Source organism: Saccharothrix sp. ST-888 (assembly GCF_000955975.1).
Taxonomy (GTDB): Bacteria; Actinomycetota; Actinomycetes; order Streptomycetales; family Streptomycetaceae; genus Kitasatospora.
On the sequence record NZ_JYJF01000043.1, the window covers coordinates 1 to 53,275 of the forward strand.

The 53,275-nt window shown below is 73.3% G+C and carries 49 protein-coding genes; 21 read left to right on the forward strand and 28 right to left on the reverse strand.

Translation table 11 applies throughout. From position 1 onward, the window contains the following. The coding region (locus UK12_RS15785; protein WP_045303608.1) for a response regulator at positions 1 to 601 on the forward strand (601 nt) is incomplete at its 5' end. Between the two features lie 37 nt (positions 602 to 638). On the opposite strand, the gene UK12_RS15790 is transcribed toward UK12_RS15785, so the two are convergent. Next, positions 639 to 1,019, reverse strand: a complete 381-nt coding sequence (locus UK12_RS15790) for a VOC family protein (protein WP_045303609.1) — start codon at positions 1,017 to 1,019, stop codon at positions 639 to 641. Between the two features lie 206 nt (positions 1,020 to 1,225). Between UK12_RS15790 and UK12_RS15795 the strand changes: the two genes are divergently transcribed. Together UK12_RS15795 and UK12_RS15800 are read left to right on the forward strand one after the other, a co-directional pair. Beyond that, positions 1,226 to 1,546 (forward strand): SHOCT domain-containing protein, encoded by a 321-nt coding sequence (locus UK12_RS15795; RefSeq protein ID WP_197084892.1) that lies wholly within the window; start codon positions 1,226 to 1,228, stop codon positions 1,544 to 1,546. A gap of 220 nt (positions 1,547 to 1,766) precedes the next feature. Then, positions 1,767 to 2,870: a PLP-dependent cysteine synthase family protein gene (locus UK12_RS15800; RefSeq protein WP_045303610.1), complete on the forward strand. Its 1,104-nt coding sequence runs from the start codon at positions 1,767 to 1,769 to the stop codon at positions 2,868 to 2,870. A 38-nt stretch (positions 2,871 to 2,908) separates the two neighbouring features. Here UK12_RS15800 and UK12_RS15805 read toward each other — a convergent pair whose 3' ends face one another. From UK12_RS15805 to UK12_RS15830, 6 genes are all read right to left on the reverse strand, one after another. Beyond that, positions 2,909 to 3,691, reverse strand: coding sequence for a DeoR/GlpR family DNA-binding transcription regulator (locus UK12_RS15805; RefSeq protein WP_197084895.1), 783 nt, complete (start codon positions 3,689 to 3,691; stop codon positions 2,909 to 2,911). 78 nt (positions 3,692 to 3,769) lie between these two features. Next, entirely contained in the window at positions 3,770 to 6,214 is a 2,445-nt protein-coding gene (locus UK12_RS15810) for a right-handed parallel beta-helix repeat-containing protein (RefSeq protein WP_045303612.1), read from the reverse strand. 203 nt (positions 6,215 to 6,417) lie between these two features. Next, entirely contained in the window at positions 6,418 to 7,308 is an 891-nt protein-coding gene (locus tag UK12_RS15815) for an MOSC domain-containing protein (RefSeq protein WP_045303613.1), read from the reverse strand. Positions 7,309 to 7,465: 157 nt separating this feature from the next. Continuing rightward, complete coding sequence (locus tag UK12_RS36615; protein WP_052681910.1) at positions 7,466 to 8,356, reverse strand: DUF6643 family protein; 891 nt, start codon at positions 8,354 to 8,356, stop codon at positions 7,466 to 7,468. A gap of 272 nt (positions 8,357 to 8,628) precedes the next feature. Further along, positions 8,629 to 9,072: a large conductance mechanosensitive channel protein MscL gene (gene mscL, locus UK12_RS15825; RefSeq protein ID WP_045303614.1), complete on the reverse strand. Its 444-nt coding sequence runs from the start codon at positions 9,070 to 9,072 to the stop codon at positions 8,629 to 8,631. A gap of 269 nt (positions 9,073 to 9,341) precedes the next feature. Continuing rightward, positions 9,342 to 10,814: a purine-cytosine permease family protein gene (locus tag UK12_RS15830; RefSeq protein ID WP_045303615.1), complete on the reverse strand. Its 1,473-nt coding sequence runs from the start codon at positions 10,812 to 10,814 to the stop codon at positions 9,342 to 9,344. Between the two features lie 272 nt (positions 10,815 to 11,086). On the opposite strand from UK12_RS15830, the gene UK12_RS15835 reads away from it, so the two are divergent. Further along, on the forward strand, positions 11,087 to 11,737 hold the full coding sequence (locus UK12_RS15835; protein ID WP_045303616.1) for a thiol:disulfide interchange protein DsbA/DsbL: 651 nt from the start codon (positions 11,087 to 11,089) through the stop codon (positions 11,735 to 11,737). A gap of 13 nt (positions 11,738 to 11,750) precedes the next feature. Here UK12_RS15835 and UK12_RS15840 read toward each other — a convergent pair whose 3' ends face one another. Together UK12_RS15840 and UK12_RS15845 are read right to left on the reverse strand one after the other, a co-directional pair. Then, the gene (locus UK12_RS15840) at positions 11,751 to 12,518 is read right to left on the reverse strand and encodes an SAM-dependent methyltransferase (protein ID WP_045303617.1); all 768 of its coding nucleotides are present in this window, start codon (positions 12,516 to 12,518) and stop codon (positions 11,751 to 11,753) included. Positions 12,519 to 12,615: 97 nt separating this feature from the next. Next, a complete protein-coding gene (locus UK12_RS15845) occupies positions 12,616 to 13,755 on the reverse strand; it encodes a glycosyltransferase (protein ID WP_045303618.1) in 1,140 nt (379 codons plus the stop codon). A gap of 105 nt (positions 13,756 to 13,860) precedes the next feature. On the opposite strand from UK12_RS15845, the gene UK12_RS15850 reads away from it, so the two are divergent. Continuing rightward, complete coding sequence (locus UK12_RS15850) at positions 13,861 to 14,646, forward strand: glutamate racemase (RefSeq protein WP_045303619.1); 786 nt, start codon at positions 13,861 to 13,863, stop codon at positions 14,644 to 14,646. A gap of 157 nt (positions 14,647 to 14,803) precedes the next feature. Here UK12_RS15850 and UK12_RS15855 read toward each other — a convergent pair whose 3' ends face one another. Continuing rightward, a complete protein-coding gene (locus UK12_RS15855) occupies positions 14,804 to 15,814 on the reverse strand; it encodes a polysaccharide deacetylase family protein (protein WP_082119652.1) in 1,011 nt (336 codons plus the stop codon). A gap of 351 nt (positions 15,815 to 16,165) precedes the next feature. Here UK12_RS15855 and UK12_RS15860 point away from each other — a divergent pair, with 351 nt between their 5' ends. Together UK12_RS15860 and UK12_RS15865 are read left to right on the forward strand one after the other, a co-directional pair. After that, positions 16,166 to 16,417 carry a hypothetical protein gene (locus tag UK12_RS15860; protein ID WP_045303620.1) on the forward strand — a complete coding sequence of 84 codons (252 nt, stop codon included), beginning with the start codon at positions 16,166 to 16,168 and terminating at the stop codon, positions 16,415 to 16,417. A 113-nt stretch (positions 16,418 to 16,530) separates the two neighbouring features. Further along, complete coding sequence (locus UK12_RS15865; RefSeq protein WP_045303621.1) at positions 16,531 to 17,007, forward strand: NUDIX hydrolase; 477 nt, start codon at positions 16,531 to 16,533, stop codon at positions 17,005 to 17,007. Positions 17,008 to 17,051: 44 nt separating this feature from the next. Here UK12_RS15865 and UK12_RS15870 read toward each other — a convergent pair whose 3' ends face one another. After that, positions 17,052 to 17,564, reverse strand: a complete 513-nt coding sequence (locus tag UK12_RS15870) for a PTS-dependent dihydroxyacetone kinase phosphotransferase subunit DhaM (RefSeq protein ID WP_082119653.1) — start codon at positions 17,562 to 17,564, stop codon at positions 17,052 to 17,054. Between the two features lie 255 nt (positions 17,565 to 17,819). On the opposite strand from UK12_RS15870, the gene UK12_RS15875 reads away from it, so the two are divergent. The 3 genes from UK12_RS15875 to UK12_RS15885 all read left to right on the forward strand — a co-directional run bounded on the left by UK12_RS15875 (position 17,820) and on the right by UK12_RS15885 (position 21,035). Next, positions 17,820 to 18,077, forward strand: a complete 258-nt coding sequence (locus tag UK12_RS15875; protein WP_442973797.1) for a DUF397 domain-containing protein — start codon at positions 17,820 to 17,822, stop codon at positions 18,075 to 18,077. An 882-nt stretch (positions 18,078 to 18,959) separates the two neighbouring features. After that, positions 18,960 to 19,454: a hypothetical protein gene (locus UK12_RS15880; RefSeq protein WP_045303622.1), complete on the forward strand. Its 495-nt coding sequence runs from the start codon at positions 18,960 to 18,962 to the stop codon at positions 19,452 to 19,454. Between the two features lie 360 nt (positions 19,455 to 19,814). After that, entirely contained in the window at positions 19,815 to 21,035 is a 1,221-nt protein-coding gene (locus UK12_RS15885) for an acyl-CoA dehydrogenase family protein (RefSeq protein ID WP_045303623.1), read from the forward strand. A 253-nt stretch (positions 21,036 to 21,288) separates the two neighbouring features. Here the strand turns inward: UK12_RS15885 and UK12_RS15890 are convergent, their stop codons facing one another. Next, positions 21,289 to 22,449, reverse strand: a complete 1,161-nt coding sequence (locus tag UK12_RS15890; protein WP_082119654.1) for an aminoglycoside phosphotransferase family protein — start codon at positions 22,447 to 22,449, stop codon at positions 21,289 to 21,291. A 486-nt stretch (positions 22,450 to 22,935) separates the two neighbouring features. Between UK12_RS15890 and UK12_RS15895 the strand changes: the two genes are divergently transcribed. From UK12_RS15895 to UK12_RS15905, 3 genes are all read left to right on the forward strand, one after another. After that, entirely contained in the window at positions 22,936 to 24,402 is a 1,467-nt protein-coding gene (locus tag UK12_RS15895; protein ID WP_045303624.1) for a DNA-binding protein NsdB, read from the forward strand. Between the two features lie 372 nt (positions 24,403 to 24,774). Beyond that, positions 24,775 to 26,223: a hypothetical protein gene (locus UK12_RS15900; protein ID WP_045303625.1), complete on the forward strand. Its 1,449-nt coding sequence runs from the start codon at positions 24,775 to 24,777 to the stop codon at positions 26,221 to 26,223. Between the two features lie 199 nt (positions 26,224 to 26,422). Further along, positions 26,423 to 27,193, forward strand: a complete 771-nt coding sequence (locus UK12_RS15905; RefSeq protein WP_045303626.1) for a DUF1775 domain-containing protein — start codon at positions 26,423 to 26,425, stop codon at positions 27,191 to 27,193. 82 nt (positions 27,194 to 27,275) lie between these two features. Here UK12_RS15905 and UK12_RS15910 read toward each other — a convergent pair whose 3' ends face one another. Further along, positions 27,276 to 28,118, reverse strand: a complete 843-nt coding sequence (locus tag UK12_RS15910; protein ID WP_045303650.1) for an undecaprenyl-diphosphate phosphatase — start codon at positions 28,116 to 28,118, stop codon at positions 27,276 to 27,278. A gap of 191 nt (positions 28,119 to 28,309) precedes the next feature. Here UK12_RS15910 and UK12_RS15915 point away from each other — a divergent pair, with 191 nt between their 5' ends. Further along, positions 28,310 to 28,687, forward strand: coding sequence for a hypothetical protein (locus UK12_RS15915; protein ID WP_197084893.1), 378 nt, complete (start codon positions 28,310 to 28,312; stop codon positions 28,685 to 28,687). 97 nt (positions 28,688 to 28,784) lie between these two features. Here UK12_RS15915 and UK12_RS15920 read toward each other — a convergent pair whose 3' ends face one another. The 4 genes from UK12_RS15920 to UK12_RS15935 form a co-directional block, all read right to left on the reverse strand. After that, on the reverse strand, positions 28,785 to 29,657 hold the full coding sequence (locus UK12_RS15920; RefSeq protein WP_045303627.1) for a biotin-dependent carboxyltransferase family protein: 873 nt from the start codon (positions 29,655 to 29,657) through the stop codon (positions 28,785 to 28,787). Positions 29,658 to 29,689: 32 nt separating this feature from the next. Then, the gene (gene pxpB / locus UK12_RS15925; RefSeq protein WP_156178755.1) at positions 29,690 to 30,334 is read right to left on the reverse strand and encodes a 5-oxoprolinase subunit PxpB; all 645 of its coding nucleotides are present in this window, start codon (positions 30,332 to 30,334) and stop codon (positions 29,690 to 29,692) included. A gap of 98 nt (positions 30,335 to 30,432) precedes the next feature. Further along, on the reverse strand, positions 30,433 to 31,209 hold the full coding sequence (locus UK12_RS15930; protein ID WP_045303628.1) for a LamB/YcsF family protein: 777 nt from the start codon (positions 31,207 to 31,209) through the stop codon (positions 30,433 to 30,435). Between the two features lie 203 nt (positions 31,210 to 31,412). After that, positions 31,413 to 31,991, reverse strand: a complete 579-nt coding sequence (locus UK12_RS15935) for a hypothetical protein (RefSeq protein WP_197084894.1) — start codon at positions 31,989 to 31,991, stop codon at positions 31,413 to 31,415. A 283-nt stretch (positions 31,992 to 32,274) separates the two neighbouring features. Between UK12_RS15935 and UK12_RS15940 the strand changes: the two genes are divergently transcribed. The 4 genes from UK12_RS15940 (at position 32,275) to UK12_RS15955 (ending at position 40,479) form a co-directional block, all read left to right on the forward strand. Beyond that, positions 32,275 to 33,693, forward strand: coding sequence for a hypothetical protein (locus tag UK12_RS15940; protein WP_197084899.1), 1,419 nt, complete (start codon positions 32,275 to 32,277; stop codon positions 33,691 to 33,693). A 271-nt stretch (positions 33,694 to 33,964) separates the two neighbouring features. Next, positions 33,965 to 34,837: a hypothetical protein gene (locus tag UK12_RS15945; RefSeq protein WP_045303630.1), complete on the forward strand. Its 873-nt coding sequence runs from the start codon at positions 33,965 to 33,967 to the stop codon at positions 34,835 to 34,837. Between the two features lie 136 nt (positions 34,838 to 34,973). Next, a complete protein-coding gene (locus UK12_RS44420) occupies positions 34,974 to 39,533 on the forward strand; it encodes a hypothetical protein (protein WP_045303631.1) in 4,560 nt (1,519 codons plus the stop codon). A 190-nt stretch (positions 39,534 to 39,723) separates the two neighbouring features. Further along, positions 39,724 to 40,479, forward strand: a complete 756-nt coding sequence (locus tag UK12_RS15955) for a phosphodiesterase (protein ID WP_045303654.1) — start codon at positions 39,724 to 39,726, stop codon at positions 40,477 to 40,479. A gap of 740 nt (positions 40,480 to 41,219) precedes the next feature. Here the strand turns inward: UK12_RS15955 and UK12_RS41300 are convergent. Continuing rightward, on the reverse strand, positions 41,220 to 41,603 hold the full coding sequence (locus tag UK12_RS41300) for a glycosyltransferase (protein WP_052681912.1): 384 nt from the start codon (positions 41,601 to 41,603) through the stop codon (positions 41,220 to 41,222). Between the two features lie 215 nt (positions 41,604 to 41,818). Here UK12_RS41300 and UK12_RS15965 point away from each other — a divergent pair, with 215 nt between their 5' ends. After that, positions 41,819 to 42,016 carry a hypothetical protein gene (locus UK12_RS15965; RefSeq protein WP_045303632.1) on the forward strand — a complete coding sequence of 66 codons (198 nt, stop codon included), beginning with the start codon at positions 41,819 to 41,821 and terminating at the stop codon, positions 42,014 to 42,016. Positions 42,017 to 42,127: 111 nt separating this feature from the next. On the opposite strand, the gene UK12_RS15970 is transcribed toward UK12_RS15965, so the two are convergent. From UK12_RS15970 to UK12_RS15980, 3 genes are all read right to left on the reverse strand, one after another. After that, the gene (locus tag UK12_RS15970; protein WP_045303633.1) at positions 42,128 to 42,520 is read right to left on the reverse strand and encodes an ArsR/SmtB family transcription factor; all 393 of its coding nucleotides are present in this window, start codon (positions 42,518 to 42,520) and stop codon (positions 42,128 to 42,130) included. Between the two features lie 153 nt (positions 42,521 to 42,673). After that, positions 42,674 to 42,988 carry a hypothetical protein gene (locus UK12_RS15975; protein WP_045303634.1) on the reverse strand — a complete coding sequence of 105 codons (315 nt, stop codon included), beginning with the start codon at positions 42,986 to 42,988 and terminating at the stop codon, positions 42,674 to 42,676. Positions 42,989 to 43,157: 169 nt separating this feature from the next. Next, positions 43,158 to 43,853, reverse strand: a complete 696-nt coding sequence (locus UK12_RS15980) for a FadR/GntR family transcriptional regulator (protein ID WP_045303635.1) — start codon at positions 43,851 to 43,853, stop codon at positions 43,158 to 43,160. Between the two features lie 138 nt (positions 43,854 to 43,991). Between UK12_RS15980 and UK12_RS15985 the strand changes: the two genes are divergently transcribed. Both UK12_RS15985 and UK12_RS15990 read left to right on the forward strand, forming a co-directional pair. Beyond that, positions 43,992 to 44,546: a gluconokinase gene (locus tag UK12_RS15985; RefSeq protein WP_045303636.1), complete on the forward strand. Its 555-nt coding sequence runs from the start codon at positions 43,992 to 43,994 to the stop codon at positions 44,544 to 44,546. A gap of 144 nt (positions 44,547 to 44,690) precedes the next feature. Then, the gene (locus tag UK12_RS15990) at positions 44,691 to 46,097 is read left to right on the forward strand and encodes a GntT/GntP/DsdX family permease (protein ID WP_045303637.1); all 1,407 of its coding nucleotides are present in this window, start codon (positions 44,691 to 44,693) and stop codon (positions 46,095 to 46,097) included. Here the strand turns inward: UK12_RS15990 and UK12_RS15995 are convergent. The 7 genes from UK12_RS15995 to mmuM all read right to left on the reverse strand — a co-directional run bounded on the left by UK12_RS15995 (position 46,069) and on the right by mmuM (position 53,130). Next, positions 46,069 to 46,290, reverse strand: coding sequence for a hypothetical protein (locus UK12_RS15995; RefSeq protein ID WP_045303638.1), 222 nt, complete (start codon positions 46,288 to 46,290; stop codon positions 46,069 to 46,071). The genes UK12_RS15990 and UK12_RS15995 overlap by 29 nt on opposite strands. Continuing rightward, the gene (locus tag UK12_RS16000; RefSeq protein WP_045303639.1) at positions 46,281 to 46,589 is read right to left on the reverse strand and encodes a hypothetical protein; all 309 of its coding nucleotides are present in this window, start codon (positions 46,587 to 46,589) and stop codon (positions 46,281 to 46,283) included. Before UK12_RS16000 ends, UK12_RS15995 begins: the two co-directional genes overlap by 10 nt. A 227-nt stretch (positions 46,590 to 46,816) precedes the next feature. Next, a complete protein-coding gene (locus UK12_RS16005) occupies positions 46,817 to 48,412 on the reverse strand; it encodes a glycerol-3-phosphate dehydrogenase/oxidase (protein ID WP_045303655.1) in 1,596 nt (531 codons plus the stop codon). A 172-nt stretch (positions 48,413 to 48,584) separates the two neighbouring features. Then, on the reverse strand, positions 48,585 to 50,099 hold the full coding sequence (gene glpK / locus UK12_RS16010) for a glycerol kinase GlpK (protein WP_045303640.1): 1,515 nt from the start codon (positions 50,097 to 50,099) through the stop codon (positions 48,585 to 48,587). Between the two features lie 117 nt (positions 50,100 to 50,216). Continuing rightward, the gene (locus UK12_RS16015; RefSeq protein WP_045303641.1) at positions 50,217 to 50,936 is read right to left on the reverse strand and encodes an MIP/aquaporin family protein; all 720 of its coding nucleotides are present in this window, start codon (positions 50,934 to 50,936) and stop codon (positions 50,217 to 50,219) included. 353 nt (positions 50,937 to 51,289) lie between these two features. Then, the gene (locus UK12_RS16020; protein WP_045303642.1) at positions 51,290 to 52,054 is read right to left on the reverse strand and encodes an IclR family transcriptional regulator; all 765 of its coding nucleotides are present in this window, start codon (positions 52,052 to 52,054) and stop codon (positions 51,290 to 51,292) included. A gap of 122 nt (positions 52,055 to 52,176) precedes the next feature. Next, complete coding sequence (gene mmuM, locus UK12_RS16025) at positions 52,177 to 53,130, reverse strand: homocysteine S-methyltransferase (RefSeq protein ID WP_045303643.1); 954 nt, start codon at positions 53,128 to 53,130, stop codon at positions 52,177 to 52,179. Between the last annotated feature and the right edge of the window lie 145 nt (positions 53,131 to 53,275).

A 53,275-nucleotide genomic window follows, 5' to 3' on the forward strand; every position in this document is an offset into this window, starting at 1 on the left:
CCAGCCCGACATCGAGGTGGTCGGCGAGGCGGACGACGGCGAGCAGGCCGTCGAACTCACCTGCCGGCTGGTGCCCGACGTCGTCCTGATGGACATCCGGATGCCCCGTCTGGACGGCCTGGAGGCCACCCGCAGGATCGGCGCCCAGGCTTCGCTCGCCGCCGTCAAGGTGGTGGTCCTGACCACCTTCGAGCTCGACGAGTACGTCTTCGAGGCGCTGCGCGCGGGCGCCGCCGGATTCCTGGTGAAGGACACCGAACCGGCCGACCTGCTGCGCGCGGTCCGGGTCGCCGCAGCCGGTGACGCGCTGCTCTCGCCCGGCGTCACCCGGCGCCTGATCGGCGAGTTCGCCGCCCGCTCCAAGGCACCCGCTCCGGCGGCGACCGACCTGGCCCGGCTCACCGACCGGGAACGGGAGGTGCTCGCGCTGGTCGGCATGGGCCTGTCCAACGAGGACATCGCCCGCCGCCTGGTGGTCAGCCCGCTCACCGCCAAGACCCACGTCAGCCGGGCCATGGTGAAACTCGGCGCCCGCGACCGGGCGCAGCTGGTGGTCCTGGCGTACGAGACCGGCCTGGTCAGGCCGGGCTGGCTCGGCTGACCGGAGCGCGCCGGGCGTGCCTCACGCGGGTGCCGGACTACGGCGTACCCTCCTCGGCCAGGCAGAGGATGTTGCCCTCGCTGTCCTTGAACCAGGCGCACCGCATGCCCTCCGCCTCCGCGACGCCGTCGACGGTCTTCAGCCCCGGCATGTCGTACTCCTCGAAGACGACCCCGCGCGACCGCAGATCGGCCATCTCGGCGTCGAGGCCGGTGACCTTCCAACTCGCCAGGGTGTGGGCGGCCTTGCCGCCGTTGGGCGTCCGGTAGACCGAGAACCGGGTGCCGCCGCTCTCGAAGCGGACCTCCTCCGCCGACTCCACCGCCGGCTTCAGCCCCAGGGCGTCCCGGTAGAACGCCGTGGCGCGGGCGAGGTCGACGGCCGGGATCACGGCGTAGACGGGGGCGTCAGTCAACATCTCCACCACCTCCTGCCACCAGGCTAGGCAGCTCCGTGCCGGCCGGCACGCGGCGGCCGGCCCACTGCCTCGACCGGTCCGCCCGGTCCGCCGCTACTTCCCGGGGAGTAGCGCAACTGCCGCTGCCGGTAGGACGCGTGGCGGCGCCTGCGGCGGGATGCTCGACGTATCCCGGACCGAGGACCGTGCACGAGGAGATGCCTTCGATGACCATGCTGAACGCAATGCCGCCGGCCGTACTGCCGCTCGCGGATCACGGCCACTGGAACGGCCCGGGCCCCGGCCCGTGGCTGCTGCTGATCCCGCTCTTCTGGCTGGCGCTGATCTTCCTCGTCGTGCTCGTGCTGCGGCGTACGGTCTGGCGTCGGCGCTGCGCTGCCTTCGGCGACAGCCCGCTCGCCGTCCTCGGGCGGCGCTATGCCCAGGGCGAGATCGACGCGGACGAGTACCGGGCCCGGCGAGCGGTGCTCTCCGAGCAGGTGGACAGGCGTGGGGGAGGGACGTCGGCCCGCGGCAAGCAGCCGTAACGGGCGGGCCGTTGCCCGTCACAGCGACCGCCGGCCGGGGTTCGGACGCCCCGGCCGGCGGTCGCCGCTGTGGGGGCCGTCTCCGAAACTCCCATCGGAAAGTCCGATAAGCGGAAGCTGGAGCACCTACAACGATTACTTTTCGTAGTCAATTGTTACACTCGGTTGGTCGTACCTGTAGGGATTTCGCCGAGTTTTCGCAGAGTTGAGAGGGCTTGCCATGAGCGTCGAGACGCTGGACGTGGACCGTTCCGACACGGAGTACCGGGCCTGGCTGAAGGAGGCCGTCCGCAAGGTGCAGGCCGATGCCAACCGCTCGGCCGACACGCACCTGCTGCGCTTCCCGCTGCCCGAGCAGTGGGGCATCGACCTCTACCTGAAGGACGAGTCGACCCACCCGACCGGCAGCCTCAAGCACCGGCTGGCCAGATCGCTCTTCCTCTACGGCCTGTGCAACGGCTGGATCAGACCCGGCAAGCCCGTGATCGAGGCGTCCAGCGGCTCGACCGCCGTCTCGGAGGCGTACTTCGCCAAGCTGATCGGCGTGCCGTTCATCGCGGTGATGGCGAAGACGACCAGCCAGGCCAAGATCGACCTGATCGAGTTCCACGGCGGCAGCTGTCACCTGGTCGGCAACCCCGGTGAGGTGTACGAGGTCTCGGCGCGCCTCGCCGAGGAGACCGGCGGCCACTACATGGACCAGTTCACCTACGCCGAGCGGGCCACCGACTGGCGCGGGAACAACAACATCGCCGAGTCGATCTTCGCCCAGCTCCGCCTGGAGCCGCACCCCGAGCCCACCTGGATCGTCGCCACCGCCGGCACCGGCGGCACCTCCGCCACCATCGCCCGCTACGTCCACTACCTCCAGCACGACACCCGGATCTGCGTCGCCGACCCGGAGAACTCCTGCTTCTTCGAGGGCTGGGTCAACCACGACCCGTCCGCGACCTGCGACAGCGGCTCGCGGATCGAGGGCATCGGCCGCCCCCGGATGGAGCCCAGCTTCGTGGCCGGCGCCGTGGACCGGATGATGAAGGTCCCCGACGCCGCCTCGATCGCCGCCATCCGGGTCCTGGAGCACCAGCTCGGCAAGAAGGCCGGAGCCTCCACCGGCACCGGGTTCTGGAGCGCCCTGCGGATCGTCGCCGAGATGCGGGCGTCAGGTCAGCAGGGCAGCGTCGTCACGCTGATCTGCGACCCCGGTGACCGCTACCTCGACAAGTACTACTCCGACGACTGGCTGGCCGGGCAGGGCATCGACATCGCCCCTCACCAGGAGGAGCTGGAGGCCTTCCTCAACGGCACCGGCCTGCTGGGCTGACCGCCGGACCCGGCGGCGGCCCGGCCGGACGGGAGCGGTCAGTCGGCCAGGATGAGTTCGCGGACGTGCTCGCGGGCCGCCGCCGCAGCCTCGGCGGGGAGGGCGGAGTCGGTGACCCAGGTGTCGACCTCGGCGAGGGCGGCGAAGGTGGAGAGGCCGACTATGCCCCACTTGGTGTGGTCGGCGACGGCGACGACGCGCCGGGCCGAGGCGACGAAGTTCCGGTTGGTCTCGGCCTCGGCGAGGTTGGGGGTCGAGAGGCCCGCCTCGGGGGAGAGGCCGTGGGTGCCGAGGAAGAGCAGGTCGAAGTGGAGGGAGCGGATGGCCCGGTCGGCGATCGGGCCGACCAGGGCGTCCGAGGGGGTGCGGACACCGCCGGTGAGCACGACCGTCGCGCCGGGGGCGCCGTTCTGACGCTGCGCCCGTTCGAACACGTCGGCGACCCGGACCGAGTTGGTGACCACCGTCAACTGGCTTGTCTCGGTGAGGTGTTGGGCCAGCGCGTAGGTGGTGGTGCCGCCGGAGAGGGCGATCGCGCTGCCGGGGGTGACCAACTGTGCGGCAGCCACGGCGATCTGCTCCTTGGCGGAGGGCTCGAGCACCGACTTGGCCTCGAAGCCCGGCTCGTGGGTGCGGGCCTCCTCGACCACCACCGCGCCGCCGTGCACCTTCTCGATCACGCCGCTCCTGGCCAGCGCGTCCAGGTCCCGACGGATCGTCATGTCGGAGACGTTCAGCTGCCGGGTCAGCTCGTTGACCCGGACACCGCCGCGCCGCCGGACCTCGTCGAGGATCAGTGCGCGCCGCTGCTCGGCCAGCAGATTGCCGTTGTCGGCCACGTGTCACGCCTCCGGGGTTGGCTCGTCCGTGCCATCCTCGCAGATGGCCGGAGCGGAAGGTCAGCCGGGCAGATCGGCGGGGACGAGCAGCTGGAGGTCCTCGGTGGACGGGTCGGGGAGCTGGGCGACCCGCATCGCATGGCGCTCGACCATGGTCTCGAAGACCAGCCGGGCGGTGCGGCCGTTGCCGAAGGCGGGCCCGCGCTCCAGTGAGCCGAAGTGGTCGAACAGGGCGGCCTCGGCGGCCTCGCTCAGGGCGTACTCGTGCTCGGCGCACTGGGCGCGGGCGATCTGCAGCAGTTCGGCCGCCGAGTAGTCGGGGAAGGTGACGGTACGGGAGAACCGGGAGGAGACACCGGGGTTGGTGGAGAGGAAGCGTTCCATCTCGGCGGTGTAGCCGGCCACGATCACCACCACCTCGTCGCGGTGGTCCTCCATCAGCTTGACCAGGGTGTCGATCGCCTCCCGGCCGAAGTCCCTGGCCCCGTCCTCGGGCGCCAGCGCGTACGCCTCGTCGATGAAGAGCACCCCGCCCCTGGCCCGGTCGAAGGCGGCCTGGGTCCGGATCGCGGTGGACCCGATGTGCTCGCCGACCAGGTCGACCCGGGCGACCTCGACCAGGTGGCCGCGCTGGAGCACGCCCAGCGAGGCGAGGATCTCGCCGTAGAGCCGGGCGACCGTGGTCTTCCCGGTGCCGGGGGAGCCGGTGAAGACCAGGTGCCGACGGAGCGAGGGCGCCTTCAGCCCGGCCTGCCGACGCCGCCGGCCCACCGAGATCAGGTCGATCAGGGCGCGGACCTCCTGCTTGACGGTGGCCAGGCCGACCAGCGCGTCGAGTTCGGCCAGCGCCTCGTCGGCCGGGCGGCAGTCGGGGATCGGGGCGATCTGCGCGACGGAGGCGGCGGTGGCCAGCGGCGCGGCCGAGACCTGCCCGACCCGGACGGCGGCTGTGGTCTGTGCCGCCTGCACCGCCGGTGCGGGCGGCACAGGGTGGGCGGGCTGGGCGCTGCGCGGTGCCGGGACGCCCTGCGAAGCCGGTACGTCGTCGGACACGCAGCCCTCGGTGACCGGTCCGGGCTCGGAGAACTCGAAGCCCGCCCGGCCGTTCTGCTCGGCCCGGCACCGGGTCAGCACGGTGCGGCAGCCGTCGATGATGTGGAAGCCGAAGCCCTTGCCGTGCGAGACCCGGCAGTCCTCGAAGCTGCCGCGCCCCTGCGCCGAGATGTACACGGCGGCGTCGGCGCTGCCCCGTACCGTGCACTCGCGCAGCTCGGGGTCGGCGCCCTTGGTGACGATGACGCCGGTGGCGACCTCGGAGATCTCGCAGCCGGTCAGCCGTCCGCCGCTGCCGTGGTCGCGGAACCACAGGCCGGTACCGGCCTCCTGGATACGGCAGTCGGCGAGGGCGACGGTGGCACCGCTGCTGACCGAGACGGCCGAGCTGCGGATCCGGCTGAACGAGCAGTCCTTGGCGGTGGCGCGGGAGTCCCGGTCGAGGACGAACAGGGCGTCGGGGAGGTCGTGCAGCGAGCAGTCCGTGAGGGTCAGTTGGGCGCCGTCGCTGACCCAGACCGCCGGATAGTCGCCGTCGCTGCTGTGGATCTCGCTGGCCAGCGCCTCGACCCGGGTGCCCTGGTCCCAGATCGAGAGCGCGCCCCGGCCGAAGTCCCGGACGGTGCTGTGCTCCAGGACCAGCCGGGAGCGGCCGCGCAGGTCGGCGGCGTTCTCGGGGAGGTCGTGCACCCGGCAGCCGGTGAGGGTGAGTTCGGCGTCGGTGTCCAGGGTGAGGCCGTTGCCGGAGACCCGGTGGATGGTGCAGTCGGTGAGCCGGCCCACCGCCTTCGCCTCCGCCTGTACTCCGCTGCCCCGGATCTCGTAGATCTCGCAGCCGGTCAGCTCGGCACCGCTGCCCTGGTCGGCGAGGAGCAGCCCGGCGCCGCTCGCGTGGTGCAGGCGGCAGCGGTCCAGCCGGGCGGTGGCCCCGCCGAGGACGGCGAGTCCGGCCTGCCCGGCGTCGGCCAGCTCGCTGTCCTCGATCACGGCGGTGGCCTGGGCGCGCAGCCGGACGCCGAGACCGGAGGGGTTGTGCACGGTGCAGCCGCGCAGGGTGGCGCGGGCCCGGTCGGCGATCTCGACTCCGACCGAGGAGCGGGCCGCGACCCGGCAGTTGACCAGCTCGGCGGCGGCCTCGGGGCCGGTCACCAGCACGGAGGGGACGGATAGTTCGGCTCCCCCGATCACCAGGTCGCGTACCGTCACGGCGGCGCTGACCAGCAGTGCGACCCTGCTGGGCGGATCGATCCTGACCGTGCCGGGGCCTTCGGCGGCGAGCAGGGTGACCGGCTTGTCGATCACCAGGCTCTCCCGGAACGTGCCGGGGCGGATCGTCAGGGTGTCGCCGGGCTCGGCCACCGCGAGGGCCTCGTTGAGCGTTTCGTACTCCCCGGCGCGCCGCCGCCACCGAGAGGCGCTGTCCTGCGTGACCCGGACCCTGTGCTCACCCATGACGATCCGTCATCCCACCTTCGTCGAACCTGCCCGCCCCGTGCCCACGGTAGCGTGCCCGGCCCGGCTCCTCGGACGCTCAACCTTGGACAACGAGCGAGCAGACTTTCGGTTCCGGTTCCGAGGTACGGTTCCGGCTCCGGGTACGGCTCCGCTCCTGCTTCCGCGTACGGCTGCCGCGGCCGCCCCCGGGCGGCCGCGGGTCAGCCGCGGCGGTCCGGCTGCGGGATCGGGCCCGCTTCCAGCACGGTGACCTCGTCGCCGAGCCGGACGGTGCCGAGCAGATCGCCGGTGACACCCTCCGGCCGCTCCGGGATCAGGTTCTGGCCGAAGACCAGCCGCTTCCCGAAGCGGTGGTGCCTGGCCAGTGCCCGCAGCGGTTCCTGCGACCGGCGCTCACCGGTCTCCTGGTCGGTGGTGGTGATCACGCACCGGCCGCACGGCTTGACCACCCGGAACGTCAACTCGCCGACCCGGATCCGGTGCCAGCCGTCCTCGGCCCAGGGCTCGGTGCCGGAAACCACCAGGTTGGGACGGAATCGCTCCATCGGGAGCGCCTCGCCCTTGACCGGGTCACCCGGGTGGTCGGCGGCGAGCAGCTCGTTCAGCGCGTCGAGCGAGGCCGTCGTGGTGACCAGCAGCGGAAAGCCGTCGGCCATCGAGACGGTGTCGCCCGGGGCGGAGTACTTGGCGCTCACCGCCCGGCTGAGCGGGTTGTCCAGGTGCAGCAGCCGGACGCCGGGGAACCGCTCACCGAACCACCGCTGCGCCTCCTCGGCCGCCAGCGCCGCCTCGAAGACCGAACCGAAGATGTCCGCCTTGACCACCTCGGCGCCGCTGGCACTCGACGGGGCGGCCACCTCCAGCCGGGCCCCGTCCGGGCCGGTCACGCTCAGCGAACCGTCCGGCCCCGGCAGCACCCGGTACCGGCCGACGGCCGGGTTCTCGCGCTGCGTGTACGCCTTGCCGAGTTCGTCCACCAGCATCCAGCGGCGGTCCCCCAGCAGGCCCCAGGGCTCGACCTGGGCACTCTCGGGGCTCAGGCGGTAGGCGGACTTCAGCGGGTGGATGTGAAGTGCGGTGAGCTGTGGCATGTCGCCATCCTGCCAGCATCGGTAGCGCGTATGTGCGAGGGCCGTCCCTGCCGCAGACCTGCTGCGGTGGGGACGGCCCTCGCTGTCGACCCTTGCCCTGCCGGGCCCGGCGCCCTCGTTCGCCGGGCCCTGTGGTTCTGGGGGTGTGCGCGGTCGGTCAGTAGGCGTTCGCCTGGAGACCGGCCTGCGGGTTGGCGAACTGCTGGCCCGGAGCCTGCTGGTACTGCTGCTCGCCGTACTGCGCCGGACGCTGCGGCTGGACCGGCCGCACGGGCGCGACCGGCGCGGCGCGGAACTGGTTGCCGCCGAAGCTGTGGTCGGCGAACCCCTGCTGCGCCTGGCCGCCGAAACCCTGGGCACCGAACTGCTGACCGCCGAAGCTCTGCCCGTTCTGCCCGTTCTGCCCGGGCATACCAGGACCGCCGGACGGCTGGCCGGCGAAGCCCTGCGGCGCCGAGGCGAAGCTGTTCTGCCCGCCGAAGCTCTGGCCCGCCTGCGGCTGGAACGACTGGGCCGGGGTGGGGACCGGGGCCATCGGGCGCTGCGACGGTACGACCGGCTGCATACCGCCGTAGGCGGGTGCGGACGGCTGCGGCGCGGCGGTGTAGCCGGTCGGAACCGGGGCCGACTGCGCGGGCAGGTACGCGGTGGCGGGCCCGCTGCTGCTGGGACCGGGGCCGAGCGCGAGGCGGGCCGGGGGCAGCGCGGGCAGGTTGCCCGCCGGGCTGTCGAAGCCCGGAGTCCCGAAGCCCGGGGCGGCGAGCCCGGGCGAGGGGATGGCCGGGGCGGGCAGGGCCGGGGCACCGAAGCTCTGGGTGCCGAACTGCTGGCCGCCGAAGCTCTGGGCACCGGGGCCGTAGCCGGGTGCACCGTAGCCGGGTGCCGAGCCGTAGCCGGAGGGGAGGGCCGGGGGCAGGGCGGCAGGCACGTTGATCGGGGCGATCTGCGGCACCCCGCGCTCTGCGACGAGGCTGTCGTAGATGGGCGTGCCGGAGGAGAAGGACGGAGAGGGGTAGCCGACTCCGTCGTAGGAGCGGGGCGAGGTCATGGGGCATACCGTAAGCCCAACTCTGCCTGCTGAGGAGACTGGGAGGGTGAGGAGTTCGAGTGTTTACAGAGTCTTCGCTCGCACAAAACGCTCGAACATGTTTAGATCCGACATTTCGTCGCCCTGATCCGGCCAGTCCGATGCCTGACGGACAGTCGAACAGTGGACGAACGTTATCTTCCGGACGTATTCCGGTGCCCTCGTCGCGAACCGAGGGCGTGCGGACGGCCCCGGCGAGCCCCCCGGCGCCCGCCGGAGGGCGTCGGCCGAGGTCAGCGGGTCTGCACCGCCTGGGCCGGGAACCCGGGCCGGCCGGCCAGCTCGGAGGTGCAGTGGGCGCAGCGGGTGGCCGCGACCGGCACCTGGCTCAGGCACTCGGGGCAGTCGGTCATGGCGACCGGGGTGTCCTTCACCGGGTGGAACCGGTCCTGCAGCCGGCCGACCGGCACCACCACGAAGAAGTAGATCACCGCGGCCACCAGCACAAAGCTGATCAGGGCGTTCAGGAACGCGCCGTACGGGAAGGTGGTGCCCGCGACCGAGAAGTGGTTCTGGCTGACATCGCCCACCGCGCCGGTCGCGACGCCGATCAGCGGGGTGAGGAAGGCCGTGACGAACCCGGTGACGACGGCGGTGAAGGCCGCGCCGATGACGATACCGACGGCCAGGTCGACGACGTTTCCGCGCAGCAGGAAGCTGCGGAATCCCTTGAACACCGGGAACTCCAAACTCGGGGGGCGGGCATGAGAGCGGGGCCGACGGGCCCGGCTGACGATCCTGCCGACCCAACGACCGTGTGGTCCAGCCGAGTTCACCTGAACTGGCTAACCTTCGCAGCCGTGTCCCAGCATCGAATGCGCGTCCCGGGGTTCGGCCCTGTGACGGAGAACTCGATTCGAATGCGGAAGATGTGACGCTGGCTCAGAAAGAACGGGAGCCGCCGGGCCCGGTGGACCGGCCCCGGCGGCTCCCGTCGAGCGCCCGCTCAGACCGACTGTTCCTGGCTGCGGGAGTGCGTCTGCGCCGAGGCGGCGGCGACCGGTGCCACCGGGCCGCCGGCCCGGCCGCGCTGCGAGCGCGAGAGGACCAGGTACAGCGCCGCCGCGACCAGCCCGGAGAGCAGGAAGCTGATGTCGATCCCACCGCTCAGCGGCAGCAGCGGCCCCTGGTAGACGGGAGTGTCCACCGCGCACAGGCCCACCGCGCTGCCGCCCACCCAGGCCGTCGTGGCGGGGATGTTCCAGCCAGCGCGGTACCAGTAGATCCCGCCCCGGGTGCGCTGGTTGAGGACCTGCAGTGACTGCTGGTCGTAGTCGCCCCGGCAGCGCCGGAAGCCGATCAGGGTGATCACCGCCCAGGGCGTGCCGATCGCGGTGAGCACCAGCACGAAGGAGGTCACCGCGTCCTGCGCGTTCCACACGAAGTGGCCGAGGAAGACCAGCACGGTGGCGAGCGCGGCGACCACGTAGGTGGCCTGGAGGCGGGTGGCGCGCGGCAGGATGGCGTCCAGGTCCAGGCCCATGCTGTAGAGCATCAGACCGGTGTTGCCCGCGCTGCCCAGCAGGCCGTTGACGACCAGCGGCAGCAGGAACCAGGCGGGTGCCCCGGCGACCAGCCCGGCGACGTAGTTGTCCCCGGCGTGGGTGGCGACGGCCGTGAAGGTGCCGAACAGCTGCGGGATCAGCAGGCCCAGGAACAGGCCGCCGATGGTGGACCAGAGCACCTTGCGCGAACTGTGGCGGGTCGGCGAGACGTACCGGGTGTAGTCGCCGAGCAGGGTGATGAAGGCGATCGGGCCGCTCAGCCCGGCGGAGACCACGGCCAGCAGCCAGGTCTGCCAGAAGCCGCCCAGCAGGTAGTGCCCGTGCACGGCGGCGTCGAAGTGCGGGGCGAACGCGAACAGGCCCGCCACCAGCAGCACCGACATCGCCCACATCAGCACCCGCTCCAGCTTCAGCAGCAGCCGGTAGCCGAACACCGCCGCCGTCGCGCTGAGCACCGCGAGCACGCTGTACGTCGCCACGTAGGCCGCGCCGTCGGTGGGCAGGCCCAGCATCCGGTTCAGCGAACCGACCACCACGTCCCCGCCCACCCAGAGGGCGAGCGCGGTGTAGCCGAGCGAGAGCAGCAGACCGACCACCGAGCCGATCAGCCGGCCGCGTACCCCGAAGTGGGCACCGCTGCTGGTGGACAGGTTGGTCGCGGTGCGCAGTGACACCAGCGCCAGCGGGGCGGTCAGCACGATGCCCACGGCGGTGCCCAGGACGAGGGCGGTGGTGCTGGCCCAGAAGGAGAGCCCGAAGGAGACCGGGAGCCAGCCGAAGACGACGACGCCGAAGGCGAGGTTGGAGCCGACCAGGATGCTCAGCACGTCACGCGGTGTGCTCGTCCGCTCGGCCTCGGGGATCGTCTCGACACCATGCTGTTCGATCAGCGAGCCGGCAGGGGATTGCGACATATGGTGGTCTTTCCATGCGCTCTGCACAACGGCCGGAGGGGACGGTCGTCGGTCGCACGGCACGAGGAAGTGCACCGAGCCTGTTCATGATTGGCTTTCGGGCGGTTCACGCACAACGGATGATCGTCCACACACCGCCGGGGAACTCCTGTACGTCTCTGTACGGACATACGGGCGCAAGCACATTCAAACTGCTCTGATCGGGTGAACGGCCCCCGCTGCCCCGGGCGGTGGCTGGCCGGTGGCTCTGCGTGACTGGCAGGCTGGCGCGCGTGACCTCCCTGCTGCGCACCGTCGCCCTCCTCGCCCTCGCCGGTGGACTGCTCACCGGCCCCACCGCCACCGCCGCCCCGGACGTCCCGCACGACGGCGGCCAGGTCGTCCACCTCGACCACCCACGGCCGGTCCGGACCATGGAACGCCAGGAGGCCGTCGAGTTCTTCTGGTACGGCTGCCCGCACTCCTACGAGCTGGAGGCCCCGCTGGAGCAGTGGGCCGCCCGGCACCGCGGCGACGTGGCGCTGCGCCGGATCCCGGCGGTCTGGGCCGGCGGCCCCGACGAGCAGGCCCAGCTGGCGCACGCCCGGCTCTACTACACGCTGGAGAAGCTCGGCCAGGTGGACCGGATGCAGCTCGCCGCCTTCCGCGCCGTCCGGGAGCAGGGCGAGGACCTGACCGGTGCGGAGCAGGCCACCGACTGGGCGCGGCGGCAGGGCATCGACGCCGCGGCGTTCCGCGCCGCCTACCGCTCCCCGGAGGTCGACAAGGCGACCAACGGGGCGTCCGCCCTGCTGGTCCGGTACGAGGTGAGCGAGGTCCCGACGGTCCTGGTCAAGGGCGGCCGGTTCCGCACCTCGCCCAGCCGGGCGGGCAGCGTGCAGCAGATGCCGGAGATCCTGGACGACCTGGTCGCCCGCGCCTGAGCGCCCGGGCCGGCTAGCCGCCGGTACCGGTGTCGGCCGTCCGCCGCAGGACCAGGGTGACGAACCCGAAGGTGTCCCGGTAGCCGACGAGCCACCCCGCCCGGTGCTCGGCGGCGACGGCCGCGGCCTGCGCGCTGTCCGGGTCGTCGGGGTGGTCCAGCGCCCAGGCGGCGAGCGAGCCGGTCCAGCAGAACTCGTAGTCGTCCAGTTCGGGCCGACTGCTGACGTACCCGTACACGGGCGTCCACCCGGCGGCCACGACCTTGTCGACCGTGGTCGCCAGATCGTCGTAGTCCGTGGCGGCCATGCCGCCCAGTCCCGCCAGCGCCGCCTCGGTCGGCTCCTGCTGCCAGAACGCCTCGCCGACCAGGGCCAGGCCGCCGGGCGCCAGGTGCCGGTCGATCGCGGTGAGCGTCGGCAGCAGGCCGTCGAACGCATGGGTCGCGCCCACGCACAGCACCGCGTCGAACGGCTGGGGACCGCTGAACTCGCGGGCGTCCTGGTGGTGAAGACCGAGCCGCTGCGCGACCCCGAGTGCCGTGGCCGCCTGGTGGGCCTGCGCCAGCCCCCGGGTGTCCAGGTCCACGCCGACCGCGTGCAGCTTCGGCCGTGCCGTCAGTGCCCGCAGCAGCCAGGCGCCCTCACCGCAGCCGAGATCCAGGACGCGCCGGGTGTCGGCACCCAGGAGACGGTCCAGCAGCCGCTGCACCGATTCGTCGAAGAGTGGCGCCGCGATGGGGTGGTCGGTGTGGGCGATCCGCGAGATCAGGTGACGGTCCATCAGGCCAGTGTGCGGCCGAGGAAGGCGGGCTGTCTCCTGACTTATCGCGGTGACCCGTCCCGGCCGGGGCCCGAGGGCGCCCTGCTCCCGCGCACCCTCACCCGTACGTCCGGCCCTTCCAGGCCGCACCCCGGCCGCGCCAGTGCTGCACGGCCGAGTCCACCGTCATCAGCAGGTAGAGGAAGGCGGTGAACGGCAGCAGCAGGGCGGACCAGCCGGGCTGCCGGTAGTAGCGCAGCATCGGCAGGAAGGTCGCCGCCATCAGCGTCCAGGCCGCCCCACCGGCCGCCGCGACGCCGGGCCGCCCGGCGGCCAGCCCGGTCAGCGCGGCCACCGGCGGTACCAGGTAGACCAGGGCCAGCCCGGCCACCGTCCCGGCGAGCAGCAGCGGCGAGTGCCGCAACTGCGCGTACGCGCTGCGCGAGACCATCCGCCACAGCAGCGCGAGCCGGGGGTAGGGGCGGACGCTGTCCACCTGCTCGGCCAGGCCGAGCCAGGTCCGGCCGCCCGTCGACTTCACCACGCGGGCCAGCGACACGTCGTCGATCACCGCTCCCCGGATCGCCGCGATCCCGCCCGCCCGCTCCAGCGCCTCCCGGCGGACCAGTGAGCAGCCGCCCGCCGCCGCGGCCGTCCGGGCCCCGGGGCGGTTGCTCCACCGGAACGGGTACAGCTGGGCGAAGAAGTACACGAACGCCGGGACGATCAGCCGCTCCCAGCCGGTGGCGACCCGCAGCCGGGCCATCTGCGAGACCAGGTCGAGGCCGTTGCTCTCGGCGGCGGCGACCAGTTCGGCGAGCGAGTCCGGGCCGTGGGCGATGTCGGCATCGGTGAGCAGCAGGTAGTCGACCGGGCCGGCCAGCTCGACGCCGTGCCGCAGCGCCCAGAGCTTGCCGGTCCAGCCGGGCGGCAGCGGGGGCGGCGTGGCGACGGTCAGCGGCAGCCCGCCGGTCCGCGCGAGCCGCCGGGCGAGTGCGCCGGTGCCGTCGCCGCTGTGGTCGTCCACCAGGACCACCCGGGCCCGGCCCGGGTACTTCTGCGCCAGCAGGCTCGGCAGGCTCACCGGCAGCACCTCGGTCTCGTCCCGCGCCGGGACCACGATCGCGACCTCCGGACGGCGCCCGGGCGGCCGGCGGGGCGGCAGCCGCTGGTCGGTCCGCCAGAACAGGCCGTGGCCGCAGGCCAGCCAGAGCCAGCCGAGCAGGGACACCACCGACAGCCAGAGCAGTAGGGTCACCCCGGCAGTCTGCCCCAATCCGGCCGCGCGCTCCCGGCTCCCGCGCCCGGCCGCCGACCCGGCTGCCCCTGGGGCGAGTCACGGCGTCCAGTAGAGTCGTCCCCTGTGAAGATCGCACTGATGGACTCCGGGATCGGCCTGCTTCCCACCGCCGCAGCCCTGCGTCAGCTCCGGCCGGACGTGGACCTGGTGCTCTCCTCCGACCCCGACGGCATGCCCTGGGGCCCGCGCACCGCGGCGGACATCACCGAGCACGCCCTCGCGTGCGCGAGAGCCGCCGCCGCGCACCGCCCGGACGCCCTGGTGGTCGCCTGCAACACCGCCTCCGTGCACGCCCTGGAGGCGCTGCGAGCAGAACTGGAGCCCGGTCTTCCGGTCATCGGCACGGTCCCGGCGATCAAGCCCGCCGCGGCCGGCGGCGGCCGGGTCGCGATCTGGGCCACACCCGCCACCACCGGCAGCCCCTACCAGCTCCGGCTGATCGAGGAGTTCGGCGGTGCCGCCGCCGAGATCACCGGGATCGCGTGCCCGGGGCTGGCCGAGGCCATCGAGCGTGGGGACGACGCCGCCATCGACGCCGCCGTCGCGGACGCCGCCTCCCGTACCCCCGCCGGTACGGACACCATCGTGCTCGGCTGCACCCACTACGAGCTGGTCGAGGAGCGGATCCGGGCGGCCGTCGGTGCCACGGGCGGCGCCGGGCCGGTCTACTTCGGCTCCGCCGGGGCGGTCGCGGCCCAGGCCCTGCGGCGGATCGGCGATGCCGCGGCCGCCCGGGGCACCGCCGGCCTCACCGTCCTGCACAGCGGCCGCCCCTCCCGGCTGCCGGCCGCGGCGGCGCACTACGCCCAGGGCCTGGCGCTGGTCACGCCCGTTCCCGCCGCGGGCTGACCGCGCCCGGGGCAGCCCGGCGGCAGGAGGCGGCTCGGACCGACGTGCACATGGGGGCGGCGTCGCGTGGCGATGGCTGTCGCCTGGACCCCGACCTTCCTCCAACTCTCCGGCCGGGGACCCCCACCTTCACCCACCCCCCATGTGCCGGTCGGTCTCAGTCCCCGTCGGGGTGTCTGCGCAAGCGCTGCACCGCCGGTTCGAGCCCCGAGAGGATGGTGTCGAACCGGCGGGTGGAGGTCATCGAGTCCACCTGCAGCCGGCTGATCCGCAACGGGTGGGCCGGCAGCCGGGGGCCGAGCCGGTGGTCCGAGAGGAAGCCCAAGCGGTAGCCGAGGCCGCGCAGCACCGAATCCGCCCGGGGTTCGTACCCGCCGTTGGGATACGCGAAGGCCGTCGGCGGCTCACCCAGCCACTGGGTGAGCGACCGGTGCGCGCCCACGATCTCGGCGGCCACCGTCGCATCGTCGCACCGGTTCAGGCACGGGTGGCCCATGGTGTGGTTGCCGATCGCCACCTTCGCCGCCCGCAGCGCCCGCAGGTCCTCCGGACCGAGCTGCTCCTGCCCGGGTGGACGGCGTCCGGCACTGACCCGCAGCTCGTGCAGCGTCCGCCGGCGGTCCGGGTCGGGCAGTGCCTTGAGCCGGGTCAGCAGCTGGTCGGGACGGCCGTCGGCGGGCAGCGAACGGGCCTGACCGCCGTGCTGCGCCAGGAACGCCGCCTCGTGCCACCAGAACGGGCGGTCCGTGCCGATCAGCTCGGCGATCACGAAGGCCGCCGCCGGGATCCGCCGCGCCGCCAGGGCGGGCAGCGCGTGCGTCAGCACCGTGCGGTCGGCGTCGTCGAAGGTGATCAGCACGCTGCGCGGCGGCAGCGGCCGGCCCTCGGAGACCGCCCGCTCCACGGCCTGCAGCGAGACCGGGGTGGCGAGCTGGCGCAGCCGGTCCAGCTGGGCGCCGAAGGACCGGGGGTCGGTCACCCCGTGGTACGCGAGGACGGCCAGGCGCTGTGCGGCCCGGGCCCGGAAGAGCGGCTGGGCGGGGGAGAACCGCAGCCAACTGCCCCGGTCCCGCTCGGGCGGGGCAATGGCGGGGAAGGCGGACGGCGACCGGCCGCCGGGGCGGTTGCCGGGGCGGCTGCTGACAGTGGTGGATTCGGGATACGGCACAAGTCCCCCTCGGTCGCCGATGCGGCGTGGTGGCGCCGCCGGAGCGCCGGGTAAACGGCTCCGGCACCAGGGCGCGGCGGCTCCGCACCCGGGATCTCCGGCCCTCGGCAGGGGACTCCCAACCCTCGCCGGGGACGGTCCTGGATGGTCCAGCTGTTGCAGTTGAACCGGTGGTCTGGCTCCTTCGATGTAAGGGAGACCACCGAAGTCCCGCGATGGTTGTACGGCGGCTCATGGATTTTTGCGGCGGTACGAGGGACGCTCAAGAGGCGCGCTGAGGCTCGGCGGCGCCCGCGCGGGGGCGCACGGCCGCACTGCGGCGCCGGGTGGCCCGGGTATACGGTGAGTGTCATGGGAGAGACGCGGAGTGACCGGCCCGAAGGCCGTGTTGCACGGCTGTTCGGGGGCTGCGCCCTGGAGCGCCACCGGCTGCTGCTCGGTCTGGTCGGCGCAGCCTGCCTGGCCGCCGGGATCCTGGTGGCGGTGGTCGTCCCGGACAGCGACGGACCGGCCTGGGCGATGGCGGTGGCGGGCTGCCTGGCGGCCGGAGTGCTGCTGCTCACCCGGGTGGCGCTGGCCCTGTTCCGGAGCACCGGCCCCTGACCCGGGCCGGTTCGCGCTTCCGGTCGGAGGGGCTGCGGGTGCGGCGTGCGCCGGGCGTACGCCGGGGGTGCTCGCTGGTGGTCCGCTCGGTGCCCGGCACGTAGGGTCTGCCCATGGCTATCCCTCCCTTCCTCGCCGAACTCCGGTCCTTCGTGGGAACCCGGCCGCTCTGGCTCTCCGCCGTCACCGCCGTGGTCCTGGACGAGCAGGGGCGCCTGCTGCTCAACCGCAGGTCCGACAACGGCCGGTGGGCGCTGATCGGGGGCATCCTCGACCCCGGGGAGGAGCCGGCCGACGCGATGGTGCGGGAGTGCCGGGAGGAGACCGGGGTGACGGTGCTGCCGGAGGCGCTGACCTCGGTGACCGTCTCGGAACTCCAGCAGTACCCGAACGGGGACCGGGCTCAGTACCTGGACCTGACCTTCCGCTGCCGTCCGCTGTCCGGCGAGGCAAGGGTGAACGACGACGAGTCGTTCGAGGTCGGCTGGTTCGAGCTGGCGGCCCTGCCCGAGCTCGACGAGTACGCCCGGCGCAGGATCGACATCGCGCTGGCCTTCGACGGCAGGACCGTCTTCGCCCTTTCGAGCTGACCGCCCCCGACAGTCCCTGCCGCTGCCCTGCCTCGGCGAGGGCGTCAGAGCTTGTGCTGGCGGTACATCTCCTCCGCCGCGTCCAGGACCGCCGAGAGGTCGCCGCCCGCGGTGGCGGTGGCCACGGCGGCGACCGCGCCCTCGACGAACGGGGCGTCGGCGAAGCGGACCGGGAAGGGCAGCCCGTGCTCGTCCGCCTCGGCCAGCAGGGCCCGGACGGTGCTCACCGCGGTGCCCAGGTCGGCGAGGACGGCGACCCCGTGGCCCTGGTCGACCCGGCGGGCGGCTGCCGCGATCAGGACGGCGCTGGTCCCCGGGCCGTCACCCAGGCTGCCGCCGGTGGTGGCGACCGGGGCCGGGTCCTCGCTGTGCGCCAGGGCCACCGCCAGCGCGCCGGTGGCGGCGGCGAGTTCCTCGCTGTGCGAGACCAGCACCACGCCGACCCGGCCGTGGCCGGTCGGCCGGGTCGACCGGGGGGCCGGGGTCTCGGGGTGCGGCGCGGAGGGCGCGTTGGAGATCGGGATGACATCGGCCTCGGGGGCGTCCCGGCGGTTCATCGGCTGCTCCTGTCGGCCAGTGTCGTGGAAGGTGCGGGCTCGGCGGACTCGATGGGGCGTGCGACCAACACTCTCGCAGCCCGGCGCGTCCGCCGGGGCGAACCGGGCCGTGTCATCCGTTAGCACAGTCCACGCCGGGACACGGCCGGAACCGGCCTACTGGCCCCGGTCGGAGGAGACCTGGGCGCAAGCACTTCCGTGCGGGGCGGGCGTGGCTACGCTGGGGCTTCGGACGACGTCGGGAGGAGCACACCAGTGGCCACTATCGGGACGAGCGTGGAGAGCGGCGGTACGGGGACCCTTGAGGGCAGCCGGAAGCCACAGTTGGATCTCACCGATGCCGAGTGGCTCTCCAGCAGCCAGGGCGTGGGCGATGTGCAGATCGCCTTCGTCGAGGGGTACATCGCGATGCGGGACGGCCGGCAGCCGGAGGGGCCGGTGCTGGTCTTCACTCCGGCGGAGTGGCGCGCGTTCGTACTCGGCGCCAGGGACGGCGAGTTCGACCTCACCTGACCCGGCTCGACCGATCAGGGGCCGGCTCCTGATCGGAGTGGAGCAGTCCGGTCCCGGTCCGGCTCGATCCGGCCGGGGCCGGGCGCGCCGGGAGGTGTGCACGGCGGGACGGGTGCGCGGCGGCCGGAGCCGTATCCGCAGGCCCGGTCCGTTCGTGGTGTGTCAGGTCGGCTCCGCCCGTGGGGCGTTGGGGAATCCCGGCGCGGATCGCCGGACGCTTCCCGGGGCTCGGCGCGAGCGCTCGGCGTGAGCCGAGAATAAATCTGGTGGCCGAAAACTCGTTGACTGTTAGACAAGCAACGGCCCACAGTATGAGCAGACAACAGACGCCGTGCCGACCGCCCCCACGCGGCCGTACACGGCGCCTGCTGTACAGCCCGGCACGAGTGCCGAGCACCTCCCGTAGGTGAATCCCCGAACGCACCCGGGTGCGTCGGCCGGTCCCGGCCTCCGAAGAGGTCGGCAGTCGCCGGGAGGCGTGGCTCCAGGCGCCCGAGAGCGACTCAGGCGTGGAACCGATGCCCGGGATCCGCACGCCCCCACGCGGCGGTGTCCCGGACAGGTCCGCGAGTGCGACGGGCCTGGGGCCCCGCGAACCTGGCTCTTGGTGTGTGCTGTGGTGCTACTGGTGGTCTGTGGACGGCTGGAAGTGATCCGGCGGGTCTGTTGTGTCGCATGACGGTGTGCACAGTGAGGAACGCGCACGCGGGCGCGCTGCGACATGCCGCCCCCCGGTGGATCGAGTCCACAGCGGCTGTCGTGCAGAACCGAACGTAGCCCGGGTGGTTGCTCAGAGTCAACATTGGTCTCTGAGCGTGGATCTCGACCGAGCCCCCACCCGCACCGTGAACCGGCCGCTGACGGGCACGTACGATGGGTGCCATGTCATTTCTCCGCCGTCGCTCCGGCTCGCCCGCAGGACCGGACTTCGACGTGCTCGCGATGGACCCGGGAGACTGGCCCGGTCACTTCGGCGCCATGATGATGAGCGCTCCCGACGGCTCCTGCCAGGGCATCTTCCTGCGGTACGACCTGTTCGGCGGCCGCGGCCCGGCGATGTTCATCGGGAACCTGCCGGAGGGCTCGCCGGCCAGGGACACGGCTGACGGCGTCCCGTTCGAGGTCCACCAGCTGCTCGAGGCGCTGGAGAACGAGGAGCCGGTCGAGTTCGTCTCGGCGGAGGACTTTCCGGTCATGCTCGGGGACGACCTGCTGATCGTGAAGAAGGTCAAGGTCAGCGAGGAGCGGGTGTTCTGCGCCCAGTTCGGGCGCAGCGACGGCGTCCAGGTCACCATCGCCTCCTGGGACCGGCCGATTTCGGACGATCTCTACCAGCTGCTGAAGCCGCTGCCCGCGGACATGTTCCAGCAGGGCTGACCCGGTCCGGTCGCCGCGGCGGCGGATGGTGCCCGAGTGGGCGTTCCGCCGCGGCCGAGGACTGCTTGACGGTTTCGATCAATGCTTCGTACAGTCACGAGCATGTCGTGTCGCCGCCTGCTGCTGACCCGCCGCAGCTATCTCGACCTGCGGCGGACCGCGAGCGCGGCGTGTCCGGGCTGCTGAGAGGGGACCGTCCGTCCCCTCGGTGGCGCGCGCCCGGCTGAACCGAGCGGCCCAGGGGTGTCTCGGGGCCGGGGACCTCGGTTCCGGGGCGCCGCGTCCGGAATCGCACACCGCCGCGGTGTGCCGCCCGCAGTCTGCCGAGCATCACGCTGCCGCCCCGGAGGCCCCAGCATCATGAGCACCCGTTCCGCCGACCGGCCGACCGACGGACCGTCAGCCGTCGCCGAGGCCCTGGCCCGCCTGCCCCGGGTGGTCGACCTGCTCGCCGCCCGGGCCGAGGAGCACGACCGGGACGCGACCTTCCCGTACCAGGGGATCGAGGCCCTGCACGAGGCGGGCCTGCTCACCCTGACGGTGGGCCGGCGGTACGGCGGCCCGGGCGGGACGCTCGCCGACACCGTCCGGGTGCTCGGCCAACTCGGGCGCGGTGACGCCTCGGTGGCCGTACTCGCCGCCTTCACCCTGCTCCAGCACGCCGAGCAGGCCAGGTCCGCCCGCTGGCCGACCCCGGTCTACCGCAAGCTGATCGGTGAGTCCCGGCGCGGACCCGCCCTGGTCAACACCCTGCGCACCGAGCCCGGTGGCACACCCGGCACGGTGGCGCGGCGGGCGGCCGACGGGGGCTGGGTGCTGGATGGCCGGAAGACGTACTGCACCGGATCCGAGGCACTGGCCTGGATGGCGGTCTGCGCCAGGACCGACGAACCGGCCCCGCGGACCGGCCTGTTCCTGGTGCGCGGCGACACCGAGGGCATCGAGGTCGACCCGGTCTGGGACCAACTCGGGCTGCGCGCCAGCGCCGGGCACGACGTCCTGTTCAGCGGTGTGCGGGTGCCCGCCGAGGCCGCGATCGGGCTGACCGAGGCGGGCGGACCGCGTCCGGAGGCCCAACTGGCCGCCGAACGCCTCGACCTGGCCTGGCACGACCTCGCGCTGTCCGCCGTCCACCTGGGGGTGGCGCGCGCCGCGCAGGACTGGCTGGTGCGCTTCCTGAGCCAGCGGACCCCCGCCGACCTGGCAGAGCCTCCCCCAGCCTCCGGCCGGGGGTACCCCCACGCTGTTCTGCCCCGCTACCGGACCGCGCTGGGCGAGATCGAGAGTTCGCTGATCGCCGCCGAGGAGCTGGTCGCCGGGCTGGCCGCCGGGGTCGACCGGGGCGAGCCGGCGGCCGTGGCCCGCAGTTCGGCCGCCCAGCTGATCGTCAACCGCACCACGACCGGGGCCGTTCAGCAGGCCGTCACGCTGACCGGGAACCCCGGGCTGAGCCGCCGCCACCCACTGGAACGCTACCTGCGCGACATCCTCAGCGGCCGGGTGTACTTCCCGGCCGACGAGGTGGTGCTCGATGCGGTCGGGTGCGCCGCCCTTGAGCGCGGCGCACGCCGGGAGCACTGAGCGCACAGGGGGCGCAGCGCCTCTCGGGGGCGCGGGGAACTGCACGAAACGGGAGACCGTCTGCGGGTCGGCCGAGCTCGGTGGGGAGGGGGGCTCGGTCACCTGCCGGTGGGGCGGTGCACTGTGGTCTCGCGGCGGGCCGAAGCCCGGGATCCTTCCGTCTCGCGCAGCTCCCCGCACCTCCGGCGGCGCTGCGCCCCGGCGCCTCGGAGGCAGTCCCGTGCCTCCGAGGCGCCGTGCCTGGCACGGCGGTTCAGCGGGTGCCCACTGCGGCGCGGACCGCTCGGCGGGCGAGGGCGGCGTCGTCGTACAGGCGGCGGATCATGATGCGCTGCTCCTCGCCCGCGCCGGGCACGTCGTGCAGCCGGATCTCCCGCATCAGCACCAGCACCAGGTTCACCAGGAACGCGTCCCGCGCCACCGTCCCGCCGGACTGGGCGAGTTGGCTGATCTGGCGGCGGGCGGCGGTGTCTCCGGAGAGGACGCTCCAGAGCACCGCGAGGTCGTACCCCGGCAGGTACCACCCGGCCTGTTCCCAGTCGAGCAGCACCGGGCCGGAGGGCGCGAGCAGGATGTTGCCCAGCAGCGCGTCACCGTGGCAGAGCTGCCAGGAGGTGTGCTGGACACCGTGCAGCAGCTGGCGCAGGTCGCCCGCGTCCCGGTCGGTCAACTGGCCGACCGAGTGGAACCGGGAGATCTCCAGGTGGTAGTCGAGCGGCTTGCCGAAGACGTCCGTCGGCGGGCGCCACAGGTTGAGCGTCCGGACGGCGCCGAGCACCGCGCGCACCTCGCCGGGCGTCGGCGCGTTGACCGGGTGCCGCTCCCGGGAGGCCGGACGGCCGGGGACCCGCTCCAGCACCAGGACGCAGCGGTCGTGGTCGGCCGCGACCAGCCGGGGCAGCCGGACCGGCGGACGGTGCCGGACGAAGGCCCGGTAGACCGCCACCTCGTGGTGGAAGCGCTCGACCAGCTGGGTGTGCTGCTCGCTGCGCAGGGCCTGCGGCGCCACGCACTTGGCGACCACGGGGGCCCGGCCGATGGTGCCGGCGATCAGGATGTGCTGGCTGCCCTCCCGGAGTACCTGGCGGGGGAGGAAGGCGGGACATATCCGCGAGATGTTGGCGACCGCCGCCCGCACGGCGGGAGTCTGCAGCGCCGCCGGGTCGACCCGGTCCACCGAGGGGTCGGCGTGCCGGCCGCGCAGCAGCCGCTCGGCCCCGGCGCGCGCGGCGTACTGGTCGACGGGCCGGAGCGGGGCCGGTCCGCCGGGGCCGCGGCCCGCCAGCGCTCGGGGGTCGCGGAGGTCGGCACCACGCGGGGCCGGGCCCTGCCCGGGTCGGCCGCCGGCGGCTGCGGTGGGGGGGCGCAGCGCAGTGCGGGTCTGGGTGGTGCCGCTGGTGGCTGAGGAGTACATGGGGGAGTGAGAGTCCCTTCCTGGCCGGTTGGTGGCCCCTGCCGGTGAGAGCCGACGCCCTGATGTCTACGGAACTGCCCGGCCGGCGCGGGTTCCTGGCGCACCGTCGGGGCAGGGAGGGTGGAACGCAGGCGCCGGGCACGGACGGTGCGGGGGCGGAACCCCGCGGCGGCGGTGGCGGGCCGTCCGCACCCTGGGGAAGTGCGGAGGCCGCCGTCGCCGTGGCCGTGCCCGGCGCCTGCGCGCCACCCGGCCGCGCCACCCCCTCGGATGAGGCCTCGGGAGCGGTCGTTGACGGCCGGTCAGATATGGCCTGACCGGGTCTTCGGCCGTCCCGACCCGAAGTCGAGGTGGCGCACTCCTACCTGACACCCGACTGCCACTGGTACACCATGTGGCGGACCCTGGCGAAGCCTGGCGAATGGTCGCGTGGCACATGACAGAGCTACTAGTGTCGAAATCAGCCGAGGAACCTGGGGGCTTCACGTGAGCAAGGTGCCGAACGCCAGACTCGCCGACCTCTTCGCCCTGACCGGCTGGTCCAAGGGCGAGTTGGCCAGGCTGGTCAACCGGCGGGGTGCGGCGATGGGTCAGCAGCAGCTGTCCACCGACACCTCGCGGGTGCGGCGCTGGATCGAGCAGGGGGAGATCCCGCGCGACCCGGTGCCGAGGCTGCTGGCCGCCGTGTTCACCGAGCGGCTCGGCCGTGTCGTCACCACTGAGGACCTCGGTCTGGAACGACACCGGCGAACCAGGCCCGGTATGACGCCGTCGGCAGAACCCTGGGAGTCGGATCGGACGGCCGCGGTCCTCACCGAGTTCACGGGAATGGACCTCATGCTCAACCGACGCGGATTTGTGGGGGCGTCAGCCACGCTCACGGCCGGTGCCGTCATCGCCGACAACCTGTACGACTGGCTCAGCGGCCCCGACGTGGCGTACGCGGCGGAACGCCCCGGTCCCCGGAAAGTGATCACCCAGGGGGGCCCGCACCCCGTGGTCGACGTGTACGAACCCGGTCCGGTGGGCGCCGACGAGGTGGCCGCGCTGGAGCACTCGGTGGAGGTGTTCCGGGCCTGGGACGCCTCCCGTGGCGGCGGCCTGCAACGCAAGGCGGTGGTCGGCCAGTTGAACGAGGTCGGCGGCCTGCTCACGCACGACCTGACCCCCGGGGTGAAGCAGCGGCTGTGGACGGTCGCCGCCAACCTCTCGGTGCTGGCCGGCTGGATGTCCCACGACGTGGGCCTGGAGCCCACCGCCCAGCGGTACTTCGTGATCGCCGCGCAGGCCGCCCGGGAGGCCGGGGACCGGCCGCGGGCCGGGGAGGCGGTCTCCCGGGCGGCCCGGCAGATGCTGCACCTGGGCCGGGCCGACGACGCCCTGGAGCTGATGCAGCTCGCCCAGGCCAGCAGCGGTGAGCGCGCGATGCCGCAGACCAGAGCGATGCTGCGGACCGTCGAGGCCTGGGCGCAGGCCTCGCTCGGCCGCTCGGCCGCGACCCGCAGAGTGCTCGGCGAGGCCGAGGAGCTCTTCGTGCAGCGCAACGACGACCCCGCGCCGAGCTGGATGCTGCTCTTCGACGAGGCCGAACTGCACGGTATGCAGGCCCTGGTCTACCGGACGCTCGCCGAGCACGACCCGGGCGCCGTCAGGCTGGCCGAACTGCACGCCCGGCAGGCGATCGACCGGCGGGCCAGGAACGGCCGGGAGCGCTCCGCCCTGCTGGACCGGATCACGCTCGCCTCGGTCTACTGGATCTCCGGCGAGCCGGACGAGGCGCAGGTGCAGGCCAAGATGGCGCTGGCGTCGATCAGCCAGACCTCCTCGATGCGGACCTGGGACCGGCTGCGCGAGATGTACCGGCTGTCGGCGAAGTACCAGGGCATTCCGGCGGTCGCCGAGCTGCGTGACGAGATCGACTCCGTGATGCCGCAGCGGCCCCGCACCATCTGACCGGCTCCGTCGGACTCCAGGGGTCCGATCCGGCCGGGGGTCGACCGGGTCCCGATCCGGACGGACGGGGTGCCCGGGAGCGGCGCGGTGGTGGCTTGATCAGGTCGCGGCCGCGCCGCAGTTGTGTGCAAACCGGGTGCGTTGTCGGGAGATCTGCGGACCGTTCCAGGTGGGGCCGGTGCGGGCGGTCCGGTTCCGGTGTCGGGCCGGTGGAGGGCGGGTAGTCCTGATCGGTCTTGTGTGCGTAAGGGGCGCCCAGGCGGTAACCTTCGGTGATTCCGGCGCCCGGGGCGCCCACGCAGGACCGACCAGTAACCCCCGGCGACGGAAATCCCGTTGCCCCCTACGACTGCCGCAACGGATGCTGACCTCATGTTCGAGCCAGTGATAGCGCCCAGCGCCAGCCTCCTCGGCCTCCTTCAGCGAGGCCGCGGTGACGGGCAGCTGCATGCGCTGGCAGCCGACCGCGCCGAGGCGCTCGCCGCCCTTGAGGAATGCGTCACCAGCGATCCACGCTCCGACTGGCAGGTCGAGAACCGCTCGCTCTACTACGCACGGCTCTACATGGAGCTGGAGGCTCCGCTCAGCGGTCTGGAGCACCACCTGCACGACCTCGCCGACGTCTTCGACCAGGACGAGGGCCGTACCGGCCTCGCCCTCGCGGTCCTCGGCCACCTCGCCGCCTACGGCCGCCGTGACGCCCTCGACCTGCTGCGCGGGTACACCGCCGTCGGCACCAACTGGGCCTGGGCCCTGGACGAGCTGGCCCTGCGCGACGACGACCGCTCGCTGCTCTCCCTCGCCCCGGCCGTGCTGGCCCGTTTCCCCGAGGACGAGCGCGGCGAGGCCGAGCTGCGCGCCGCCATCCGCTCCGCGTACGAACCGAGGCCGTGGCGGCTGTGGGCCGCCCAGCACCCGAGGATCGCCGCCGCCAGCGAGCAGTCGCCCTTCGACCTCTGGCAGCGGCAGCTGAACCGCAGCGGTGTCACCCCGGGCTGGAGCACCGCCGACGTGTTCGCCTGGGCCGACCAGGCGGAGCCGGGCTCCGACGGCGGATCCCCGGACAGCGGCGCGGTGGCGCGCCGGGCCGCCGCGGCGGCCCGCTGCCTGGCCGCCGTCGTCCGCCCGCAGGACCGCGACGCGGTACTGGACGCCGCGCTGGTCGGCGCCCCCGGTGCCCGGATCGCCGCCCTGCGCTATCTCGCGGACCAGCAGGATCCTGCCGCACCCGCCCTGATCGAGACTGCGGCCGCGGACATCGACGAGCGCATCGTCACCGCCGCCCTGGAGCTGGTCGGCCGGATGCGCGGCCCCGAGGTCCTGGGCCATGCCCGCCGCTGGGCCGACCCGGACAGCGGCGGCGCCGACAGCGCGCTCGGCGAGGCCGCCGTCCAGCTGCTGGCCGACTCCGGGGAGCCCTGCGACGGGCCGCTGGTGGTCGCCGCGCTGCGCCGCTGGCTCTCGGTCCGCGGGGTGGGCGGTGCCGGGCTCGGCACCCTGGTCGACGGAGCGGGGCGGCTGGCCGCCGTGCACGCCGTCCCCGCCCTGCGCCACATCTACGGTGAGGCGGCCTCCTCCGAGCTGCGCGGCCGTGCGGCGCGGGCCCTCGCGGTGACCGATCCGCACTTCGCCCGGGGCATCGCCGTCGAGTGCCTCTGGGACTGCGAGGAGACCACCCGCGAACTCGCCGCCCGGCATGTCACCACCACCGGCGACGTCCGGGTGCTGGAGCGCCTGCGCCGCCTCGCCGCCGACCCGGCCGAGGAGGCCGAGGTCCACGCCGCGGTACGCGGTCGGCTGACCTCGCGGGACCGTACGTAGCCGCAGGCGGACGCTGCGTACGGAGCGCGGCGCTGGTCGGCTGACGGCGCGCGGGACGAGTCAGGCGGGTCGGCACGAGGTGACGGGGAACCGGACGCCCCGTACCGGGTCGGCGCCGGCTGGGGCATGATGGCGGGGCCGTTCGGCCGTTCCGTCCGTCGTTGTCCGTGCTTCCGTCCTCCCTGGAGCAGCTGTTCTCATGAACCGTTCCCCTTCGCGCCTCCTCGCCCGTGCCGCCACGCCCGTCGCCGCCCTGGCGGGAGTGCTCGCGCTGGCGGGCCCCGCGCTGGCGCACGTCGAGGTCGAGTCGGACGGGGCCCAGGCGCTGGCCGTCGGCGCGGTCGTCTCGTTCAACGCGGAGGGTGAGTCGGACACGGCCGGTATCAGCCAGATCCGGGTGGCACTGCCGACCGGCATCGCGCCCGGGGACGTGACGCTCACCGACGGCCCGCAGGGGTGGAAGCTCGCGCCCGCCGCCGACGGCTACACCGTCGCCGGTCCCGCGCTGGCGCCGTCCAAGGCCGCCGACTACAAGATCAAGGTCCGGCAGCTGCCGGATGCCAAGGAACTGGTCTTCAAGTCGCTGGTCACCTACTCGGACGGCCACGTCGACCGCTGGATCGAGCTGCCGCAGTCCGGGATCACCCCGGAACACCCGGCTCCGGTACTCAAGTTGGCCGCTGCGGCCGCCGGGGCGACCCCGCTGCCGGCCGACCCGGCCGCGAGCGGGTCCGCCTCCGCCGCGCCGAGTGCCCCGGCCTCCGCTTCTGCTGCTGCCGCTGTGTCGGTCTCGGCTTCCGCTGCTTCTGCCTCTTCCCCCGCTTCCGCTGCTTCTGCCTCCGCTTCGGCGAAGGCGTCCGACAGCAGCTCGTCCTCCGGCAACGCCCCGGTGATCATCACGGTGGTGGTGGTCCTGGCGGCAGCCGTCGTCGGCACCGTCTGGTGGCGCCGCCGCTCCATCGGGAGCTGACCCGCAGACGGGCCCCGCCCGCTCGGGGAGTTTCCGGCAGGCGCTGTCCTGCTCCGGTCCAGGCCGGAGCAGGACAGCGGCATCACGCGATCGAACCGGCGTCCGGCGCGAGGACGTCGCCCGTGACCAGGCCGATGATCACCGAACCGAGGGCCACCCGGTAGATCACGAACGGCAGGAAGCTGTGCGTGGAGATGTACTTGAGGAACCACGCGATCGCCGCGTAGCCGACCAGGAAGGCGATCGCGGTCGCGAACAGGGTCGGTCCCCAGGCGGGTGCCGGACCTTCGCCGATCTTGAACAGCTCCAGCACGCCCGAGGCCAGCACCGCCGGAATGGCCAGCAGGAACGAGTACCGGGCGGCCGCCTCCCGGCTGTAGCCGAGCAGCAGACCGGCGCTGATCGTGCCGCTGGACCGGGACACCCCGGGGATCAGGGCCAGCGACTGCGCCAGCCCGTACCCGGCCGCGTGCGGGAAGGTCAGGCTGCTGATCGGCCTGGCACGGCGGATCGCCCGGGAGCGGTCGGCCAGCGCCAGGATCACGCCGAACACGATCAACGTGGTGCCGATGATCCGCAGATCGCGCAGCTCGGTCTCGATCGAGTCCTGGAACACCTTGCCGATCACGGCGATCGGCAGCGTGCCCGCGATCACGTACCAGCCCAGCCGGGCGTTGGGGTCGCTGCGCCGCTCCGGCCGGAAGAGGGAGGCCGCCCAGGCGCTGACGATCGCGACGATGTCCCGCCGGAAGTAGATCAATACGGCCGACTCGGTGCCCAGTTGGATCACCGCGGTGAAGGTCGCGCCGGGGTCGTCCCACCCCGCCAGCGCGGAGAACACCCGCAGATGAGCGGAGGACGAGACGGGGAGGAACTCGGTCAGTCCCTGGACCAGGCCGAGGACGGCCGCGCGGAGCCAGTCGATCACCGGGCGCCTGCCGAAGCGGTCCGTGGGGCGGTGCTCATCTGCGGTCCTGTTCTCGTCGGGGCGGCGCGAGGCCGGAGCCGGTCGAACGCAGACAGCTGAGATGTATGGGCGCTGTCCTGGGCATCAACACGGCATCAAGACCGCTCGAACTGGCTTTCTTCCGATCGATGGTGTGCGAAGCTGACGGTGTGACAATCTCCGAATTCCCGATCCGCTACGACAGTTGGTTCGTTCCGCTGGCCACCGCATTCGGCCTGGGACGGCGCCGGGCGGGCGTCCGGATCGGCGAGGGTGTCGTCACGGTGCGGCTGGGCTGGGCCTTCCGCGCGCGGATCCCGCTGAACACGATCCGCTCCGCCGGCCCCGACAGCGGCGGGGTCACCGGCTGGGGCGTGCACGGCTTCGGCGGACACTGGCTGGTCAACGGCTCGGCCAAGGGGCTGGTCCGGCTGGAACTCGATCCGCCGGTGCGCGCCTACGCCGTCCAGGTCCCCGTGCGCCTGCGCGAGCTGCGCCTCAGTCTCGACCAGCCCGACGTCTTCCTGGCCGCCCTGCGGAAGAACTGACCACTGCCCCGGGCGAGTTGCCCGACCCGGCCCGGCAGTCCGGCAGTCCGGCAGCCCGGTACCCGGCGCCGGCAGAGCGCGGGTCGGGCCATCGCCGTCAGGGGCCGGGGTGGCCGCGCAGGAGGGAGAAGCGGAGCGGGGTGCCGGGGCGGGACTGGGCGGCGGCGGCGAGGTCGGCGGCCGGAACGACGCCGATCACCGGGTAGCCGCCGGTGGTGGGGTGGTCGGCGAGGAAGATCACGGGCAGGCCGTCCGGCGGAACCTGGACCGCCCCCAGCACCATTCCCTCACTGGGGAGTTCACCGTCCCGGGCCCTGGCCAGTGCGGGGCCCTCGGTGCGCAGCGCGATCCGGTTGCTGGCCGCGGCCACGCGGTAGCGGGCGCGCGGCAGCCCGGCCAGCGCCGCGCCGGTGAACCAGTCGGCCCGGGGGCCGGGCCGCAGGCGCAGCACCAGTTCGGCCGGGGGCGCGGGCAGCGGGACGACGTCCACGCCGGGGTGCGGCCCGACGGCGGGGCCGACCGGTAGCACCTGGCCTGCGGTCAGCGGTGCCGGGCCGAGCCCCGACAGCAGATCGGCCGAGCGGCTGCCGAACGCCTCGGGCACCGCGAGTCCGCCCGCCACCGCCAGGTAGCTGCGCACCCCGTGCGTGGCGGGCCCGACCTCGACCACCGCCCCGGCGGGCACCGCGACGGGCCCGCCCCACGCGGCGGGGCGCCCGCCGACCAGTACGGGGGCGGGTGCGCCGGTCACCGCGACGAGCACCGGGGCGAGCGCCTCCAGTGCGACGCCGCCCATGGTGGTCTCCAGGGCCGCTGCGCCCGGCGGGTTGCCGACCAGTCGGTTCGCCGCGCGCAGGGCGGGTCCGTCCAGGGCGCCGCCGCGAGGTACGCCGAGGTGTGCCACGCCGCGCCGGCCGAGGTCCTGGACCGTCGTCAACGGCCCTGGTCGCACTACCAGCAGGCCGCTCATCGTCCGCCCTCCCGAAAGTCTCTGATGCCCTGTCAGGTTGCCGGTGCGTCTGCGCCGCCACGGACCGGCACGAAGCGCACCCGGACACCGGGGGCGAGCAGCGCCGGGGGCTCGCGCCGGATGTCCCAGAGGGTGAGCGCGGTGCGGCCCAGGAGCTGCCAGCCGCCGGGGGAGGCGCTCGGGTAGACCCCGGTGAACTGGCCTGCCAGAGCGACCGATCCGGCCGGCACGGAGCTGCGCGGAGTCTCGCGGCGGGGCACTTCGTAGCGTTCCGGCAGGCCGGTCAGGTAGCCGAAGCCCGGGGCGAATCCGCAGAATGCCACCCGGTACTCAGGCGCACTGTGGATCCGGACCGCCGCCTGGGGTGAGACGCCCCACAGTGCGGCGACCTCGGCCAGGTCGGCTCCGTCGTAGACCGTCGGCACCTCGACCAGCGGGCCCTCGGCGGGCGGGTGCAGGGGGATCGCCCACCCGGCCAGCGTCCGCAGCAGGAGCGGGCGGGCGGCGACGCCGTCCAGCAGGACGGTTCGCGCGGCGGGCACGATCTCGGTGATCTCCGGGAGTTCGTCCCGTCGGGCCAGCAGCTCGACGTACAGCGCCGTCACGCGCTCGATCCGGTCGGCTTCCACCAGCACGGCGTCCTCGCCGACCTGGTGCAACGTCAAACCCTCTGCCATGGAACGCCACCCCTGCCGTCGTCACCGAACCCCCTTGCCGTGCCGTGCCCGTGCTGTGTCTGCGCGTGCCCGTACCGGTGCCGATCCGCCGGATCCGGTCAGGAGAACGGTTCGACCCGCACACCGGCCGAGGCCAGGGCGCCGCGCACCCGCCAGGCCAGCTGGGCCGCGCCGGGTGTGTCGCCGTGCACGCAGAGCGAACGGGCCTCGACGGCGACCGGTTCGCCGCCGACGGCGGTGACCAGGCCGTCCCGGGCGATGCCCACGGCGCGCGCGATCACCGCCTCCGGGTCGTGCACCACGGCCTCCGGGTCGCGGCGCGGCACCAGGGTGCCCGCCCAGGTGTAGGCCCGGTCGGCGAACGCCTCGGCGACCACCGGAAGTCCGACGCCCTCGGCCACCGCCAGCAGCCGCGAGCCGGGCAGTCCGAGTACGGGCAGCGGCCCGTCGCAGACCGCTCCGGCCCGCAGCACCCCCGCCACCACCGCCTCCGCCTGCTCGGAGTCGCCCACCACCTTGTTGTAGAGCGCGCCGTGCGGCTTCACGTACGAGACCCGGGAGCCGGCCGCGCGGGCGAAGACCTGGAGCGCGCCGATCTGGTAGGCGATCTCGTCGGCGAGTTCCTCCGGCGGGACGTCCATCGCCCGGCGTCCGAACCCCGCCAGGTCGCGGTACGAGACCTGGGCGCCGATCCGCACCCCGCGTTCGGCGGCCAGTGCGCAGACCCGGCGCATGATGGAGGGGTCGCCGGCGTGGAAGCCGCAGGCCACGTTGGCGCTGGTCACCACGGAGAGCAGGGCCTCGTCATCGGTCAGGCTCCAGCGTCCGAATCCCTCACCGAGATCCGCATTGAGATCGATCACCGCATCGGCCACGCCACGCCCGCCTCCCGCGTCCTGCTGCCGCGCCTGCCCAGGCCCGCTGTTCGGGTTGATGGTAGGGCCTGGCCGGTGGCCGGGGTGAACGTGACCCGGCAGGGGAGCGTGCACCGGGCTGCCGCGCGCTCCGCCGAGTGGCGGAACCCGCTACGGCTCCGTGCTCCCTTGGGAGTTGCGCGGCATGCGCACGGCCCGCAGGGTCAGGCCGTCGGCGGCCGGTCGGCCTGCGGGGCACCGACCCGCTCCAGGCGCCGGATCCCGCGCAGCACGATCAGCAGCGGCAGCACGCCCACGATGCCGAACGACATGTCGATGAATCGCCAGTACAGCGGAATGTCGCGCAGCGGACCGCAGATCAGCGCCAGCGGGATGACCCCGGCGCAGGCGGTCATCGCCCGTTCGATGACCCAGACATTGCGCACCGGGTCCTGGATCGGCCCCCAGAAGGCCACCGCGATCACCAGGTGTGCGAAGGCCAGCCAGTCGGTGCCGTAGGCGAGGAAGGGGTAGCGCGCGCCGGTGTCGGCCAGTCCGTCGCGCACTTGCTCCGCCCAGGCGGTCGCCTCCGGGACGGCGCTGCCGAGCGGTGAGCCGCCGATCAGGTCGGCCAGCCAGCGCGACTCGGTCTGCAGGGGGAAGGCGGTCAGACCGCTGGCCACCAGGCAGACCACGAAGATCCACAACCAGGTCCTGACCCGCCGCAGCTCGACGGCTCCGGCTGCGGCGCCCTCGCCTCGGCTCCGTCCGTCCGCCGGTCCCGCGACTGCCAGCTCTGCCATGACCACGCCCCCCACGCGTCGGAGCGGCGGTCGGACCTGCCGTCCGCTCGCTCGGAGCCGACTCCAGGCCTCGAATTGAACGCGTTCAACTCGATCTCGGGCCGCCGGGGACCGGGCCGGCCGGGCTCGTTTCGGACCTTCCCGGGGTGAACCTCTAATCTTGTCCCCCGTGACCGCCATCGCAGATCAGAGCGCCGAGTACGAGCTCCGGCCGCCCGCCGCAGCCGCCCGGCCCGCCCCGGGCCCGGCCGCCGACGAAGGGCTCGCCCGCCGACTCAAGGCGCTGGCCTGCACGGCCCCGCTGCACGACCTCGACAACCGCAAGGTCAACCTGGCCGGCGAGTACGGCTCGTACACCATGGCCGAGGTCGGCCTGGCCGTGATCGACCTGGTCACGCTCAACATGGACTTCGACACCGGAGCCGACCGGGACGCCGTACTGGCCCGGCTGCTGCCCCGGGTCGCCGCGCAGAACCCGGCCCGCGCCGCCACCGAGCACGAGCGGGTCGCCCGCTGGGTGCTGGAGTCGCTGATCAACGTCGGCAGCGTCGACCGGGGCTTCCGCGCGGTCTACGGCACCTTCGGCGCCGACGGCGCGTACACCAGGCGCGACTACGACTTCAAGCTGATCGAGGAGGTGCCCGGTCCCGACGGCGGCGTCTACCTGCGCACCACCGACGAAGCGGTCAACGTCCTGGTCGGCGCGCTCGACACCGACGTGACGTCCGCTCAGATCGCGGCCGAGGTCAAGCTGGAGGTGCTGATCCGCCGAGGGCGACTCGCCGACGCCCAACTCGCCGCCGAGCAGGCCCGGTACCGCACCGTCCAGTACGCCGAGACGCTGCGCCGCGCCCTGGAGGCCACCCGCCGCAACGTCCGCGCGGTGGACTGGATGCAGGCCATCCCCGACCTGATCGACGAGGCCCTCGACCACATCGCCGACCGGTACCGGCACGAGAACGCGATCCTCACCAACATCCGCAAGGCCCGCGACGAGACCGAGGAGCCGGAGCACAAGCGCCGCGCCGCCGAACTGGTCGACATCGTCAAGGACTGCATCCGCCGCCACACCCAGCTGCAGACCCGCCTGCTGGAGGCCGGCCCGCTGTTCCGCGCGGAGCAGGACCGCCAGGCCTTCGCCACGCCCAGCGTGCGCAGCGGCATCGACCTCTACGGCCAGCTGCTCGCCCCGCTGCTCGGCCTGCCGATAGCCGATGCCACCCGGCCGACCGACGCCTTCTTCATCCGGGGCATCGGCCTGCGCACCCCGGTCTCGGTGCGCGTCGCCGACCTGGTCGACCTGCTGTTCACCCCGCCCGTCGAGCGCGAGCACCTCGGCGCCGAGCTGCCCGACCCGGACCTGGTGGCCACCCCCGACGACAGCCGCTTCTCCGAGGCCCAGCTGGAGGCCGCGCTGGAGCTGCTCGACCTCCCCGTCGACGCCCCCCGACGCCTCTCCGGCCTGCTCGCCGACGCCCGCCGCCAGGACCCGGAACTCCCGTACCTCGTCGCCCTGCTGGCGGTGCACGCCGCGAGTCCGCCGGTCGGCACCGCATACCGGCAGGGCGAGGAGCGCCTGCTCTTCGCGGTGGACGACGGCACCCGGCTGGACGACGCCGAGTTCGGCGGCGCGGATCTGATCGTCGGCAGCGCCATGCTCGACGCCGTCGGCATGGCGGCCGACCGCAAGGACGCCAGCTGATGCCCCGCCGTCCACTCGAGGTCGGACGTCAACTGGCAGTCCCCCAGGGGTGCGGGGAACTGCGCGAGTCGGAAGGCCACCTCCGTTCGCTCGGGATCGGACGTCAACCGGCACCTCGCCTTCCCTCAGTGGGGCGGTGCCGCTTGCCCTCCGGGGGACGGTGCGGCGCGGGTGTCTTCCGTTTCGCGCAGTTCCCCGCGCCCCTTGTGGCCTGCCGCCGGCCCGTAAGCCGTACAGTTCCTCCCCGTACCACCCGCAAGGAGCACCGCCCGTGATCACCCACCCCGACGCGAACTGGGCGCCCGATCCCGAGCCCGCCCCGGCCCCGATCACGCCCGCAGACGTCGCCGACGCCGCCCGGCTGGTCTCCTTCGGCCTGCAGGCCAAGCTGCTCCCGGCCCGCGACGCGGAGTACGCCGAGCTGATCCGCCGGCACCGCGAGGACCCGGCCTTCGCCAGGCTGGCCGACGCCGTCGCGACCGGCATGGGCCTGGTGGTGCTGGAGGTCTCCCCGCGGGCGGGGATGGCCGTCGCCGCCGCCGAGGAGTCCGTCTTCGCCGTGCGGATGGGCGACTACTCCCGCCGCGCCGCCGCCGAGTCCACCGACCGGTTCCTGCACGGCCTGGCGCACCTGGCGGTCGCCGCGATGTCCTTCCCGCGTCCGGAGGACCTGGCCGACGACGGCTACCTCGGCCGGGTCAGCGTCAACGGCGTGGACGCCTTCGTCCGCCAGGCCTGCCGCCGGCTGGAGGAGCAGGCCGAGGCCGCGGGCGCGAACACCGACCCGGCCAGCGACTCGCCCGGCCTGGAGTCCGCCTGGCGGGTCTGGGCCCGCCGCAGCGCCACCGGTGCCACCAAGGACGCCCGCCGCCTGGCCGGCTCGACCATCGGCATCGTCTCCAAGGCGGTGCTCTTCCTGGTCGACTCCGGCTTCCTGCAGAAGGTCTCGGACGACTCCGGGGGCACCTACCGCACCACCGCGCGCTACCAGCTCCAGGTCCGCGACATGGCGGGTACCGCCGCGATGGCCGAGCTGCTCGACCTCGGCGTGGTCGTCGTCTCCGACGGCTCCGCCAGTCTGCTGCCCGCCGACCACAGCGAGGAACTGGTCGCCGACGCCGGCCTGCCGTTCCACGCCCTCTGAACCACCCCGCCCGCACCCCAGCCCGCACCGCCCACCCCCACCGTCCGCCCGACGTCACCCGCACTCCCGGCCCGGCCGCCCCCCACGGCCCGGCCCTACCCTCTGATCAGCCCAGCTCCAGGAGAATCCGCACCTCATGTACGAGCTCAACCGGGTCCGCCTCTACTCGATCGGACCGGCCGGCGCCCGCTACGCCGACACGGTGCTCGACCTGCGCGGCGTCGGCGAACCGGTGCCCGAGCCCGCGCCGCAGCAGATCGGCCTGTTCGGCGAGGAGCTGGAAGGCCCGCGGCGCCGCCCCGCCCCCGCCGGTGTGCTCTTCCTGGAGAACGGCGGCGGCAAGTCCGTCCTGCTCAAGCTGATCTTCTCGGTGATGCTGCCCGGCCACCGCAACACCCTCGGCGGCGCCAGCTCCGGCGTGCTGCGCAAGTTCCTGCTCGCCGACGACTGCGGGCACGTCGCCCTGGAGTGGCAGCACACCCTCACCGGTGAGCTGATCGTGGTCGGCAAGGTCAGCGAGTGGCGCGGCCGCCAGGTCTCCTCGGACCCACGCAAGTTCGCCGAGCTCTGGTACTCGTTCCGGCCGGGACCCGGCCTCACCCTCGACTCCCTCCCGGTCGCCGAGCGGATCAACCTGGCCGACCAGAAGGCCCGCGGCCGCCGCCGCACCATGAAGGGCTTCCGGGACTCCCTCACCGAGGCGGGCAAGGCCCACCCGCACCTGGACCTCACCTTCGAGGAGGTCCACGACCGCTGGAACGAGCACCTCGGCGAGCTCGGCCTGGATCCCGAACTCTTCCGCTACCAGCGCGAGATGAACGCCGACGAGGGTGAGGCCGCCGGTCTCTTCGCGGTCAAGCACGACTCCGACTTCACCGACCTGCTGCTGCGCGCGGTCACCGACACCCGGGACACCGACGGCCTCGCCGACCTGGTGCACGGCTTCGCCGCCAAGCTCGGCCGCCGCGCCGAACTCACCGCCGAGCGCGACTTCACCGCGGGCTCGCTCGACCTGCTCCAGCGGATCGTCGACTGCACCACCGCCCGGGAGAGCGTCCGCGAGACCCACCGCACCGCCGAGCGCCGTACCCGCCGGCTGGCGCACGCGCTCGCCAGCCGCGCCGCCGCCGAGCGCGACCGCGCCCAGGACCTCGCCGTGGAGGTCGCGGCCGCCGCGAGTGCCGTCACCGCCGCCGAGACCGACCGCACCCGGCACTCGCTGATCGTCGCCGAGCTGACCCACCGCCACGCCACCCTCGGCCTCGCCGCGGCCACCACCGAAGCCGCCGCGCTGCGCCGCGAGCTGATCGAGGCCCGGACGCTGCACTCCGCCTGGCAGGCCGCCGAGGCCGTGCTGCGCCACCGCGCCGCCGCCGACCGGGTGGCCCGGGTCGCCGTGGCGATCCGCGAGGCCGAGCTGGACGCCGCCCCGGCGCTCGCCGCCCGCGCCAAGGCCGCAGGCGCCCTCGCCCGTGCGCTGGAGACCGCCGCCGTCGCCGCCGAGACCCGCGCCGACCAGGAGGAGCTGCGCGCCGAGGAGCTGCAGTCCGACGGCTCCACCGCCCAGGCCGAGGCCACCGCCGCCGCCACGGCCGCCCAGAAGGCCCGCAGCGAGGACGAGCACCTGCGCCAGCGCCTCGCCGAGGTCGAGCAGGAGACCCAGGCGGCGGTCGAGGCCGGCTGGATCGACGCCGATGCCGACGAGCCCGACCCGGCCCGCGCCGCGCTGTTCGCCGCCGACGCCGAGAAGGCCGCCGGCGCCGCGCTGGAGAAGGTCCGCGCCATCGCCGAGCAGTCCGCCGCCCGGGTCCGGGAGGCCGCCGGTCTCGAAGCGAAGGCCGAACTCGCCGCCGCCCGCGCCAGCGACGCCCACGCCGCGGCCCGGCGCGCCCTCGCCGCCGAGCAGCGCACCGCCGCCCTGCTCGCCACCGAACCCCGGCTCGCCGACCTGCTCTCCCTGACGCCCTACCAGGAGGGCGCGGAGGAGGGCGAGGGCTTCCTCACCCCCGCCGTGCTCGACGCCACCGCCGACGACCTGCGCGAGCAGCTCGACCAGGCCATCGCCACCGCCGAGCGCACCCTCTTCGACCTCCGCACGGCGGCCGCCGACGACTCGCGCATCCTCGCCGCCCTCGGTGACGGCGGTCTGCTGCCGCCGGGTCCGGACGTGCTCGCCACCGTCGAGTACCTCGGTGAGCACGGCATCCCCGCGCTGCCCGGCTGGCGCTACCTGGCCCAGTCCGTCGACCCGGCCGACCACGACGCGATCCTCGCCGCCCGCCCCGAACTGGTCGACGGAGTGGTCGTCACCGACCCAGGCTCGCTCGACCGCGCCCGCGAAGCCCTGCAGAGCGCCGCCCTGCTGCCCCGCTCCACCGTCGCCGTCGGCACGGCGGCCTCGCTGATCGCCCCGATCGCCGACGAGCCCGCGTTCTTCCTCGTGCCGCCGAACCCGGCCATGCACGACGAGAGCGCCGCCGACGACGAGCGCCGCGAACTGCGCGCCCGCGCCACCGCCCGCGAGGAGCACATCCGCGAACTCGCTGCCCGCCTCGGCGGCGACCGTGCCCTCGCCGCCCGCCTCGCCTCCTGGCACGCCAGCTGTCCGCCCGGCACCCTGGCCGAACTCGCCGAGGCCGCCGAGGCCGCCGCACTGGCCGCCGAGACCGCCGGCGCCGAACTCGCCACCCTGCGCGCCGAGCACGCCGAGGCCGAGACCGACCACGCCGCCGCTGCCGCCACCCACGAGGAGCACCGCGAGCGCGCCCAGCGCGCCCGCCGCCGCGCCGACGCCCTGGCCGGCCTCGCCTTCCGGCTGCGCGAACGCGCCAACTGGGCCCGCCGCCGCCGCGAACTCACCGAGGACGCCGCCGAGTGCGAGCGCCGCCAGGCGGTCTGCGCCGAGCGCGCCCGCACCTGCGACGAGGACCGCCGCGCCGCCCAGCGCGCCGCCGACGACGCCCGCCGCACCGCCCGCACCCTGCGCGCCGAACGCGCCGAGATCTCCGCCGGTACCGAGACCGACGAGCCGGACCAGGCCGCCGCCTCGCTGCCCACCCTGCGGGAGGCGTACCGGTCGGCGTCCCAGCTGTACGAGAAGGTCGGCGTCGGCGCCGACCTGCGCGCCGAACAGGCCCGAGCCGAAGGCGACGAGGCGGCCGCCGCCACCGAACTCGACCGGCTCACCAACAAGGTCCGCACCCGGGCCGAGGAACTGCTCTCCAGCCCCGACGGCGCCGACGGCCCCGCCCGCCAGGCGGCGGCCGCCCGCGCCGAGGAACTGGTCGCCACCATCGAGGCCCGCTCCGCCACCGCCAGTGAGCAACTCGGCCGCCTGCGCGGCGAAGCCGAGCGCTCCGCGCCCGCCGACGGCGTCGAGGCCCACACCGAGCTGCCCGAGGACCTCGTCCCGACCGACCCCGAGCACGCCCAGGCCCTGCTGCGCACCGCCACCTCGCTGCTCGCCGAGCGCCGCGAGCAGGTCGAGACGGCCAGGACCGAGTACGCCGACCTCCAGCGCACCCTGGACACCGCGCAGAGCGCCGCCGCCGACTTCGACGAAGCCGCCGGCCAGCTCCGCGACGGCCTGCGCGACAACCCCGAGGAGCCCGAGCAGAGTTCGGAGCCGTACCTGGGCAGCCTCGCCGAGGCCCGCAGCACCGCCAACGAGACCCGCCGCACCCTGCGCGCCGCCGCCACCGAGCTGACCGCCGCCGAACTCGCCGTCCGCGATGCCGCCGACGCCCTGATCCGGCACGCCAACGCGGCCCGCTTCGAGGCCGTCCGCACCCCCGCGCGCCAGCAGATCCGCGAGCTGCCCGCCGCGGCCCTGCCCGACCACGCCGCCGCCTGGTCCGTCGCCTTCGCGCCCCGACTGCGCGTCCTGAGTGACGAGTTGGCGCAGCTGGAGCGCAACCGCGGGTCCATCGTGGACCGCCTGCGCGGGCTGGTGGAGAGCTCGCTCGCCACCCTGCGGGCGGCCCAGCGGCTCTCCCGGCTGCCCGAGGGCCTGGGGGAGTGGTCGGGGCAGGAGTTCCTGCGGATCCGCTTCGAGGACCCGGACCACGCGCTGCTGGTCGAACGCCTCGGCGAGGTCATCGACGAGGCCACCAGGGCCGCCGTCAGGAAGAACTCCGACCTGCGCCGGGACGGCATGTCCCTGCTGCTGCGCGGGGTCGCCGCCGCCATCGGCCCCAAGGGCGTCAGCGTCGAGATCCTCAAGCCGGACGCCGTGCTGCGCGCCGAGCGCGTCGGCGTCGGCCAGATGTCCGACGTCTTCTCCGGCGGCCAGCTGCTCACCGCCGCCATCGCGCTCTACTGCACGATGGCCGCGCTCCGCGCCAACGACCGGGGCCAGTCCCAGCTGCGCCACGCCGGAACGCTCTTCCTGGACAACCCGATCGGCCGCGCCAACGCCACCTACCTGCTGGAACTCCAGCGAGCGGTGGCCGATGCCCTCGGCGTCCAGCTGATCTACACCACCGGCCTCTTCGACACCACCGCGCTGGCGGAGTTCCCGCTGGTCATCCGACTGCGCAACGACGCCGACCTGCGGGCCGGACTCAAGTACATCTCGGTCGAGGAGCACCTCCGCCCCGGCCTCCCGGCCCCCCAGGACCCGGACGGCCCGACCATCCACGGCGAGATCACCGCCACCCGGATGTTCAAGCGCCCGGCCGAGGCGGCAACCGTCTGAGCCGAGCCCTCCAGGGGCCGGGACGGCCCCTTGGAGGGCTCGGCCCCCATCAGTCACCTCCCCGGAGTGCGGCGTGCTACCCGATCTGACGGACAGTCACGCCGGCCGGGTCTCGGTAGCCTCGGTCCACGAGGGTCCACGGGGTCCGGAGGGTCCGGAACTCCGCCCTCGCCGGATACTTGGGGGCAGGATGCTGGTACTTGCGCAGGTCAGCGACGTACATCTCGGCCAGGACCGGGAGGGCGACGGCGGCGAGCGGGCGGCGGCCAGGACCGCCAGGGTGATGGACTACCTGAACGGGCTGCCGGGAGAGTTGGATGCCGTCCTGGTCACGGGCGACATCGCCGACCACGGGTGGCCCACCGAGTACGAGACGGCGGCCAAGCTGCTGGACTCCCGCCACACCGTCCTCACCTGTCCCGGGAACCACGACGTCCGCGAGGCCTACCGGGCCGGGCTGCTCGGTGAGGAGGCCACCGGCGGTCCGGTGAACCGGGTGCACGAACTGCCGGGGGCGACGGTGCTGATGTGCGACTCCAGCATCCCCGGCCGGCACGACGGACTGCTGGACGAGGAGACCCTGGACTGGCTGGACCGGCAGCTCGCCGCCCGTCCCGAGGTGCCCGCCCTGGTCGCCTTCCACCACCCGCCGGTGGCGCTGCACGTCCCGTACGTGGACGAGATCCGGCAGTTCGGTGAGGAGCGCCTGGCCGAGCTGCTCGGCCGCCACCCGCAGGTCGTCGCCCTGCTCTGCGGGCACTCGCACACCCCGGCGGCGACCAGCTTCGCCGGACTGCCGCTGCTGGTCGCCCCCGGCGTGGTCTCCACCGTCAACCTCCCCTGGGAGGACGGCGGGACGGTCACCTTCGACCACCCGCCGATGGTGGCGTTCCACATCCTCGACGACGAGCGCCGGTTGACCACCCACTACCGTCCCGTGGTCTGATCCGGCCCACCCGCCCCGGACCCGGCACTGCTCGCGGCCGTTACGGACGGCTCCCCTCCCGCTGCCGCACGGACACGTACTGCACCCGCATCGGCTGCCCGGTTCGGTGGCGGGCCCGGCCGAAGCGCCGTACGCGGCGGGCAGGTTGCCGCCGACGGCCACGTTCAGCACCAGGAAGAGGCCGTGGTGCAGGGCCTGGTCCCGGCCGGCCGTCACCCGGTGGAACTCGCGCCCGTCCCGGTACCAGCGGACCTGCTCGGGGCTGCCGGAGCGGTCGATCTCCACCGCGTCGGCGTGGAAGCCGCCCCAGCACCCCTCGCAGGGTGGTCGGCGGCGGGACGGCTGCCCGCCGGGCCGTCGAAGCCGTCCCGCAGGACCCGCGTCCAGCCGTCGGGGCTCCCCCGGCAGCAGCCCGGCCTCGGTGAGCAGCGGCTCCAGGCGCGGGGTGAGCACGACCACCGGCGGCGGCAGCGGCGCGGCGAAGACGTTGACCGCCATCGCCAGGTAGCCGACGGCCCCTCGTGGAAGCAGGCCCGCATCCGCCAGGGCGCGCGGATCCGGCGCAGCGAGGTGCCACCGAGCAGGTGCAGGTTGCCCAGCGCCCAGCGGTACTGCTGGCCGATGGCGCTGCGCCGGTAGACGGCGTTGCTGCCGCAGCGGACGGCGGCGTCGCTGGCGTCCCCGGAGGGCTGGATCCAGCGGAAGAACCACTTCTGCGCGGAGCCTGCGGCGCGCTGGATTCACCCCATGGACCCGTCGGTGTCGAAGCACTGCGGGCTCTGCACGATGCCGATCCGCCGGTCGGCGAAGTAGGGCGGCAGGTGGCGCAGGAAGTCGGGGCGGGGGGCGAAGTCGGCGTCCAGGATGGCGATGTACTCGGCGCTGCTGAGGGTGAGCGCGTGGTTGAGGTTGCCGGCCTTCTTCAGGTGGCCCCGGCCGGGCCGGACGACGTACCGGTAGCCGTGCGCGGCGGCCAGGTCGGCGACCTCGGGCCGGTCACCGTCGTCGAGGACCCAGACGGTGAGGGCGCCCGGTGCCCGTACGGCGGCCACCGCGCGGTAGGCGTTGGCGAGGACGGCGAGGAACGGCCACAGGGCCGGGGTGCGCAGCGAGAAGGTGAGCATGGTCGCCGCGGTGAGCGAGAAGTGGTACGGGAAGGCGATCGACAGTCATCTGGCCCACTCAGCCGTTCAGTTGACAGCTTCGGGGAACACGCTGGCAGATTGGTATAGACCATTTGTATCCGACGGCCGTACCCGGGTGAACTCTTGTGCAACTCTGACGGCCGGGCTCCGGAGATCGACTTGAAGAATTCTTCACATTCATAGATCCTGTACGCGTGACCGACGTGTTCGCCCAGGAGCTGCGCGATCAGCTCGCCCAGGCACGCCTCGACCTCGCGGCAGCCCACGAGGCCGGGGACGACGACGGCGTGGAGGCGTACCGGGGCCGCATCACCGGCCTGCTGAGGATCGCCGCACGCCACAACATCGAGGTCACGCGCGAGGCGGACGACGAGGTGGAGGACGAGGACTGAGCCTGCCGGTACCGCTGTACCGGGCCAGGGCCGAGTTCTTCCGCGCCCTCGGTCACCTGCTCCGGATGCCCGCCTGACCTTGGCGGGTGTCGGCATGCTCAGCCGATGCGCTCAGTCGACCTGCTGCCCGGCGGCCCCGTCGGAGCACTGTGCCGTGCGCGCCCGCTGGGCCAGTGCGCCGTTCAGCACACCGTCCAGCAGCCCGGGGAAGAGCTCGTCCAGCTCGGCCCTGCGCAGCTCACTCATCCGGGCCGTCCCCCTGCGGAACTGGCGGATCACCCCCGCCTCGCGCAGCACCTTGAAGTGGTGCGTACCGGTGGACTTGCTCACCGGCAGGCCGAAAGCCTGGCAGGTCATCTTGTCCTGCCTGACCGCGAGTTCGGTGACGATTCGCAGGCGTACCGGGTCCGCGAACGCGTGCAGCACCGCCTCCAGCCGGATCTCCCCGGGGACGGGCTCCGGCAGTGCGGACGGGCCCCCGACGGCAGCTGCGGTCTCGGTCACCTCTCGATAGTACGAGAACAATCGTAGTTTGACAGCTGCCGTACCACGAGAGTCGATCACCCTCCGTCCGCCGACCGTTCCCAACCGGATCTAGCCAGCCCTGACGCGCAGGCCTCTCGGCCTACCGACCTCCCCGGGCCCGGGAGGGGCGCGTCACCCCTGGAGCGGAGTCCGGCCAGGGCCCCGGCGGCGCCTCGGTTCGCGGCTCCCGGACATCGGTGACGCCGAGTTGGGCCCGCGCAGCCGCTGCGCGGCGATCTGACGCGAGATCAGGATCTCCAGCAGGCACCAGGCCGTCCCGAACACCCCGAGCCCGGTGGCCAGCAGGGCCGGTGCCAGCAGCCAGCTGCGCGCGTACGAGGCCAGGGTCGCCACCATCAGACTCACCAGGGTGCACGAGAAGCTCAGCCATGCCCGGACGGCGGCCGACCTGACCTCGTCGGGCAGGCGGCGGCGTGCAGCGGACATCCAGGACCCCCAGGTGCGGACGGTTTGCCGGACCGAGGCGGCGCACCCCTCGCCGTGATGCGCCCCTCGTCAGGGTGACGCGCGTTGCGCCGCCCGAGCGACACACTGCCCCGTTCGGCGCCGATCATGCCCGCAAAACGCCGAATCATGCCCAAACCGGGCATGGGGATCAGCCCAAGGTCGCGTCCAGCTCTTCGAGCGCCCCCACCACGATCGTGCGCATCGCCCGCTCGGCCAGTTCCGGATCGCCCGCGCAGATCGCGTCGGCCACCTCCCGGTGCAGCCGCACCGCGTACGGCCTCGGCTGATGCGGCATCAGCTGATGCTCGGTCCGCCCGGTGAGGACCGCGCCGACGGTGTCGCCGAGATGCGCGAACATCTCGTTCCCGGAGGCCTTCAGGATGGTCGCGTGGAAGGCGATGTCGTGTTGCAGAAAGGTCTTCAGGTCGGCGGCCCGGGCGGTGACGGTCAGTTCGACGGCCAGTGCGCCGAGCTCGCGCCGCTGGTCGTCGGTGGCCTGACGGGCCGCCAGCGCCGCGGCGGCCGGCTCGACCGCCACCCGCAGCGAGCCGAGCGAACGCAGCTGGGCCGAGCGGTCCGCCCCGGCGAGCCGCCAGCGGATCACCAGCGGGTCGAAGACGTCCCAGCCCGCCTTCGGCTGCACGGTGATGCCCACCCGGCGCTTCGAGGCGACCATCCGCATCGACTCCAGGATCCGCACCGCCTCGCGGACCACCGTGCGGGAGACGCCGTACCTGGTCTCCAGCTCCTCGCTGCGCAGCACCGTGCCGGACGGGATCTCGCCGGAGGCGATGGCTGGTCCGAGGTCTGCGAGGAGTCGGCCGGGCAGGCCCTGGATTTCCATCCGTCCAGGGTAGAGGGCCCCGATGCGGCGGCAGGCCGCCAGGCATAGAAAGTATGACGATTTAGTTTCAGCCTCTTGAATAAGTCATATCTTTACGTGAAGGTTGCACCCGAGCAGGCAGAACAGGAGCACCACCCCATGGCTCTCAACGTCGAGAACCAGCACCCGACCGCCCAGCGGCCCATCGTGGTCGTCATGGGCGTCTCCGGGGTCGGGAAGACCACCGTCGCCCGGCTGCTGGCCGAGCGGCTCGACCTTCCCTACGTCGAGGCCGACGACTTCCACCCACCCGCCAACATCGCCAAGATGACGGCGGGCATCCCGTTGGACGACGAGGACCGCCGCCCCTGGCTGCGCGCCCTCGCCGACTGGCTCGGCGAACGCGCCGAGGCCGGGACGGGCGGCGTGGTCACCTGCTCGGCGCTCAAACGGCAGTACCGCGACATCCTGCGCACCGACTGCCCGGACGCGTTCTTCCTGCACCTCAGCGGCGGTCACGGCCTGATCGAGGACCGCCTCGCCCAGCGCACCGGCCACTTCATGCCGCCCTCGCTGCTGGACTCCCAGTACGCCGTCCTCGAACCGCTCCAGCCGGACGAGCACGGCGTCGTACTGGACGTCGCCCACACCCCCGCAGAACTCGTCGAGATGGCCGCAGCCGCGATCCGCCCGCTCACCTCCGGGCGTTCCTGAGCCTGTTCCGGACTCCGCCCGGGGCCCGTCCGACACTCTTCGCCCCCGCACTCCCTCGTTCCCGGCCGCCCGCCGCCGATCGCTCCCGGCGGCGGCGCGCCCGCCGGTCCGGGGCAGAGTGCTGCCAGTCAATGGAGACTTCGCGTGACCCCCACCCTCCTCGCGGCCGCCCCACCGGCCCTCCCGCACACCGACAGCGACGGGCTGCTGCTGACGGCCGTGCTGCTCAGCATCGGCGTGATCGTGCTGCTGATCACCAAGCTGAAGCTGCACCCCTTCCTCGCCCTGACCGTCGGCTCCGGGGTGCTCGCCGCCGTGGCCGGCGTGCCTTTCGGCAAGTTGACCAACAGCTTCGTCACCGGCTTCGGCGCCACCGTGAGCGGTGTCGGCCTGTTGATCGGGCTGGGGGCGATGCTCGGCAAGCTGCTCGCGGACTCCGGCGGGGCGAACATCATCGCCGACACCGTGCTGGCCCGCTCCAGCCGACGGATGCTGCCCTGGTCGATGGCGCTGATCGCGGCGGTCCTGGGGTTGCCGCTGTTCTTCGAGGTCGGCGTGGTGCTGCTGGTCCCGATCGTGCTGCTGGTCGCCCGGCGGTCCCCGCTGACCTACGGGTCGAGCGTGCCGCTGATGCGGATCGGCATCCCGGCGCTGGCCGGACTCTCCGTGCTGCACGGCCTGGTGCCGCCGCACCCGGGCCCGCTGGTCGCCGTCGACGCGCTGAAGGCCGACCTCGGCGTGACCCTCGCCCTCGGCCTGCTGATCGCCGTCCCGACCCTGGTCATCGCCGGGCCGCTGTTCGCCCGCCTCGCCGAGCGCTGGGTCGGCCCGCTGTCCCTCCCGGCCGAGACCGCCCCGGTCGTCAGTGAGCGCCCCGAGCGCACCCCGCGGTTCGGCGCGGTGCTCGCCACCATCCTGCTGCCGGTCGTGCTGATGCTCGGCAAGGCCCTCGCCGACGTGGTGATCGACGACCCCGAGGCGGGTGTCCAGCGCGTCCTCGACTTCGTCGGCTCGCCGCTGATCGCCCTGCTGGCCGCCGTACTGCTGGGCATGCTGACCCTCGGCCGGGCCGCGGGCTTCGACAAGGACCGGATCTCGACCACCGTCGAGAAGTCGCTCGGCCCGATCGCGGGCATCGTCTTCATCGTCGGCGCGGGCGGCGGCTTCAAGCAGACCCTGATCGACGTCGGCGTCGGCAACGCGGTCAGCGAGTGGTCCGCCAAGTGGCACATCTCCGCGCTGCTGCTCGGCTGGCTGATCGCCGTGCTGATCCGCCTCGCCACCGGCTCGGCCACCGTCGCCACCATCACCGCCGCCGGCATCGTCGCCCCGCTAGCGGCCGACATGTCCAGCACCCACACGGCGCTGCTGGTGCTCGCCGTCGGCGCCGGCTCGCTCTTCTTCTCGCACGTCAACGACGCCGGGTTCTGGCTGGTCAAGGAGTACTTCGGGATGAGCGTCGGTCAGACGCTGAAGTCCTGGTCGATCATGGAGACGGCGATCTCGGTGGTGGCCATCGCCCTCATCCTCCCGCTGAGCCTGGTCGTCTAGCCGCGCGCTGTCCGGGCAGACCCGCCGGGGACGCGAGCAACGCCCGGCCCAGCGCACTCTCCTCGGGCAGGTGCTGGACCAGCACCCGGAGCCGCCGCGCCGACATCGCCCCCCGGTGGTAGTCCAGTAGGTCCAGCCGGTAGTAGCGCAACAGATCCGCCTCGATCGCCTCGGCGTGCTCGGTCAGGAGCACGTCGAGGCCTTGGATTCCCCCAGGCTCATCCCGGTCTCCGCACCGTAGGCCGACAGGATCGCCGCGACGTCCTGCACGCTGATCCCGTGCCGCCCCAGCCGATCGAACTGGCGGTCCCCGAGCAGCAGCCGCAGCAGGCCGTCGAGATCCGCACCGTCCAGCCGGGTGAGCTGCTGCGCGGCGGTCCTCGGCAGCTCGGTCGGCAGAGTGAACACCTCGCCGTCCACCTCGAACTCCCAGCGCTCGCCGAGTGCCTCCAGCCGCTGCGCGCGGGCCGCGTTGACGTTGAAACGTGCCATCGTCCGTCTCCTCCCCCCGCCGGCCGCCGACGTCCGTTCGCTGCCGTCCGTCGCTCCGCCGCCGATCGGTGACGTGCTGCCCGACGGGCAGGTGTACTAACCGTCCCCCGCAATCTTCAGATCATCCGACATAAGACCGCTCTCCTCGACGGACTCCGGGTACGCCGAAGGGCGGGCACCCACCCCCGGGTGCCCGCCCTGCCGTCAGCAGCTGGTCCCTGCCGGACTCAGCCCTGGCGGCGCTTCGACAGGAAGGTCTCCACCTGCTCCCGGATCTCGGGGGTGTCCAGGCCGCGCACGGTCATCGTGGTGCGGCGGCGCAGCACGTCGTCCGTGGTGTAGGCCCACTCGCTGTCGGCGGCGTAGGCGACCTGGGCCCAGACGTCCGGGCCGTCCTCGTGGATCGGCCGGCCCAGCTCGGGGTTCTCGGCGATCATGTGCGCGATCTCGAAGGAGAGCGTGCCGTAGTGGCTGGCCAGGTGCTTGGCGACCAGCGGCTGCATCCGCGAGCCGGGCTCGCGGTCGATCAGCAGGCGGTGCGCGACGGCGTTCGGCGTGCCGACACCGGGCAGCGGAACGGTCCGGGCGATCGGCGACATGTCCTCGGCCAGGCCGGTGCCGGAGACGTGCGCCAGCTTCTCCAGTACGGTGCGGCCGATGTGGCGGTAGGTGGTCCACTTGCCGCCGGCGACCGAGAGCATGCCGCCCCGGCCCTCGGTGACGACCGTCTCGCGCTTGGCGGCGGCGGTCTCGCCGGGACCGCCGGGGAGCACCCGCAGGCCGGCGAAGGAGTAGGTGATCAGGTCGCGGTCGAGGTGCTCGTCGCGGATCGCGTGCGCCGCCTCGCCCATGATCTGGTCGATGTCGGCCTCGGTGGCGCGCACGTCGAGCGGGTCACCGGTGTACTCCTCGTCCGTGGTGCCGAGCAGGACGTGGTCCTCCCACGGGATGGCGAAGGAGACGCGGTACTTGTCGATCGGGATGGTCAGCGCGGCGCGCCACGGGGTGCGGCGCTTGACCACGACGTGCGCGCCCTTGGAGAGCCGGATGCTGGGCGCGGCGCCCGCGTCCTCCATCTTGCGCAGGTGGTCGACCCACGGACCGGTCGCGTTCAGCACCAGCCGGGCGTCGACGCCGAACTCGGTGCCGTCCAGGCGGTCCTTGAGGTCGGCGCCGGTGACCCGTCCGCCGGTGAAGCGCAGGCCGGTGACCTCGGCGTGGTTGAGCACCACGGCGCCCGCGTCCACGGCGGCGCGCACCGTCATCACGGCCACGCGCGAGTCGTTCATCTGGTGGTCGCCGTAGACCGCGACCGAGCGCAGGCCCTCGGTGCGCAGCGCGGGCACCTGCTGGGCGGCGTGCGCGGCGGTGGAGACCCGGCCCATGCCGTCGCGGAAGGCGGACAGCGCGGAGTACAGGAAGACGCCCGCGCCGAGCTTGGTGGCGCCGTGCGGGCCGCCCTTGTAGACGGGGACGAAGAAGGTCAGCGGGTTGACCAGGTGCGGGGCCACGTCGGTGGCGAGCGCCCGGCGCTCCTTGTGGTTCTCGGCGACCAGCTTGACCGCGCCGGTCTGCAGGTAGCGCAGACCGCCGTGGACCAGCTTGGAGGAGGCGCTGGAGGTGGCACCGGCGAAGTCGCCCGCGTCCACCATGGCGACCTTCAGACCCGCCTGCGAGGCGGTCCAGGCCACGGCCGTGCCGAGGATGCCGCCGCCGATCACCAGCAGGTCGTAGGTCGCCTTGCCCAGCAGCTCGCGGGTCTCGGCGCGGGAGGCGGTGCGTCCGGCGGTGCGCTCGGCGCCCAGGGTCGGGATGGTTGCCATGGTGTGTGTACGGCGCACGGTGCGGGCGGCGCCGTGTCTCCTCTCGGTGTGCGGTTCGGCCTCTGCTGGGAGACCGGGGGACCGGCCCTCTGGTCAGGGCCGGACCCTTCAAACGACGCTTCGAATGAAGCGACGACGGCCGGTCGGGGCTGCTGGCCCCGACCGGCTTCGGTCAGTTCTGCTCGTCTTCCTCCACCCAATCCATGGTGCGCTCCACGGCCTTGAGCCACTTCTTGTACTCACGCTCGCGGGTGGCTTCGTCCATGCGAGGCGTCCACTCGGCGGCGCGGTGCCAGTTGGCCCGCAGGGTGTCCAGGTCCGGCCAGAAGCCGACCGCGAGGCCGGCCGCGTAGGCCGCGCCGAGTGCGGTGGTCTCGGCCACGTACGGGCGCTCGACCGGGGCGTTCAGGACGTCCGCGATGTTCTGCATCAGCAGGTTGTTGGAGGTCATACCGCCGTCGACCTTGAGGGCGGTGAGCTCGACCCCGGAGTCCTTCTCCATCGCGTCGACGACCTCGCGGGTCTGCCAGGCGGTGGCCTCCAGGACGGCCCGGGCCAGGTGGCCCTTGGTGACGTACCGGGTCAGGCCGGCGATCACGCCGCGGGCGTCGGAGCGCCAGTACGGGGCGAACAGGCCGGAGAAGGCCGGGACGAAGTAGGCGCCGCCGTTGTCCTCGACGGTGTTGGCGAGGGTCTCGATCTCGGCGGCGGTGGAGATGATGCCGAGCTGGTCGCGCAGCCACTGCACCAGCGAGCCGGTGACGGCGATCGAGCCTTCCAGGGCGTAGACCGGAGCCTGGTCGCCGATCCGGTAGCCGACCGTGGTCAGCAGGCCGTGGTAGGAGTTGACGATCTTCTCGCCGGTGTTCAGCAGCAGGAAGGTGCCGGTGCCGTAGGTGGACTTGGCCTCGCCCTCGTCGAAGCAGGTCTGGCCGAACAGCGCGGCCTGCTGGTCGCCGAGCGCGGAGGCGACCGGGACGCCCTCCAGGTCGCCGACGGCGTGGCCGTAGACCTCGGCGGAGGAGCGGATCTCCGGCAGCACCTGCATCGGCACCTCCATGGACTGGGCGATCTTCTCGTCCCACTCCAGGCTCTGCAGGTTCATCAGCATGGTGCGGCTGGCGTTGGTGACGTCCGTGACGTGCTTGCCGCCGTTGACACCACCGGTGAGGTTCCAGATGACCCAGGTGTCCATGGTGCCGAACAGGATGTCGCCGGCCTCGGCGCGCTCCCGCAGGCCCTCGACGTTGTCCAGCAGCCAGCGGATCTTCGGGCCGGCGAAGTAGCTGGCCAGCGGGAGGCCGGTCTCGCGGCGGAAGCGGTCCTGCCCGACGTTGCGGCCCAGCTCGCGGCAGAGCGCCTCGGTGCGGGTGTCCTGCCAGACCAGCGCGTTGTGCACGGGCTCGCCGGTGTTCTTGTCCCACAGCACGGTGGTCTCGCGCTGGTTGGTGATACCGATCGCGCGGATGTCGTCCCTGGTCAGACCGGCCTTCTCCAGCGCGCCCCGGACCACGGACTGCACCCGGGTCCAGATCTCGGCGGCGTCGTGCTCGACCCAGCCCGGCTGCGGGAAGATCTGGCGGTGCTCCTGCTGGTCGACGGCGACGATCCGGCCGTCGGCGCCGAAGATGATGCAGCGGCTGGAGGTGGTGCCCTGATCGATCGCGGCGACGTAGTTGGCAGTCATGAGGGTCCTCGGCTCAGTTGAGGTTCGGGTGGGGCAGCAGGGCCCGGTGCGTGTGACGCAGTCTCAGTCCCCGCCGGGGGGCGCGGGGCAAACCCCGGAGTGTCTCGGAAGGCTCTGTCAGAACGCGACGTGGTAGAGCGCGCCGGCCAGCAGGCCGCCGATGACCGGACCGGCCACCGGGATCCAGGCGTACGACCAGTCCGAGCCGCCCTTGTTCGGGATCGGCAGCAGCGAGTGCACGATGCGCGGGCCGAGGTCGCGGACCGGGTTGATGGCGTAGCCGGTCGGGCCGCCGAGCGAGAGGCCGATGCCGACCACGACGAAGGCGGTGATCAGCACGCCCGTGCCGGACAGGGCGAGGCCCTTGGTCAGGCCCTGGGTGAGGATCGCCATGCACAGCACCATGGTGGCGATGATCTCGGTGAGCAGGTTCTGGATCGGGTTCCGGATCTCGGGACCGGTCGAGAAGATGCCGAGCGTCGGCTCCTCGTTGGCCTGGAACTGGCCGAGGTAGGTGAGCCACACCAGCACGGCGCCGATCATCGCGCCGAGCAGCTGGGAGCCGAGGTAGACCGGCACCTTGCTCCAGTCGCCGCTGTCGACGGCGAGGGCCAGGGTGACGGCCGGGTTCAGGTGCGCACCGGACTTGGGGGCGACCATGTATGCGGCGATCATGACCGCGAAGCCCCAGCCGAAGGTGATGGCCAGCCAACCGGCGTTGACGGCCTTGGACTTCTTCAGCGTGACGGCGGCGCACACGCCACCGCCGAGGAGTATCAGGGCGGCAGTGCCGAGGGTTTCGCCGACGAAGATGTCGCCGTTGGAGAAGGCGGACACTAAGACTCCTTTGTCCGTATGGCGTCCGTTTTGCCCGGAGCAGGTGGGGGAGGGCACGTCGCGGTGGGGGAGTCCGCGACGGGGCGGGTGCGTCCCGTCCCTGGGTCGCACCCCGGCGGTGGCGTTCCGATTCTCTCCGGACGCCGTTCGACAATGTCGACCGCCATGCGGAGAGCTTCCCCCCCGCATCGCCCCTACGTCAAGGGAGGGTGATACTCCTGTGATCCATCACTCGCTGTGATCGGCCGACGCGCGCGGAAACGGCCCCGAAACGGCGCGAAAACGCGGCAGAACGCCGAAGCGCGGACAGGCTTCGGCCTGTCCGCGCTTCGACGCGCTGTGAGGGGCGAGGGTCAGAACCGACCGGCGCCCAGGTCGCGGGAGATCGCCCGGGCGGCGCTGCGCACCGAGGCGACCAGCGAGGGACGCACGAAACCGTCCTCGCAGACCCGCTCCACCGCGCCGCTGATGCACACCGCGCCCACCGGGTTGCGCCGCCGGTCCTGGATCAGCGCGCCGATCGAGGCCACACCCTCCCAGGTCTCCTCGATGGCGTCCGCCCAGCCGCGCTCCCGGATCAGTGCGCACTCGGCGTCGATGTCGCCGAGCTCGGTCAGCGTCCGCGAGGTGTACGCCTCCAGCGGACCCTCGCCCAACTCCCCGCGTGCGACCGGGTCGTAGGCCATCAGCACCTTGCCAAGCGCGGTGCTGTGCAGCGGCTGCATCGAGCCGACCTCCAGCACCTGCCGGGTGTCGTCGGGGCGGAAGACGTGATGAACGATCAGCACACCCTGCTGGTGCAGCACCCCGAGATAGACCGTCTCACCGGCCGCCCGGGCCAGGTCGTCGGCCCAGACCAGGGCGCGGGCACGCAGTTCATGCACGTCCAGATAGCTCTGGCCCAGCCGCAGCAGCTCCGCGCCCAGCTGGTACTTCCCGCTCTCCGGATCCTGTTCGACGAAGCCCTCCTGCTGCAGGGTGCGCAGGATTCCGTGCGCGGTCCCCTTGGCCAGATCGAGCGCCGTGGCCACCTCGGACAGGCCGAGCCGACGCTCACCGCCGGCCAGCAGGCGCATGATCGCGGCGGCCCGGGAGAGCGACTGGATCGGGCCGGGCATGTTCACCTCCGCTGACAGGCGGTCGACATTGTCGACCGAGTGGTATCGCCATGAGTCTGCCAGGCCGACGGCCGGGCGTGCACGTTTCCCCGGAGTTGCTGTCAGCTTCACCGGGTGTGCAGTCAGCCCCGGAGGGCGCGTACGGCGGCCGCGAGCCCCGAGATCTGTGTCTCGCCGACCCGGCAGCAACCCCCGACCAGCCGGGCGCCGTCGGCCAGCCAGGCCGCCACCCGCTCCCGGTCCCCGCCCGGGGCCGCACCCGGCGGAGCGAAGGTCGGCTCGCCCCGCCAGCCGCCCTCACCCCAGCGCTCTCCGCTGTTCGGGTACACCACCACCGGCTTGCCGCTCACCTCGGCGGCGATCCGCACCGCCCGGTCCGCGTCCTGCGGAGTGCAGCAGTTCACGCCCACCACCATTACCTCCGGCACCTCGGCCGCCAGCGCGAACGCCTCCGCCAACGGCTGCCCGGCCCTGGTCCGCTCGCCCTCGACACTGAACGACAGCCACGCGGGCACCCCGACTCCGCCGAGCAGGCCGAGCACCGCCTCGGCCTCGTCGGTGTCCGGGACCGTCTCGACCGCCAGCACATCGGGACCGGCCGCCGCCAGCGCCTCCAGCCGGGGCCGGTGGAACGCCGCCAGCTCGGCCACGCTCAACCCGTACCGGCCCCGGTACTCCGAACCGTCCGCCAGCACCGCGCCGTACGGCCCCACCGAGGCTGCCACCCACAGCGGCCGCTCCACCTCGGCCTGCCGCGCGGCCTCCCGCGCCAGCTCGACACCCCGGCCCAGCAGCCGCGCCGCCTCCGCACGGCCGACCCCGCGCCGGGCGAAACCCTCGAAACTCGCCTGATAGCTGGCCGTGATCGCCACGCTCGCGCCGGCCCGGTAGTACCCGAGGTGCGCGCGGACGATCGCCGCCGGATCGTCCGCCAGCAGCCGCGCCGACCACAGCTCGTCCGACAGATCGTGCCCGGCGTCCGCCAACTGGTTCGACAGCCCTCCGTCGAGCACCAGCGGCCCGGCGGCCAGCGCCTCGGCAAAGCTGCCCGACCGGACGGGGGGAGTGGCGGACACGAATGCCTCCTGACGGTGCCAACTGGTGCCTGCACTCTAGGACGCCCCAGGTCAGCCCCACCCACCAGGCCCACCCAACGAGACCCCACCCCCTCCACACGCCCCCGCCACCCCGGACCCACCACCACAACACGCCATGCCCGAC

Excerpts from the sequence above, each read along its gene's own strand:
- UK12_RS15790 (WP_045303609.1), bottom strand. The coding sequence starts at position 1,019 with ATGTTGACTGACGCCCCCGTCTACGCCGTGATCCCGGCCGTCGACCTC.
- UK12_RS15795 (WP_197084892.1), top strand. The coding sequence starts at position 1,226 with ATGACCATGCTGAACGCAATGCCGCCGGCCGTACTGCCGCTCGCGGAT.
- UK12_RS15800 (WP_045303610.1), top strand. The coding sequence starts at position 1,767 with ATGAGCGTCGAGACGCTGGACGTGGACCGTTCCGACACGGAGTACCGG.
- UK12_RS15810 (WP_045303612.1), bottom strand. The coding sequence starts at position 6,214 with ATGGGTGAGCACAGGGTCCGGGTCACGCAGGACAGCGCCTCTCGGTGG.
- UK12_RS15815 (WP_045303613.1), bottom strand. The coding sequence starts at position 7,308 with ATGCCACAGCTCACCGCACTTCACATCCACCCGCTGAAGTCCGCCTAC.
- UK12_RS36615 (WP_052681910.1), bottom strand. The coding sequence starts at position 8,356 with ATGACCTCGCCCCGCTCCTACGACGGAGTCGGCTACCCCTCTCCGTCC.
- UK12_RS15830 (WP_045303615.1), bottom strand. The coding sequence starts at position 10,814 with ATGTCGCAATCCCCTGCCGGCTCGCTGATCGAACAGCATGGTGTCGAG.
- UK12_RS15840 (WP_045303617.1), bottom strand. The coding sequence starts at position 12,518 with ATGGACCGTCACCTGATCTCGCGGATCGCCCACACCGACCACCCCATC.
- UK12_RS15860 (WP_045303620.1), top strand. The coding sequence starts at position 16,166 with ATGGGAGAGACGCGGAGTGACCGGCCCGAAGGCCGTGTTGCACGGCTG.
- UK12_RS15865 (WP_045303621.1), top strand. The coding sequence starts at position 16,531 with ATGGCTATCCCTCCCTTCCTCGCCGAACTCCGGTCCTTCGTGGGAACC.
- UK12_RS15870 (WP_082119653.1), bottom strand. The coding sequence starts at position 17,564 with ATGAACCGCCGGGACGCCCCCGAGGCCGATGTCATCCCGATCTCCAAC.
- UK12_RS15880 (WP_045303622.1), top strand. The coding sequence starts at position 18,960 with ATGTCATTTCTCCGCCGTCGCTCCGGCTCGCCCGCAGGACCGGACTTC.
- UK12_RS15885 (WP_045303623.1), top strand. The coding sequence starts at position 19,815 with ATGAGCACCCGTTCCGCCGACCGGCCGACCGACGGACCGTCAGCCGTC.
- UK12_RS15890 (WP_082119654.1), bottom strand. The coding sequence starts at position 22,449 with ATGTACTCCTCAGCCACCAGCGGCACCACCCAGACCCGCACTGCGCTG.
- UK12_RS15900 (WP_045303625.1), top strand. The coding sequence starts at position 24,775 with ATGTTCGAGCCAGTGATAGCGCCCAGCGCCAGCCTCCTCGGCCTCCTT.
- UK12_RS15905 (WP_045303626.1), top strand. The coding sequence starts at position 26,423 with ATGAACCGTTCCCCTTCGCGCCTCCTCGCCCGTGCCGCCACGCCCGTC.
- UK12_RS15920 (WP_045303627.1), bottom strand. The coding sequence starts at position 29,657 with ATGAGCGGCCTGCTGGTAGTGCGACCAGGGCCGTTGACGACGGTCCAG.
- pxpB (WP_156178755.1), bottom strand. The coding sequence starts at position 30,334 with ATGGCAGAGGGTTTGACGTTGCACCAGGTCGGCGAGGACGCCGTGCTG.
- UK12_RS15935 (WP_197084894.1), bottom strand. The coding sequence starts at position 31,991 with ATGGCAGAGCTGGCAGTCGCGGGACCGGCGGACGGACGGAGCCGAGGC.
- UK12_RS44420 (WP_045303631.1), top strand. The coding sequence starts at position 34,974 with ATGTACGAGCTCAACCGGGTCCGCCTCTACTCGATCGGACCGGCCGGC.
- UK12_RS15955 (WP_045303654.1), top strand. The coding sequence starts at position 39,724 with ATGCTGGTACTTGCGCAGGTCAGCGACGTACATCTCGGCCAGGACCGG.
- UK12_RS41300 (WP_052681912.1), bottom strand. The coding sequence starts at position 41,603 with ATGCTCACCTTCTCGCTGCGCACCCCGGCCCTGTGGCCGTTCCTCGCC.
- UK12_RS15975 (WP_045303634.1), bottom strand. The coding sequence starts at position 42,988 with ATGTCCGCTGCACGCCGCCGCCTGCCCGACGAGGTCAGGTCGGCCGCC.
- UK12_RS15980 (WP_045303635.1), bottom strand. The coding sequence starts at position 43,853 with ATGGAAATCCAGGGCCTGCCCGGCCGACTCCTCGCAGACCTCGGACCA.
- UK12_RS15985 (WP_045303636.1), top strand. The coding sequence starts at position 43,992 with ATGGCTCTCAACGTCGAGAACCAGCACCCGACCGCCCAGCGGCCCATC.
- UK12_RS16000 (WP_045303639.1), bottom strand. The coding sequence starts at position 46,589 with ATGGCACGTTTCAACGTCAACGCGGCCCGCGCGCAGCGGCTGGAGGCA.
- UK12_RS16005 (WP_045303655.1), bottom strand. The coding sequence starts at position 48,412 with ATGGCAACCATCCCGACCCTGGGCGCCGAGCGCACCGCCGGACGCACC.
- glpK (WP_045303640.1), bottom strand. The coding sequence starts at position 50,099 with ATGACTGCCAACTACGTCGCCGCGATCGATCAGGGCACCACCTCCAGC.
- UK12_RS16020 (WP_045303642.1), bottom strand. The coding sequence starts at position 52,054 with ATGCCCGGCCCGATCCAGTCGCTCTCCCGGGCCGCCGCGATCATGCGC.